General features: G+C 57.0%; 61 protein-coding genes (2 of these 61 cut by a window edge). 23 read left to right on the top strand and 38 right to left on the bottom strand.

From position 1 onward, the window contains the following. Both virB11 and AC1PUL_RS22175 read left to right on the top strand, forming a co-directional pair. A protein-coding gene (gene virB11 / locus AC1PUL_RS22180) for a P-type DNA transfer ATPase VirB11 (protein ID WP_480468697.1) crosses the window boundary here: on the top strand, positions 1-802 show its 3' portion. 221 nt of this gene lie to the left of the window's left edge; the window shows 802 of its 1,023 coding nt (coding positions 222-1,023); its start codon lies beyond the left edge, outside the window; its stop codon occupies positions 800-802. Next, on the top strand, positions 799-2,886 hold the full coding sequence (locus AC1PUL_RS22175) for a type IV secretory system conjugative DNA transfer family protein (RefSeq protein WP_480468696.1): 2,088 nt from the start codon (positions 799-801) through the stop codon (positions 2,884-2,886). Before virB11 ends, AC1PUL_RS22175 begins: the two co-directional genes overlap by 4 nt. 7 nt (positions 2,887-2,893) lie before the next feature. On the opposite strand, the gene AC1PUL_RS22170 is transcribed toward AC1PUL_RS22175, so the two are convergent. Genes AC1PUL_RS22170 through AC1PUL_RS22160 form a run of 3 tightly spaced genes read right to left on the bottom strand, consistent with a single transcriptional unit; the run spans position 2,894 to position 5,989 of the window. Beyond that, entirely contained in the window at positions 2,894-3,100 is a 207-nt protein-coding gene (locus tag AC1PUL_RS22170; protein WP_480468695.1) for a hypothetical protein, read from the bottom strand. A 6-nt stretch (positions 3,101-3,106) separates the two neighbouring features. Continuing rightward, positions 3,107-5,584 carry a relaxase/mobilization nuclease domain-containing protein gene (locus AC1PUL_RS22165; RefSeq protein WP_480468694.1) on the bottom strand — a complete coding sequence of 826 codons (2,478 nt, stop codon included), beginning with the start codon at positions 5,582-5,584 and terminating at the stop codon, positions 3,107-3,109. Between the two features lie 3 nt (positions 5,585-5,587). Then, positions 5,588-5,989, bottom strand: a complete 402-nt coding sequence (locus AC1PUL_RS22160; RefSeq protein WP_480468693.1) for a DUF6290 family protein — start codon at positions 5,987-5,989, stop codon at positions 5,588-5,590. A 552-nt stretch (positions 5,990-6,541) separates the two neighbouring features. On the opposite strand from AC1PUL_RS22160, the gene AC1PUL_RS22155 reads away from it, so the two are divergent. The 4 genes from AC1PUL_RS22155 to AC1PUL_RS22140 all read left to right on the top strand — a co-directional run bounded on the left by AC1PUL_RS22155 (position 6,542) and on the right by AC1PUL_RS22140 (position 8,908). Continuing rightward, complete coding sequence (locus AC1PUL_RS22155; RefSeq protein WP_480468692.1) at positions 6,542-7,255, top strand: ParA family protein; 714 nt, start codon at positions 6,542-6,544, stop codon at positions 7,253-7,255. A 67-nt stretch (positions 7,256-7,322) separates the two neighbouring features. Next, positions 7,323-7,694, top strand: coding sequence for a hypothetical protein (locus AC1PUL_RS22150; protein ID WP_480468691.1), 372 nt, complete (start codon positions 7,323-7,325; stop codon positions 7,692-7,694). Further along, positions 7,691-8,113, top strand: a complete 423-nt coding sequence (locus AC1PUL_RS22145; protein ID WP_480468690.1) for a hypothetical protein — start codon at positions 7,691-7,693, stop codon at positions 8,111-8,113. The genes AC1PUL_RS22150 and AC1PUL_RS22145 overlap by 4 nt, the downstream gene beginning before the upstream one ends. Before the next feature lie 171 nt (positions 8,114-8,284). Continuing rightward, the gene (locus AC1PUL_RS22140; protein WP_480468689.1) at positions 8,285-8,908 is read left to right on the top strand and encodes a helix-turn-helix domain-containing protein; all 624 of its coding nucleotides are present in this window, start codon (positions 8,285-8,287) and stop codon (positions 8,906-8,908) included. Between the two features lie 105 nt (positions 8,909-9,013). On the opposite strand, the gene repC (AC1PUL_RS22135) is transcribed toward AC1PUL_RS22140, so the two are convergent. The 11 genes from repC (AC1PUL_RS22135) to AC1PUL_RS22085 form a co-directional block, all read right to left on the bottom strand. Continuing rightward, positions 9,014-10,252, bottom strand: a complete 1,239-nt coding sequence (gene repC / locus AC1PUL_RS22135; RefSeq protein WP_480468688.1) for a plasmid replication protein RepC — start codon at positions 10,250-10,252, stop codon at positions 9,014-9,016. Between the two features lie 191 nt (positions 10,253-10,443). Further along, complete coding sequence (gene repB, locus AC1PUL_RS22130; protein ID WP_480468687.1) at positions 10,444-11,457, bottom strand: plasmid partitioning protein RepB; 1,014 nt, start codon at positions 11,455-11,457, stop codon at positions 10,444-10,446. After that, entirely contained in the window at positions 11,454-12,668 is a 1,215-nt protein-coding gene (repA, locus tag AC1PUL_RS22125; RefSeq protein ID WP_480468686.1) for a plasmid partitioning protein RepA, read from the bottom strand. Before repA ends, repB begins: the two co-directional genes overlap by 4 nt. Before the next feature lie 180 nt (positions 12,669-12,848). After that, positions 12,849-13,718, bottom strand: coding sequence for an ArdC family protein (locus AC1PUL_RS22120; RefSeq protein WP_480468685.1), 870 nt, complete (start codon positions 13,716-13,718; stop codon positions 12,849-12,851). A gap of 219 nt (positions 13,719-13,937) precedes the next feature. Further along, positions 13,938-15,002, bottom strand: coding sequence for a Fic/DOC family protein (locus AC1PUL_RS22115; RefSeq protein WP_480468684.1), 1,065 nt, complete (start codon positions 15,000-15,002; stop codon positions 13,938-13,940). Between the two features lie 64 nt (positions 15,003-15,066). Then, on the bottom strand, positions 15,067-15,273 hold the full coding sequence (locus AC1PUL_RS22110) for an antitoxin VbhA family protein (RefSeq protein WP_113460381.1): 207 nt from the start codon (positions 15,271-15,273) through the stop codon (positions 15,067-15,069). 119 nt (positions 15,274-15,392) lie between these two features. After that, positions 15,393-15,725 (bottom strand): DUF736 family protein, encoded by a 333-nt coding sequence (locus tag AC1PUL_RS22105; protein WP_052642533.1) that lies wholly within the window; start codon positions 15,723-15,725, stop codon positions 15,393-15,395. 393 nt (positions 15,726-16,118) lie between these two features. Continuing rightward, positions 16,119-16,622: a thermonuclease family protein gene (locus AC1PUL_RS22100; RefSeq protein WP_480468747.1), complete on the bottom strand. Its 504-nt coding sequence runs from the start codon at positions 16,620-16,622 to the stop codon at positions 16,119-16,121. Beyond that, a complete protein-coding gene (repC, locus tag AC1PUL_RS22095; protein ID WP_480468683.1) occupies positions 16,622-17,902 on the bottom strand; it encodes a plasmid replication protein RepC in 1,281 nt (426 codons plus the stop codon). Before repC (AC1PUL_RS22095) ends, AC1PUL_RS22100 begins: the two co-directional genes overlap by 1 nt. Before the next feature lie 755 nt (positions 17,903-18,657). Continuing rightward, complete coding sequence (locus AC1PUL_RS22090; protein ID WP_480468682.1) at positions 18,658-20,583, bottom strand: ParB/RepB/Spo0J family partition protein; 1,926 nt, start codon at positions 20,581-20,583, stop codon at positions 18,658-18,660. An 898-nt stretch (positions 20,584-21,481) separates the two neighbouring features. Continuing rightward, complete coding sequence (locus AC1PUL_RS22085) at positions 21,482-21,865, bottom strand: hypothetical protein (protein WP_480468681.1); 384 nt, start codon at positions 21,863-21,865, stop codon at positions 21,482-21,484. A gap of 133 nt (positions 21,866-21,998) precedes the next feature. Between AC1PUL_RS22085 and AC1PUL_RS22080 the strand changes: the two genes are divergently transcribed. Beyond that, positions 21,999-22,955: a hypothetical protein gene (locus AC1PUL_RS22080; RefSeq protein WP_480468680.1), complete on the top strand. Its 957-nt coding sequence runs from the start codon at positions 21,999-22,001 to the stop codon at positions 22,953-22,955. A gap of 580 nt (positions 22,956-23,535) precedes the next feature. Here the strand turns inward: AC1PUL_RS22080 and AC1PUL_RS22075 are convergent. From AC1PUL_RS22075 to AC1PUL_RS22065, 3 genes are all read right to left on the bottom strand, one after another. After that, on the bottom strand, positions 23,536-23,733 hold the full coding sequence (locus tag AC1PUL_RS22075; protein WP_480468679.1) for a hypothetical protein: 198 nt from the start codon (positions 23,731-23,733) through the stop codon (positions 23,536-23,538). A 458-nt stretch (positions 23,734-24,191) separates the two neighbouring features. Then, positions 24,192-25,214, bottom strand: a complete 1,023-nt coding sequence (locus AC1PUL_RS22070) for an alpha/beta fold hydrolase (RefSeq protein WP_480468678.1) — start codon at positions 25,212-25,214, stop codon at positions 24,192-24,194. Beyond that, a complete protein-coding gene (locus tag AC1PUL_RS22065) occupies positions 25,204-26,817 on the bottom strand; it encodes an RcgA family putative transporter (RefSeq protein WP_480468677.1) in 1,614 nt (537 codons plus the stop codon). The genes AC1PUL_RS22070 and AC1PUL_RS22065 overlap by 11 nt, the downstream gene beginning before the upstream one ends. Positions 26,818-27,129: 312 nt before the next feature. Between AC1PUL_RS22065 and AC1PUL_RS22060 the strand changes: the two genes are divergently transcribed. After that, entirely contained in the window at positions 27,130-27,282 is a 153-nt protein-coding gene (locus tag AC1PUL_RS22060; protein WP_480468676.1) for a hypothetical protein, read from the top strand. Between the two features lie 540 nt (positions 27,283-27,822). Here the strand turns inward: AC1PUL_RS22060 and AC1PUL_RS22055 are convergent. The 5 genes from AC1PUL_RS22055 to AC1PUL_RS22035 form a co-directional block, all read right to left on the bottom strand. Continuing rightward, positions 27,823-28,059, bottom strand: coding sequence for a hypothetical protein (locus tag AC1PUL_RS22055; protein ID WP_480468675.1), 237 nt, complete (start codon positions 28,057-28,059; stop codon positions 27,823-27,825). An 11-nt stretch (positions 28,060-28,070) separates the two neighbouring features. After that, the gene (locus AC1PUL_RS22050) at positions 28,071-28,517 is read right to left on the bottom strand and encodes a hypothetical protein (RefSeq protein ID WP_480468674.1); all 447 of its coding nucleotides are present in this window, start codon (positions 28,515-28,517) and stop codon (positions 28,071-28,073) included. A gap of 28 nt (positions 28,518-28,545) precedes the next feature. Beyond that, positions 28,546-29,544: a hypothetical protein gene (locus AC1PUL_RS22045; protein ID WP_480468673.1), complete on the bottom strand. Its 999-nt coding sequence runs from the start codon at positions 29,542-29,544 to the stop codon at positions 28,546-28,548. Then, on the bottom strand, positions 29,541-29,996 hold the full coding sequence (locus AC1PUL_RS22040) for a DUF3846 domain-containing protein (protein ID WP_480468672.1): 456 nt from the start codon (positions 29,994-29,996) through the stop codon (positions 29,541-29,543). The genes AC1PUL_RS22045 and AC1PUL_RS22040 overlap by 4 nt, the downstream gene beginning before the upstream one ends. 462 nt (positions 29,997-30,458) lie before the next feature. Then, a complete protein-coding gene (locus AC1PUL_RS22035) occupies positions 30,459-30,638 on the bottom strand; it encodes a hypothetical protein (protein WP_480468671.1) in 180 nt (59 codons plus the stop codon). Between the two features lie 85 nt (positions 30,639-30,723). Between AC1PUL_RS22035 and AC1PUL_RS22030 the strand changes: the two genes are divergently transcribed. Both AC1PUL_RS22030 and AC1PUL_RS22025 read left to right on the top strand, forming a co-directional pair. Further along, positions 30,724-31,242, top strand: coding sequence for a helix-turn-helix domain-containing protein (locus AC1PUL_RS22030; protein ID WP_480468670.1), 519 nt, complete (start codon positions 30,724-30,726; stop codon positions 31,240-31,242). A gap of 338 nt (positions 31,243-31,580) precedes the next feature. After that, a complete protein-coding gene (locus AC1PUL_RS22025) occupies positions 31,581-31,919 on the top strand; it encodes a hypothetical protein (RefSeq protein WP_480468669.1) in 339 nt (112 codons plus the stop codon). On the opposite strand, the gene AC1PUL_RS22020 is transcribed toward AC1PUL_RS22025, so the two are convergent. Next, complete coding sequence (locus AC1PUL_RS22020) at positions 31,916-32,263, bottom strand: hypothetical protein (RefSeq protein ID WP_480468668.1); 348 nt, start codon at positions 32,261-32,263, stop codon at positions 31,916-31,918. The two genes, AC1PUL_RS22025 and AC1PUL_RS22020, sit on opposite strands and share 4 nt — an antisense overlap. Before the next feature lie 177 nt (positions 32,264-32,440). On the opposite strand from AC1PUL_RS22020, the gene AC1PUL_RS22015 reads away from it, so the two are divergent. The 3 genes from AC1PUL_RS22015 to AC1PUL_RS22005 are packed head-to-tail and all read left to right on the top strand — an operon-like array spanning position 32,441 to position 34,404. Next, positions 32,441-32,872 (top strand): LexA family protein, encoded by a 432-nt coding sequence (locus AC1PUL_RS22015; RefSeq protein ID WP_480468667.1) that lies wholly within the window; start codon positions 32,441-32,443, stop codon positions 32,870-32,872. After that, on the top strand, positions 32,869-34,140 hold the full coding sequence (locus AC1PUL_RS22010; protein ID WP_480468666.1) for a Y-family DNA polymerase: 1,272 nt from the start codon (positions 32,869-32,871) through the stop codon (positions 34,138-34,140). The genes AC1PUL_RS22015 and AC1PUL_RS22010 overlap by 4 nt, the downstream gene beginning before the upstream one ends. 27 nt (positions 34,141-34,167) lie before the next feature. After that, a complete protein-coding gene (locus AC1PUL_RS22005) occupies positions 34,168-34,404 on the top strand; it encodes a hypothetical protein (protein WP_480468665.1) in 237 nt (78 codons plus the stop codon). A gap of 261 nt (positions 34,405-34,665) precedes the next feature. Here the strand turns inward: AC1PUL_RS22005 and AC1PUL_RS22000 are convergent, their stop codons facing one another. Continuing rightward, positions 34,666-34,830 carry a hypothetical protein gene (locus AC1PUL_RS22000; RefSeq protein WP_480468664.1) on the bottom strand — a complete coding sequence of 55 codons (165 nt, stop codon included), beginning with the start codon at positions 34,828-34,830 and terminating at the stop codon, positions 34,666-34,668. 273 nt (positions 34,831-35,103) lie between these two features. Here AC1PUL_RS22000 and AC1PUL_RS21995 point away from each other — a divergent pair, with 273 nt between their 5' ends. After that, positions 35,104-35,286 carry a hypothetical protein gene (locus AC1PUL_RS21995; RefSeq protein WP_480468663.1) on the top strand — a complete coding sequence of 61 codons (183 nt, stop codon included), beginning with the start codon at positions 35,104-35,106 and terminating at the stop codon, positions 35,284-35,286. 124 nt (positions 35,287-35,410) lie between these two features. Here AC1PUL_RS21995 and AC1PUL_RS21990 read toward each other — a convergent pair whose 3' ends face one another. The 3 genes from AC1PUL_RS21990 to AC1PUL_RS21980 form a co-directional block, all read right to left on the bottom strand. Beyond that, complete coding sequence (locus tag AC1PUL_RS21990) at positions 35,411-35,734, bottom strand: hypothetical protein (protein WP_480468662.1); 324 nt, start codon at positions 35,732-35,734, stop codon at positions 35,411-35,413. A gap of 102 nt (positions 35,735-35,836) precedes the next feature. Next, positions 35,837-36,133, bottom strand: coding sequence for an I78 family peptidase inhibitor (locus AC1PUL_RS21985; protein WP_480468661.1), 297 nt, complete (start codon positions 36,131-36,133; stop codon positions 35,837-35,839). 25 nt (positions 36,134-36,158) lie between these two features. Further along, positions 36,159-36,842, bottom strand: coding sequence for an SOS response-associated peptidase (locus AC1PUL_RS21980; RefSeq protein WP_480468660.1), 684 nt, complete (start codon positions 36,840-36,842; stop codon positions 36,159-36,161). 529 nt (positions 36,843-37,371) lie between these two features. On the opposite strand from AC1PUL_RS21980, the gene AC1PUL_RS21975 reads away from it, so the two are divergent. Further along, entirely contained in the window at positions 37,372-39,357 is a 1,986-nt protein-coding gene (locus tag AC1PUL_RS21975; protein WP_480468659.1) for a heme lyase CcmF/NrfE family subunit, read from the top strand. A gap of 85 nt (positions 39,358-39,442) precedes the next feature. On the opposite strand, the gene AC1PUL_RS21970 is transcribed toward AC1PUL_RS21975, so the two are convergent. The 4 genes from AC1PUL_RS21970 to AC1PUL_RS21955 form a co-directional block, all read right to left on the bottom strand. Then, complete coding sequence (locus AC1PUL_RS21970) at positions 39,443-40,405, bottom strand: arsenic resistance protein (protein WP_480468658.1); 963 nt, start codon at positions 40,403-40,405, stop codon at positions 39,443-39,445. A gap of 371 nt (positions 40,406-40,776) precedes the next feature. Continuing rightward, a complete protein-coding gene (locus tag AC1PUL_RS21965; protein WP_113462171.1) occupies positions 40,777-41,373 on the bottom strand; it encodes a DedA family protein in 597 nt (198 codons plus the stop codon). A 301-nt stretch (positions 41,374-41,674) separates the two neighbouring features. Next, a complete protein-coding gene (locus tag AC1PUL_RS21960; protein WP_167495009.1) occupies positions 41,675-42,376 on the bottom strand; it encodes a L,D-transpeptidase in 702 nt (233 codons plus the stop codon). A 31-nt stretch (positions 42,377-42,407) separates the two neighbouring features. Then, on the bottom strand, positions 42,408-43,022 hold the full coding sequence (locus AC1PUL_RS21955) for an SCO family protein (protein ID WP_112828966.1): 615 nt from the start codon (positions 43,020-43,022) through the stop codon (positions 42,408-42,410). Positions 43,023-43,312: 290 nt separating this feature from the next. On the opposite strand from AC1PUL_RS21955, the gene AC1PUL_RS21950 reads away from it, so the two are divergent. The 3 genes from AC1PUL_RS21950 to AC1PUL_RS21940 are packed head-to-tail and all read left to right on the top strand — an operon-like array spanning position 43,313 to position 45,290. Then, positions 43,313-43,684 (top strand): disulfide bond formation protein B, encoded by a 372-nt coding sequence (locus tag AC1PUL_RS21950; RefSeq protein WP_112828975.1) that lies wholly within the window; start codon positions 43,313-43,315, stop codon positions 43,682-43,684. Next, positions 43,681-44,343, top strand: coding sequence for a DsbA family protein (locus AC1PUL_RS21945; RefSeq protein WP_112828967.1), 663 nt, complete (start codon positions 43,681-43,683; stop codon positions 44,341-44,343). Before AC1PUL_RS21950 ends, AC1PUL_RS21945 begins: the two co-directional genes overlap by 4 nt. 23 nt (positions 44,344-44,366) lie before the next feature. Next, complete coding sequence (locus AC1PUL_RS21940) at positions 44,367-45,290, top strand: cation diffusion facilitator family transporter (RefSeq protein ID WP_480468657.1); 924 nt, start codon at positions 44,367-44,369, stop codon at positions 45,288-45,290. A gap of 2 nt (positions 45,291-45,292) precedes the next feature. Here AC1PUL_RS21940 and AC1PUL_RS21935 read toward each other — a convergent pair whose 3' ends face one another. The 4 genes from AC1PUL_RS21935 to AC1PUL_RS21920 all read right to left on the bottom strand — a co-directional run bounded on the left by AC1PUL_RS21935 (position 45,293) and on the right by AC1PUL_RS21920 (position 48,384). After that, a complete protein-coding gene (locus AC1PUL_RS21935) occupies positions 45,293-46,351 on the bottom strand; it encodes a flavin-containing monooxygenase (RefSeq protein WP_112828969.1) in 1,059 nt (352 codons plus the stop codon). A 26-nt stretch (positions 46,352-46,377) separates the two neighbouring features. Next, positions 46,378-46,548, bottom strand: a complete 171-nt coding sequence (locus AC1PUL_RS21930) for a hypothetical protein (RefSeq protein WP_162708232.1) — start codon at positions 46,546-46,548, stop codon at positions 46,378-46,380. A gap of 3 nt (positions 46,549-46,551) precedes the next feature. Then, on the bottom strand, positions 46,552-47,637 hold the full coding sequence (locus AC1PUL_RS21925) for a hypothetical protein (protein WP_480468656.1): 1,086 nt from the start codon (positions 47,635-47,637) through the stop codon (positions 46,552-46,554). Positions 47,638-47,850: 213 nt separating this feature from the next. Then, a complete protein-coding gene (locus AC1PUL_RS21920) occupies positions 47,851-48,384 on the bottom strand; it encodes a hypothetical protein (protein WP_113462175.1) in 534 nt (177 codons plus the stop codon). Between the two features lie 639 nt (positions 48,385-49,023). On the opposite strand from AC1PUL_RS21920, the gene AC1PUL_RS21915 reads away from it, so the two are divergent. The 3 genes from AC1PUL_RS21915 (at position 49,024) to lspA (ending at position 50,733) form a co-directional block, all read left to right on the top strand. Next, a complete protein-coding gene (locus tag AC1PUL_RS21915; RefSeq protein ID WP_333900639.1) occupies positions 49,024-49,254 on the top strand; it encodes a hypothetical protein in 231 nt (76 codons plus the stop codon). Positions 49,255-49,345: 91 nt separating this feature from the next. After that, positions 49,346-49,951: a transglutaminase-like cysteine peptidase gene (locus AC1PUL_RS21910; RefSeq protein WP_333900640.1), complete on the top strand. Its 606-nt coding sequence runs from the start codon at positions 49,346-49,348 to the stop codon at positions 49,949-49,951. 251 nt (positions 49,952-50,202) lie between these two features. Further along, positions 50,203-50,733: a signal peptidase II gene (gene lspA, locus AC1PUL_RS21905; RefSeq protein ID WP_480468655.1), complete on the top strand. Its 531-nt coding sequence runs from the start codon at positions 50,203-50,205 to the stop codon at positions 50,731-50,733. Between the two features lie 55 nt (positions 50,734-50,788). On the opposite strand, the gene AC1PUL_RS21900 is transcribed toward lspA, so the two are convergent. Beyond that, positions 50,789-51,298, bottom strand: coding sequence for a hypothetical protein (locus AC1PUL_RS21900; protein ID WP_480468654.1), 510 nt, complete (start codon positions 51,296-51,298; stop codon positions 50,789-50,791). 122 nt (positions 51,299-51,420) lie between these two features. On the opposite strand from AC1PUL_RS21900, the gene AC1PUL_RS21895 reads away from it, so the two are divergent. After that, the gene (locus AC1PUL_RS21895) at positions 51,421-51,837 is read left to right on the top strand and encodes a MerR family transcriptional regulator (RefSeq protein WP_113460326.1); all 417 of its coding nucleotides are present in this window, start codon (positions 51,421-51,423) and stop codon (positions 51,835-51,837) included. Positions 51,838-52,065: 228 nt separating this feature from the next. Here the strand turns inward: AC1PUL_RS21895 and AC1PUL_RS21890 are convergent, their stop codons facing one another. Further along, positions 52,066-53,391, bottom strand: coding sequence for an Nramp family divalent metal transporter (locus AC1PUL_RS21890; RefSeq protein ID WP_112831991.1), 1,326 nt, complete (start codon positions 53,389-53,391; stop codon positions 52,066-52,068). A 279-nt stretch (positions 53,392-53,670) separates the two neighbouring features. On the opposite strand from AC1PUL_RS21890, the gene AC1PUL_RS21885 reads away from it, so the two are divergent. Further along, a complete protein-coding gene (locus AC1PUL_RS21885) occupies positions 53,671-54,840 on the top strand; it encodes a peptidoglycan L,D-endopeptidase MepK (RefSeq protein ID WP_480468743.1) in 1,170 nt (389 codons plus the stop codon). Between the two features lie 74 nt (positions 54,841-54,914). Here AC1PUL_RS21885 and AC1PUL_RS21880 read toward each other — a convergent pair whose 3' ends face one another. Beyond that, a protein-coding gene (locus tag AC1PUL_RS21880; RefSeq protein ID WP_146617408.1) for a hypothetical protein crosses the window boundary here: on the bottom strand, positions 54,915-55,070 show its 3' portion. It continues 429 nt past the right edge of the window; the window shows 156 of its 585 coding nt (coding positions 430-585); its start codon lies beyond the right edge, outside the window — the gene reads right to left on this strand; its stop codon occupies positions 54,915-54,917.

Raw genomic sequence — 55,070 nt, 5'->3', positions numbered from 1 at the left:
TGCCGCAGCCACAAAGCAGTTTCTCAACTCTGCAAACCCGATCCTCAGCGCAGCACTGCCGTCCGGAGAACGTATCCAGGTCGTCTTGCCGCCCGCGGCACCTGACGGTGGGTCGATCACGATCCGTAAGCAGGTGGTGCAGAATTTCTCGCTGGAGGACTATCGAGATAATGGCTCTCTCGACAAAGTCTCGGTTGCTGTTGGAGGGCTGAGCGACGTAGATCGCGAGCTGATCGCATATCTGCGTGCAGAGAAGATCTACGACTTCATTCACACGGCCATCACGAAGCGGGTATCGATCCTCATCAGCGGCGGCACGTCCTCCGGGAAAACCACGTTCCTGAACGCTTGCCTGAACTCCGTAGATGTGAATGAGCGGATCCTGACGCTGGAGGACACTCGTGAGCTATTCCCTCCGCAGCAAAACGCGGTCCACCTGATCGCTTCGAAAGGCGGGCAAGGGACGGCGAATGTGACGATTCAAAACCTTCTTGAATCGGCACTTCGAATGCGGCCGGATCGCCTTTTTGTCGGGGAAATTCGTGGAGCTGAGGCGTTTTCATTCCTTCGCGCCATCAACACCGGCCATCCAGGCAGCATGTCGACAGTTCACGCCGATACGCCGCTCGGCGCATACGAACAGCTTGCAATGATGATGCAGCAGTCAGGTATGTCCGCCGGCTACTCTAAGCAGGATCTCATGTCCTACATTCAAATGGTCATTCCGATCGTGATCCAGCTCAGGCGCGAAGGCGGCAAGCGCGGGGTCTCCGAAATCTACTTCGCACGGGATGCATCATGACTAAGGGGCTACAGGCCTTTTATCTGTTCTTCTGCCTGTTGATCGCATTTGCAGTCTGGATGCTGGCGTACGGGGCGGGGCTTCAGCTCTTCTACGGTGACGGCAGGATCCTCGAGGTGACAATCACCTCAAACCCGTTCGCGCCAATTCAGCAGTTTTGGGCCTATAGCGCCTCCCCTTCTCTTCGAAAGGTGGCGCTCGGCTCCGTGGTGCCGGCCGTGATCGTGTCAGGCCTCGTCGCTTACCTAGGGCTCAAACCTACCAGCAATCCATTGGGTGACGCGGCCTTTCAGGATCTCGCGACCCTTCGGCGCGGCAAGTGGTTTGGCAAGAAAGGTCATATATTCGGCCGGATCGGCAGTAACGTCCTCCGCGCGTATGACGATCGCCACCACCTCATTATTGGCCCGACGCGATCCGGTAAGGGCGCGGGCTACGTCATCCCCAACGCTCTCATGCACGAGGGCTCTATGATCGTCACGGATCTGAAGGGCGAGGTCTACAAGGCAACCGCCGGCTATCGGAAGCGCAATGGCAGCCAGGTCTTCTTGTTCGCGCCGGGTTCTGAGACGACCAACAGCTATAATCCCTTGGATTTCGTTCGTCCGGAGCGAGGCAATCGCACCACCGATATTCAAAATATCGCAAGCATTCTGGTGCCGGAAAACACCGAATCCGAGAATTCAGTTTGGCAGGCCACGGCTCAACAGGTTCTCGCCGGCGCCATCAGCTATGTTCTCGAAAGCCCCTTCTACAAAGGGCGCAGGAACCTCGGCGAGATCAACTCCTTCTTCAACAGCGGGACCGATCTGCAGGCCTTGATGAAGTACATCAAGGAGAAGGAGCCATATCTGTCGAAGTTCACGATGGAGAGCTTCAATTCATACCTGTCTCTGTCGGATAGGGCCGCGGCCTCGGCACTGCTTGACATCCAGAAGGCGATGAGGCCGTTCAAGAACGAACGCGTTGTGGCCGCAACGAACATGACCGACATGGACCTTCGATCCATGAAGCGTCGCCCCATCACGATCTACCTTGCCCCGAACATCACCGACATCACGCTTCTTAGGCCGCTGCTGACGCTATTCGTTCAACAGGTGATGGACATACTCACCCTTGAGCATGATCCCAACTCCGTGCCGGTCTATTTCCTGCTGGATGAGTTTCGCCAGCTGAAACGCATGGACGAGATCATGACGAAGCTGCCCTATGTGGCCGGCTATAAGATCAAGCTCGCCTTCATCATCCAGGACCTGAAGAACCTGGATGAGATCTATGGTGAGACGTCCCGACATTCGCTTCTTGGCAACTGCGGTTATCAGCTCATTCTTGGTGCCAATGACCAGGCCACTGCTGAGTACGCCTCCCGTGCGCTTGGCAAGCGAACCATCCGTTATCAGTCTGAATCGCGCACCATTGAGCTTATGGGCCTCCCGCGCCGAACAAAGGTTGAGCAAATTCGCGATCGGGACCTGATGATGCCGCAGGAAGTGCGCCAGATGCCCGAGAACAAGATGATCTTGTTGGTGGAGGGTCAGCGGCCGATCTTTGGGGAAAAGCTGCGATTCTTCAAAACGCAGCCCTTCAAGGAGGCCGAGGCCTATTCTCAGACGCACATTCCGACTGTCCCGACTGTCGATTACCTGCCACCCAAACCCGTACCAGCGACCACGGCGGCCTATGCCAATGCAGGCCAGGAACAGACTGAAGAAGCGGAAGCGGTAAAGCCCGCAACGGAGGCCAAAGCTGATGCACTGCAGGCGCCAGCGCAGAAGGAAACTCCGAAGGAGCAACCAGCCTCCACCCCACCCCCTCGCGTCGTGAACCCCTCTGCTTTGACAAGCAAAAAGGCCAGCGCCGGTGGCACCGTGGAACCTGCAAAAGCAGCTGCGCCCGCTCGCGAAAAGCGCGCGATGCCTATCTCAGAGGACGAAATTGAGAAAGCGCACAATGATCGAGTTAGCCGCCTCAAGGAGGTGGTCGATCGGGAGGCAGAGGGGAAATCACCGCGCAAAAGGAAAAGCTTGGAAGAGCTATTCGCGGCGACCGTTCCTGATCCAATCATGGAACAGGCCGGCCGCTAATCCAGGGTCAGAAGGGCCAGACGCTGGCGAGGTAGTTCCCTGTCTCCGCTAGCCAAAGGGCCGTGGAGTTGTACCATCTCTCAAGCGTTTGGAAGATATACATCACGCCGAAGAGCAGGGCGCAGAGGGCCATAGCGCCGACCATCATCTTTCCAGCGGCTTCGTCGGCCTTTGAGTTATCGACCTGCACTATGAATTTGTTGTGGTCCTGCATGACACTTTAGCGATCACGGTCGTCCCGATTACGCTCCCTCTGTTCAACCTGTTCACGCTCCAACTCCTCAAGACGAGGAATGTGCTGTTGCGCGGGATCAGTCCGAGTGGTCTCGCCGCCCCGCTGGGCCGCTTCCCTGTCTCTGTTTACACGATCTTGCTGCCTCTGAGTAGCGTCCACCGTCTCAGCGAGCTGGTGAGCCTCACGCTCCGCTTGCCCGATCGGACGTTCCTCTTCCAGATCCACCCTGAGATCGCGTTGGCGATCGTCGGCAGTATCCGCAGTTATCGGCTGCTTGTTTGACTTGGTTTCGTCCCCACGCTCTTCATTGCGTTCAATGGTCTCGATCTCCGCGCGCAGTTCCGGATCCTCGTTGGCAACATCCCGGAGATAGCCGTTTCCGGTAGCGGCGAGTTGAGCTGCATGATGAAGCGAAGCCTCAAGGCCCTTCTCATACTGCTCCCGGTTTTCGTCTCCGAGCTCGCCGCCTTCGATATGCGCGAGGCCGGAGCGATAGTGTTCCACATTTGCCATCGCATCGTTACCGGCCTCAACGACAACCTCTCCATGCTTGGCAACAGCTGCCTCCCACTGGAGGTTAGCATTCGTCTGCTCTTGCACCTCAGATGCCGTTCTTTCCGGCGCGGCACCACTTTCTCTGGAGACGTCGCCAGCAGCGTTTCGTCCATCCTGCTCATCAAGCCCACGCTCCTTCATTTCGAGCATCTGCCTGCGCAGATCGACGATCTCGCGAGCAAGGGAGGAAACTTCTTCAAAGCCTGACCGGTCCTCTGGACCGGCGCTGCGCTGAAGGTTGAATAGAGCCGTTTCAACCGTCTTTTCGTACGCTTCGAACTCTGGGCGTGTCTGCTCGCGCATGTCCTTTGCCTCCGACAACATGTCTCTGATTGCTACCATATTGGAGCGGTAATCACCGCCGAAATCTGCATGAATGACTGCACCAGCAGGCGATTGATCCGTTTGGGCAAGGCCGTTTTCCAGATAGGAGCGATGCTGAGCGGCGTAGGCCGCAACCACTGTGTCACCGGCGTTGACCGCAATCTTCTGCCATGTCTCCTGCGCTTTTAGGATGTACTGGCGGCTTCTCTGGCTCGTCGCCACCACGCGCCGACCAGCTCGCTTTGCGTCATATCGCGCCTGCGCCGGATCGCTGGTGCCTACATGCTCGGTTCGACCGTCATGCTTGACGGCGCGAACCTGATTTCGCGTGAAGGCTGGCGGCGTGGCGAACTCTCGCCGATCGGTCATTTCCATATTGATGCCGTGGTCACGCGCCTTCTCGGCCATGACCTCACGCCATTGCCGGAAGGTGGCCGGAGTCGTCTCGATCCGGTCGCCCGATTCCGATCGCATCGTCACGATGGCATGGGCATGAACATGCGGCCGCTTGCCCCCCTCCCCTGCCTCTTTCGGATCGTTCTCCGGATCGTGCATGGCGAATACGTACCGATGGCCCGCAAACTGCTCAGCCAGGAAGTCGCGAACAGCGCCCTCGAACGCGACAGCATCCGTGCCGGCACGCGCCGATAGGATCACGTGCATCACGTCACGGCTCTTGCGGCTGTGCAGCTCATCCCGCCATTCCTTTTGCACCAGGTCGCCCGCAGCCTTGTCATCGGCAATCGAGCGACCCTGATCGTCCCGAACGTCGTTGCGCTGCGCGATCAGGTCTCGCAACTTGGCAGCGCCGTATTCCACGCCGTTGCCATAGCCTTTGAACGAGAAAGCCGAAGGGGCCTCCTTTGCAACGGCGCTGGCGTTAAAGCGCTCCTGAACGATGGCGGCCGCCTTCGCGTCAGCCGTCAGCCGCTCGCCCTGCCCGCTGCGCAACACAACATAGCCCTCGACCTTCAGCGATCCATCGTTTCGGGTTTCGACAGAGTAAGCGTAGCGTCGATCACCAAAGCCACTGCTGAGAATGTCCCGCACCTGCTCATGCGGGTTCGAGCCGCCGGGAACGCTCACCTCGACGCTAAACGCGCCGATATCGCGGCTCTCGGTCCTGTTTTGGAAAAGGTGATCCCAATCGCCACGGAGACGCGCCAGCTCCTCACGGCCACGCAACGTCTCCCCGTTCTCGTTCTCAACCTTCAGCTCCCCCCCTCTGGAAACATAGTTGAGCATCGAGCCGACGCGGGCGCCACCACCGTAGGACGCCAGTTTAACCACGGCTGGCTGGCTCCCTTTGGCAACGCTCGCAAGACGAACGTCCATTGATCGAATAGCACCCGAACCGGCGGCCATCGTCCTCGAAGGCGACGACACGTTGAATGCCGAAGTCCTCACCCCTCCCCTAGATCCCGACCCGCCTTTAGACATCCCAACCTGGTGCTGCAGATTCTTCAGTCTCTTCTCAAGCTCTTCCTCGACAGCGCTCCCACGGCCGCCAAGCGTCATTTCGTGCAACAGTGCAGCGCGCCTTTGCTCCCATTCGCTTGTGAAAGTGCCGAAAAAGAACTCCACGGCCTACACCTCGCCTCGGCGCTCATGGCCGGCACGGCGCGAAAGTGTCCGCAGCTCGCTCATGACTGCCGCCTGAATCCGTTGGACGTTGCCAAGGTTTATGTCCAGCTCGGAAGGATGGACACCCTTTCCTGCATTCAGGGAGCGCGCGACCTGGTTCAAATTGATGCCGATCATCCGCATGTCTTCGAGCAGTGCGCCCATGATCAACCTGTCTTCCGCAGTCAGAATCGGGCGAACACCAGCACCCTCGAGGAGCAGCGAACGGAAAAAAGCAGACACACTCATACCGGCCGACTTGGCCGCTTCCTCGATAGCCGAATGCTCAGCATCGCTGACGCGGACGTTGATGAGACGCCCCTTGCGTTGCTTGGCTGACGGTACTTCGATCGGGTCTTCTCTCATCAATCAATCAAGCCTTTTTGGAGCTTAGCGACCCTCATCGTGGGCACGTCCCACGATCGCAATGCGAAATGTAAAACATTTTTGCGTATCCTGCCACTCATAACCTAAAGCATCATTCCCCAATTTCAATCAACTTCCACCTCTTGACTGGCTCCGCTACGCTTCGCGTTATTTCCGTTGGAACGCTCACCAGGGTTCACCGCCAAAACCGCTTCTGAAGGCCTTTGTCTGTCCCTCGTACTCGAGGTGACAAGGGACGCTTCGCTCTTCGCCCTTGGCACCCTCCGTGCGAGCGCCAAGTGAGGCCTTACGCGGCTCCGGGGTTCACCACTAGACCTGAGCACTCGACTAAACCACACGACTAACTCGTGTGGTTTAATGACGGCACATTACCGTGTGTTCACACGGTGGTTTTGATCTTAACCTGCGTGCATTCACATGTTAGTTTCGCATCGATGTTATGATCTTAACGACGATATGGCTTTACCGATTGAGCACTTGTTGGACTGCTAGGGGGCGGGGTGCACTGTTAGACTGGAAGTGGATCGTGAAATGGCAATGTGCATATCGCTGGTAAGCGGCAAGGGCGGCGCGGGGAAGACAACCGCCGTTATCCTGATCGCTGGGGAATATGCGCTTCATGGTAAGCAAGTGCTTTTGATTGATGCGGACGGACGACAAAACCTAAATGAGTGGTGGTCCCGCTCCGAGGCGAAAGACAACAGGCCAGACGGCATTGAGCTTCGCACGGCGGTAACCAACGCATCACTGCAGCATATTCTGGAGAACGAAACCGCCGGGTTTGACGTCGTGTTAATCGACTCACCCGGTCAAGACACCGTGCTACGAGACACGATCATCGCCGGCTCGCACATCGTTATGACGCCGATCCAACCAAATCAGGACGAGATCCTTGCAGCTGGCCAGGCCGCGATGGACGTAGCTGACGCCTGCGATCGGACCGGACGAAATATTCCTCACCTCAACTTCAGGACCCGGATCACTCTCCCCGGCCGCTCACTGGAAGCTTACCGCCTAATCCGCCCCTTCATCGCAAACCTGCAGGAGCAGGGATATGATTCACACCTCCTCGACACCGAGCTTTATGAGCGAAACCCGTATCGCGACATCAGGCTCGGATATGGGACACTGCAAATGCTGGAGCTCAGCGACCCTGTCAAAAAGGCCCGGAGTGAGGTTATGGCCATGATGCAAGAAATTGAACGTTTCCTGCCAAACGAGCAAAAGAGGGCGCAAAATGGCTAAAGGGACTTCTAGTATATCTGATTTTCCCGTTGCACCGCGACGGTCGCGGGGGAATGTGCCCAATCCAATGTCGCAACCGGCCATAGACCATGAAGCAGAAAATGTGGTGCCCAGTGATCATCCGGCCGAGGTCGCTCTCGAAGAAGCTCCCGCTAAAGTTCGTGACGTTCAGGTGCCACCAAGGTCGAGTTTGATCCTGCCATCACCGGAGGCTCGCCGGGAGAGAGCGACGAACAAATCGTTGGAGCGTGAGGCGTCCAGAATACGACTGCAGGAGCTGAAGCAGAACAAAGCGCGGGAGAGCAAACACTTCGTCAACTGCCCCCTTGATTACGACACCAAGAAGCGTCTGGAGCGAGCAGCCTCTGACAACGACTTGAAAATGACGGTAATCGTCAAGGCCGCGATCGACCAGTTCCTGAAGGATAATGGTTATTGATCCTCGACCTTCGATTTCTGGCGGGGGTAGCGGTAGGCACAACCCTTGGATTTTTGATCAACCCTGAAGCGGCAGAGAAGGTCGGGATCGATACTCGCGCCATAGAGAGAACTTTACCCAGTTTCGGCGCCGCTCCACCGGAGCCTTTCAAGCAAACAGACTGGCCAACCGACGATCGCGCCAAACGTGAGCTGTTCCGGTTTGCAATGTGGGACTTCGAGGCATACGGACCAAGGTCTGAGCTCCGCATCACAAGATGCATCAGCATCGACCAGCTCTCCGTGGCATGCGAAATGCGCGTGAAGTTGAGTTGGGTCACCGAAGAGAGGACCCTCGAAGGCGTCTTTCAATCCAATGCCCACGGCTGGAATCTGATTGCTGCGAAAGCGGTGAACAGGAATACACGCGGTCAATCTTAAGGCTGACGGGCAACGCGCCTCTGAGTTGCGCATTTCGCATCCAAGAGATCCATGCCCACGTCATTCCCCCAATTTTGTGAGGGTTTTGTAACTGGTGCGAAGGATGACAGTGCCTTAATGGCACGATATGGTGCGTGATATCTGCCACAGGCGGATTTGGGGACTGAGGGAATGCCTACGGTGCGGAATTTATCCGACTATATCATATCGAGGGAACTGGTTGAGACCACAGATCCAGATTTCCAGAGACCCCTGTACCGCAAGGAGGGATTCGACGGGATAGTCAGCTTCGGCGAGATTGACGCAAAACTTTCCGCATTCCTCTTGGACGAACGCGCGAAAACTGGTCTGACCCAGAGCGATTTCGCGACCCTGGCTGGTCTCGCTCGAGTGGTCTATAGCCGCTACGAACTGAACATTTCGCGACTGACCGTCTCTCGGATGATCCACCTTTCCGAGCTCCTCGGGTTTCTGCCGATGCAGATGGTTCATGCCGCTGCACCTCATCTCTACGGAAAAAATCCTGAAGAGGCCGACGATCGGGTTGAACTCTTCAGACTTATTCATGACCTTCCCCACGACACCATACGCAGTTTGATCGGTATAGTTGGCCAACTGACGCCTAAGGATGTCCTTGAAGCTCGGCAGAAAGCGGAAGCGGAGGCCGAAGCCCAAGCTGAGGCTGAACGACAACGACTGGCTAGAAAAGCGGCGAGAGTCAGCAGGAAAGGCCGTCCTCCGGGCCGGCCACCAGGTCGCAAATCATCCAAGGTCGAAACCCCGACAGACGATTGAAGAACAGAAAACGGCCGTCAAGTGATGGCCATCTAGGAACGCGCCATCCCTCTTCGCTGTGGGCTATTCGATCGAGCCCACAACTTGGTACGTCGGCACTCCCCCTCACCCCGTTTTCCGGTCGCTGTTCGCATTTGCACGCATCAGCGACATCAGCATTGGTCCCAGCCCAAACTCCCCTACCCTCGCTCGGCGCGTGAGATCGCGGAGATATCCACCTGCCGAGTTGATATGCCCTGCCCTCTCCAAGATTGCGGCCATAGCAACCGCCGCGTTCTCAGGACCCATAATCTCGCACGCCTCCTGGTAGGCCGACGGGCTGACGCCAAGCATTGATCGAACCACCACCGCGGCCGCCATCAGCTCGCGCCAATGGGAGATCGTGCCCCCGGGCCCGTAGTCCGAAATCTGCGGGCAGGCTTTCAGGACCATCGACAGCGGGAACGCCTTCATCTGTTCCGGCTTTGCCAAGGGCTCAGCAACCGCTTTGGGTGCTACTTCCAGCTCGACGGCTCCGCCCTGCTCTTTTCCAGAGCTAGGTTCAAGTTCATAGATGGATTCGGGTTTTGAATTCTGTATGTGGCAGCCATTTTGAACAGCATTGCCGTCCATATTTTGAGAATTCAGCTGATTTTCCAGAAGGTTGAGGATTTCGGTACGCAAAAGCTGCATCTCGTCGAGGATTGCCTCCACCTGGTGACGGTCAGAATTGCGGGGAAGTCGGCTGACAATGCCGACATACATGTCTTCGATGGCTTCCCAGTCGCCGTCGGCCCCCTCCTCCATCGCGGCCGAAATTAGCTTGCGTACATCACGCCGGCAGATAGTCAGAGCCTCTTTGGCCCGTCTGAACTGCAGGCGTTCGGCAGCGACTTCCTGTGCCACGCCTGCGAGTTCCGCAGCGCGAGCCAAAAGTGGAGAAAGATCGAATCCAAAGGCCTGCTCGATATCGCCACCCTTGTCCCGGTGAGCGTAGCGCTTGCCGTTCGGACTATCCTTGCGCTGGATGAGCCCGGCTTCGACCAAGGCAGCCAAATGCCGCCGCAAGGTCGTCCCAGTGATGCCGTGCGCTCGGACAGACAGCTGGGCATTGGATGGAAAGACCACCAATCCACTATCGCATTTGAGCTCGCTCTCTGGATAAAACGTCAGCAATGCGTCCAGCACAGTCAGCGCCCTGTCCTGGAGGCCAAGGCGTTCACGGGCCTCACAGGCGTCGCGAAACACCTTCCATTTTTCGACCGGGCGGTTTGGTTTCGCCTCGGACGTCTGGAGCTGCCTCTTTACAAGAGCAAGCACAGCAGGCCGCCGCCCAAAGGGCGTCGTCACATTTCCCGTCTGCATATTCCTTCACCTTTCTTCAGGCAAAAGAAATCCGCTCACCAAAACGATGCCAAAGACTCTTGACTGGGATTCATGGAAATGCGATTCTCGATCTTGCTAGGAATTGAGAGAGGCTTCCATGACGGAAACGTTTTGGGGGCCTTTTTCTTTTGTCGCGGTCTCTCCTCTTGACCAATTAACGAGTGTCTCGATCACACCTCTTGGTGAGTTGGATCGGAATGATTGTTGTATTCGCTTAGAAGATCAGGCATTCGGTCCGCCAGCCAGCGCGCGAAAGCGCGTTCCTGCTTCGGGATTGAAACCGTAGTTCCAGCCGAATTACTCTTCATGCGGCCAAAAACTCGGTCACCCACGGCGAAGTCAACAATCTCTTCAGCTGGTTCCGCAGTCACTTTGTCGGCTGCAGCACTTGCAGCTCGTATCGCTTGGGCAATACGGCTGGAGCTGTCAGCGCCTCGAAACTCAACCGTGTCGATTATCTTGCGAACACGTGCTGCGCTGCTCGGATCTTTCAGCAACTCGGCAAATGCGGTCCATTTCGGTCGACCAACTCCTTTTGCTCTACCGATCGCAAGAATGATGTCTTCGGGAACCGCCTCCGTCACTCGAAACAGATGCGATATTGCCGCTTCTGAAGCTCCCAAGATTGGGCACATGGCGCGATGGGAAAGGCCAGCACTTTTGAGCTGTACTGCCCACATTGCCTGCTCGATCCAGGTCAGGTTTTCCCGAACACCATTCTCAAGCGATTGCTCTTCAATCAATTGCCGATCGGAAAGCTCTCGAACATACGCTCGAATCTTTACGGTCTCCGGGCGATCCGCTTCTGCCATTATGGCCTTGATCGCCGCCCATCGACGGTAACCGTAGGCAAGCTGGTAATGATCCGGTTTCGTCGGATGCGGCCGAACGAGAACCGGAATTTTTTGGCCTTCGCTTGCGATAGAAACCTTAAGCGCCTCGAGCTCTTTGGCCGCATCTTCGTCGTTGCCAAAGCGATCCCTATAGGGGGAGCGGTCGATACGGTCAGGATCGAGTGAAATGACACTATCTTCTGTGAGCTGTGTCAGTGCTCGACCCACATTGGAAATGACAGGTGAAGAGTGCCGCCGCGCCAGCGAGGGCTTGTCAGACGCGTCCGACACCACAGTAGTTTCTGTCCGACTTTCGGCGGCCGCCATTCGCTGAAGGATGCTTTTCTTCATGTGCTACGCCCCCAAACTTTGTGAACGAGGTCGAGGATTTCGGAGTTAACTCGATCAGCGCTCTCAATTGCGCGCTTCAACGCTTCACGACCGACCTCGCCCGACTCGAGCTCGTATAAGGTCTTCTTCGCTACCGCTGCACCGGCGATTGCCGTCGATTCGAGCGCCTCTGCAACGAGTACATCATCACCAAACAATCGGCGCATGACTCCAGACATGTACTTCTGAGGCCCGTCATTCGGGTTCACGCGGGTGAGCAAGAAACGGAAAAAGTCATGCTCAAATTTCGCTCCAAACTGCCCCAGCACCTCCGAGAGATCGGAGATCATGATCAGGAACTGATTGCACGATGCAACGTCGAGCATCGCCGGGTGAACGGTAATGATTAAGGATGTGGCTGCGTAAAGAGCGGCTAGCGTCGAGTACCCAAGGGATGGTGGGGTGTCGATGATAACGATATCGTATCGATCATCGACGCGTGCCAGGGCACTGCTTAACCGCTCGAAGAACAAACCCAAGTCATCTCTGGTTTTCGAGGTCAGATAGGACGGGGTATCAAACTCAAAATCCATTAGCTCCAGATTGCCAGGAACTAGATCGACACCTGGGAAATAGGTTGGCCTGATCACTTCAGCGAGCGGCCGTCTTTCATTGTCATATCGAATGGCTGCATAGGCTGTCTGGTTCTCGCCGAGATCGAACTCGGGCTGAATACCAAATAGCGCAGTCATTGATGCTTGCGGATCAAGATCCAGACACAGGACCCGATAACCCTGAAGCCCTAGAAAATGTGCGAGATGAATAGAAGTGGTTGTCTTGGAACTACCACCTTTAAAATTCGCCGTAGCAATTACCTGAAGCTTTTCCCCTTTGCGACGAAGCGGAAGCAGCTCGCCAGCTTCGTCCGGGCGAAGTTCGGCCAAGAATGCCCTCAGTTCCTTGACCTGTTCTATCGTGTAGGTTCGCCTATTGTTTTCTGCACGCTCGGGCAATGGCCCCTTCCCTTCCAGCGTCAACTGGCGAAGAGTACTTTCCGGAACCTTGAGTAGCCTCACTAGGTCAAGGGTTGAGAACGTCCGGCCAAATGTTTTTTGCGCAGAGGGTGGATAGACAGCTTCACGCATATCGTTCAGCTCCGCAGAGAGTTTAGAGGTGTAAACCCCGATCTTCGACGCAGTGTCTCTGACGGCCTGAGAAGCTGGCTGCAACATTCAATCCTCTTGACGGTTCCGACCACTTTACGAGATCATTTCCGTCAGGGATGCCAGACTGACTCCAATTCTTCAAGGCGTTTTTCGTTAACAAGAAGTTAACGCATCAAGGATGCCCGACTTTACAGTTGTAAAGTTTTGGGTCGATGCGCATGAGACCCGATCGTTATGCTGGGGCCCCTACCCTGTAGTAGAGCTGAACTGTCGGAGATAGTCAGCGACTGCCTGAGCCTTCGCGGCGGCAGTGACGACTGCACGTGAATCCTGCTTCAGCACCTTGAGCCAGCTTTCAACGTAAGTCGCGGTGTTGTCTCGCGGATCATGCTCGATGCCAAGATCGGCGCAGACGAACGCGGCTGAGATCTCGGCAACAAGCTCCTCCATGGCGTAGGCCTCACTGCCGAACCGCCCACTCAGGTCACGGCCCAAACGTGCCTTTGCACCACTCCAATGAGAAATTTCATGAAGAACCGTGCTGTAAAGGTGAACCTCGCTGAGGAACCGGCTTCGATCCGGCATCAGAATGTCATCGGGGCCAGGGCGATAGCAAGCCTGCTTGCCGCCGTAAGTGATCTTCGCGCCAGTGCGTTTTATGAAGGATTCGACGTGTTCAAGAACCGGAACCGGATCCTTTGGCACATCCTCGACCGGGCTCTTGAAGCGGTCAGATAGGTTGTCGATCTGCTCGACGTTGAAGACGGTGTAGCCCTTGAGATAGGGGATTGCACGATCGTCAGCCTCCTGCTCCTTCGGCGTGAAGGTGCCATACTTGACGACGAAGGTCCCTTGTTCGCCCTTGCGGACTTGAGCGCCAAGCTCTTGAGCCTGCCGGTAAGTCATCCACGTGTTTTCGTCGTAGCCTGCGAGTTGCCCGGAAAGCCACAGCATGACCACGTTGATGCCGCGATAGCTTTCGCCGGAGGCGCGCAGCGGCATAACCGACCTGCGACTGCTGCCGCGCCACGGCCGGATCCAAGGCTTGGTGCCGGCCTCGAGCTGCTGGATGATGGTGTCGGTGATCCGCTGGTAGGTGTCCTTTACGCTCTGCATTGCCGTCTCCTGTTCGTTGGTTGACGGCAAAGATTCGAAGATAGTGAAACGACCCCATGCACCCGTAGGGCCGCAACGGAGTGTAGGACCGCGCAAGCGGTTGAATGGGGAAGGGGCTATCGTAGTTTGTCCGTCAAATCATCCAACGGACAGGGGGGCGCAGAGCTCCGGCACCCCGGCCAACGACACAGGCCCTCACTGCAGCGATAGGGCCGCAGGTCAGCGCTCTCGGTCGTCGTGGTCGCGGTTTCGCTGGCGATCGACAAGCTGCTGCGCTTCGATAGCCTTAAGCTCGGCATTGATGTGCTGCGACTGAGGCTCTTGGGCCTTTTGCTGACCTGGCTGCGATTGGGCATCTTGGACCTGTTCCGGCCGACCCAGTGTCTTGAAATCAGATCTTGCGGTGAACTTAACCTCCTCGTCGTCAGGAGGCATCCGCTCGGGAAGGTCAGCGCGGTCAACGGCCACAATCCCTCTGTCGGTCACGAGGCTCGCCACGCGATTGTCATGCCCGAGAACCTGCCCTTCGATCACTTCGCCCGGGCGGGCCGTGCGGATGCTGTGCTCGAACGGTTTCTCGCCAGCCTGCTCAAGATCTGACATGGCACTGCGGATCGCCTCGCGGCGGTTAGGCTCCATCGCATCCTGGATGAGGCGCTTCATCGCCGGACTGGACGGATCGTTCGTGGTCTCAATGGATGCCTCGATCATGCGAGGCTTGGTGATGACGGTAAGATCAATGTCATGACCGTAGGTGCGGCCCAATGAGACCACCAGCGCTTCGTTTGCCCTTCCGTTGCCTTCACGAAAGGCATGAACATAGTTCAGCTCAGATAGGACGTGAGCGGCCTTCTCGGCGAATTGCTCAGGTGTGGCGGCCCGCAAGCCCTGAACGTCTTTGGTGGGCCGCAGTGCCTCGTTGAGCCCCATTTCGATCCGCGATCCGGGCAGGAAGGTCGTGTCACCCTTCGAAAGCCCCCCTACCGGCTCTACCCGCTGTCCATCGACGACAGGACTTTCGTTGCGCGTATGTCCTGCCCATTCATAGATATCTTGGAAGATGTAGCCGTGCAGAGCCTTCAGATGCGCTGCATCGTGATTACCGACTGAGCCTTTTCCCTCGGCCAGCTCCGTTTGCCTCAAAGCTGTGAATGCGTATTCGGCTTCACGCAGCGCAGATTGGCTCCTGATATCAAGCTTGTTCTTCAGAACATCCTTGAATTCCTTATCCTCTGACGTGTTGGGATAGGTGTAGGAGCCTTTGGCTTCATCATCGCGCGCCAAGCAAAACCTCATGCAAAAAGCCGCCTGAGATCACAGGCGGCCGCTACAAATCTCTAGGCGATGCTCAAGCCCGCTTAAAGCGTGCCAGAAGCTCTTGGCGCATTTCGTCGGAGGTGATGTCTCCGGCAACGTAACGGCTGTTTGCTTCTTCCAAAACCGGATCGCCGGTGTAACCCTGCCGCATGTTGGCGGCACGAGCCTGATCGACGGCTTTCTTTCGGGCAGCAACAGCTTCCGGAGAGCGATCGGGGCGGGGGGCATGAACGTTCATTGGCAGAGCCTCCAGTTAGTATTCAACGTAGCACAAAAAGAGCCGAATATCCAGCGAATGCGGGGTAATCGGCTCTTTTATGGTGCGAGCCCGATCAGAGATCGGGCCTCCCAGAGCGATCAATCGCGGGGTTCCCATTCAATGATGGCCTGCAGCGCCAGGTCATCTTGGCCGGGGTAGCGGCCCAAGTTGGCGTTGAAGCCGAGGCGTTTGATGGAGAGCGTGTAGTACGGCTTCCCTTCTCCGCTGGTCTTTTTCCAGATGCCGCCAACTTCGATGTCGTGGCCACGAGGTGACTTGGCATAGACGCGATGCGTCGGAGCCTTTTCGTTGGTGGAGTCGAACGGTGTGACCTTGATGTCCAGGTCCCGGTCGATGGTGGAGATGAGGCCGGTTCCCTTGGCGTTGTCGATGTCGTCTTTGTCGAACTGGATGAAGTTGGTCATGCTCATGTTAATCACTCCTCTTTGGTGGTTGCGATGATCGTTCATAGGGCACGGAGATAAGCGGTGCGCACCGTAGGCCGGAGCGCAGCAAAGGAGGCTGGATGGGGACAAATTTTGCTTCGCGAGGAAGCTGAAGGCGGGGAAAATTTGGAGACGAACAGCTTTGCGCCAACCGCGTCGCCGTGCGAACGGGCATCAAGAGCAACCGCTTTGGAGGTGTGGGGCCTGAGCGCTTGCAGCAATACGTCACCTCGACAAAGACGACATCGGCACAGGTCAAGGGCGCGATCGTGCGGAATGCAACCGAACCGACACCCCGACACAAGTGGCTGGGGTAACCGAGAGTTCCGCAAAACGTGAGATCTCGCCATCTGTTGCTCACAGAGTGCCGCCAGTCGTTCAGTTGCCGGAATGGCTGCGGCGGTAGGGGGAGGGCGATTCAACCTCGGCTCCCCAGAAGCCTTGGCCGAGCTGTCGGGCTCGATTCTCGGCGCGGCGGTACTGGCTCAGGTCGATCGGGTGGGATCTCGGTAGATAGCGCAACAAGAGGGTGGCTTGGCCCGCCTTCACCATCTCGAGGCCAATATCCGAGTTCTCGACGAAGCACTGGCCGACAAGGCGTTTATACTGGTCTCGATCGACTTCAATGCAGCGGACATGCTTGCCATCGATCATGCGGGCGAGGAAGCGACGCGCCTCAATCCCGCAATTCCATATCACACCGTTTTTGGAGCCGGTCTGGTCCCGCTCACAGGCGTCTATGGCCGCGATACGGATCGTCTGTTGACGAATGCTGAAGGTGTCACCGTCGATCACTCGCGCTCGGCCTGAATAGTCGGCCGCTGCAGAAGACGCGGTGAACAGAAGCGCCGCCAGCGCGGCTCCAACCAAGCGATTTTCTATCACGAGTGTGCCTCCATTGAGTTGCGGGCTGCCAGCCCAAATACCGAGCGGTTTAGATGAAGCTCTCCCCTCGCGGCACGGTCTGTCATGGCCCGCAAATAGCCGCCCGGCGAGCTGATTTCGGCGCGCGTGTATTTCTCAAAGGTGAGAGCGATCGCAACGGCAGCCGCTTGGTGGCCCATTCGGTCCACGGCGCGCTGGCGCGCATCCTCGGACACACCGGCGAGGCGGCAAAGTTTGGGAGCTATCCGGTCCAGATCCGCCCAACTGCGCGGCGGTTGGTAGCCGTATTCGGCTAGGCTTGGCGCAGCCCGCCACACATCCTCCAGCGCCACAAGTGAAGGCTGCACTTGCAGTTGCTTATTGCTTTGGCGCGAACGGCTCCCCAGGCTTTCCTCAAAAGCCCTCTTGCTGGCGGAGCCAGCCCCTTGCAAACTGATTTGTTCGGCTAAAGCCGAACGCCGTTCATCATTACGAGGTTCAAAAGGTTTGGGGGTTGTAATCTGTATGTGCATGTCGTTTTCGACATCCGTGCATGTCATATTTGCATCTATGTCGGACACTTGAGGAGGCCGATTCACCTTACGCAGGCGGTCGGCAAGCCACTCCAAAAGCATTGTTGCCTTCCGGAGGACGTGGCCCGATGCGTGCCTGGCTGATCCAATGACGGCTGCGACCCTTTCAACACGGGACGCGATCCGTCTCCGAATGGCTTCCCCTTGATCGATTGAAGACACGAGAGCATACCTTGCAGCACGCAGAGCGTCCCGGAAGCGACGAGCCGCCTGGTCACGAACTCGTATCTCTTCCCGCTTCTGGCGTACAAATTGATCAAGCTCGTGGTGCCGGGCAATAAGGACACGCAGATCAATGCCGCAGGCGTCGGCAATATCTCCTTCGCCATCGCGGATCGGATAGCGCTTGAAATTCGCACTGTCCTGCATGGTGACAAGGCCGAGGTCGTACAATCGGGAGAGAATTCGGCTTACGCGTCCCGGTGACTTGTTGATGTCGTACCCCAGCTGTCGGTTCGACTTGTAGACGATCGGGCGCCCGCCTTTGTCAAAGGCATCGGCCTTGGCGGTCGTTATGATAGCCTCGAGCAACGCATATTCTGAGGTCGTGATCATTCCGATCGTCATCAGATTTTTGGCGAGCACCGCAAGCTGGCCACGCGTCACCGCTCCGATTTCCGTTGACTGCGCCAGTCGCCGAAATTCGGCTCGCTCCTTCGTTATTCTGCGACCAGTCGGTCGCTTGTATTGTGTGGGTTCCCCCATCGTCCGTCTCCTGTCAGAGGCCAGACAAAGCTCCGCCGTTCACCGAAAAGGTGTTTTGATTATTGACATCGGAGGGGAGGTCTGCGAGAACGATGATGCTTTTATATTTTCGAACTGCAGACCGCTTCCGGATTTTTCGGGAGCGGTTTTTCTTTTCTAGGCCGGGTGCTAGCTCCAAAAACTGTTAGAATGTGTGAGTTGGAATCGGTTGTGGTTCCGCTCATTGCGATTTGTAGCCTGAGATACCAATTTGATGCAAGTTGTCACATTTCCGCGCTTCTGCGTCGGTTCAGGTGGCATCTAAAAAGCGCCATTGTTCCAATATTTTAGAGCTGCACTCTGAGTCGCACCCCGCTTCACGTTCAAGACCGGGACGTTTCCAGACGATGATGTACCCCCCGTTATTGTTGGATAAATTCGACGGGTGGGGAGGAGAGTTTGAGAGGAGGGGGCTAGGGCCTCCTCTCAACAAGCGGCCTGATCTCCCGTCCCCCGATACGTTTCTGCCTCCCTCCCACCTGCGAAACCGCCCGCGTTGGCTCGATGCCAAGGCGGGCGCTAGGGTGCGATCGAGGGCTTATTGCACATCATCCCAATCAACATGCTCCGGATCGCCCCAGGTAGGCGTTGATTAGCTGGCAGCAGCTTTCGGCGGCAAGGGTCGGATCAGGGGCGGAATCAAGCATGGCTTACCCTCTGTAATAGGGCGAACCGGTCACGCTGGAGGACGTGACCGGGGACAAACAGCGGCGGGATTATTCCGCTGCCATCGGGAACGAGTGCTCGTCCTTTTCCTCTGAGGTTTCAGTCTTACCCTCTGCGTTGGGGTCTGACGCGATCCGAACGTGAGGCGGAAGCCAACCGCTGTCCTTAATGGACTTGGCGGCATACTCCGCAGCCTCGCCCTTCTTCATGTTGCCGACACCAGCGGCGAAATCCTCGCCGCGCACCTCGGCAACAACGGCTTGGATGGTTGGTCTGTTGACGTGGATGAAATAGCTGTCCGCCGTAGTTTCAAACCAGTCACGCATGTCCACGTTCAATGCGCGGCCCATCTGGTCGGCATGGGCCAGCGCTTGGCTGCGACTGCTGAACTTCTTCTCAACCGCATTGACGGAATGGGCGGCGGCATAGGCCAGAAGCTGCAACAACTCGCTTTGCGACTGATCCATCAGCCATTCCCAAAGGTCAGCAGGATCGCCGGGAAGCCGGTGCCCAAAGTTTTCCTCAAGGCTTCCCCACGTCTCAAGGGCCTTGTTCTCAGCGGGACGCTTCATCGAACCGTCCAGCACTTCATGAGTGACAGAGATTTCAAGCGCGCTCTGGTGGCCGGGAATGCCCCATGCCGTGCGGTATTGCACTTTGAGCAACATCGCGTGGACAACCGCCACAAGCGCAATGTCGGGATTGTTCGCCAACTCGACGCGAAGCGCCGCCGTCTTCTGAGCGGTCAGGTCCTCGATCAAAGCCGCTGAATGGATCAGCGGCGTAGATTTCGAAGCGCCGTCAACTTCCTCGGTCGCCCCGCCTTGCTTCCCTTCCGTAGCCTCGGCCTTCTTGTCCTCGTCGCGGACAAGGCCTCTCAGCACCGACAACTTGCCCCAATGGTCGATTGTGACGATTGCCCCTGCCATTGCGAGGTCTTCGCTGCGATATGCTTCTTCGCGCTTCTGCAGGACGGCGATTTCCTGCTCGACGGCCGACAACGCGGCCTCTGCACCTTCATCCTCCTGATCCGCATCGATCTGCGCCGCCAGTTCGTCATAACGCTCAGTCAGTGCGTCAAGCTTGGCTTGATCCTCGTCGCTGAGGTCCACGCGCTGCGGGTAAACCCGGGCCATCTGATAGATGTTATCCGGCTGCTGAGCGCACCACTCGACCCATTTCCAGCCTTCGGCCTTCACGGCTTCCGCCTCGACCTCCAACTTCTCGGCAACCAGCTTTTCAAGCAACCCGCTATCGCATGCAAAGCCTCCTCCCTGCTCGGCAAACAGGTCGCGGCGCACTGGACCGCCAGCCGCTGCATAAACCTCCAACCCGCCGATCAGCGCGAGCCGCTTGTCGCTTGCGGGGACTTCATCCACGGCGAGACGGCGTTTGATTGTGTTGGCGCTACGATCCCATGAGGGGAGGGCATTCCAAACCTCTTCCTGTCGAGCGTGATCGTCGGTGATGGTGAAGGCGGCAAGCTGCTCAAAGGTCATATTCTCGGCGCGGAACGCCGCGAACAGGACAGGGGAAACCTTTGCCAGCGCAAGACGGCGGTTGACGATGATTTCGGTTGTCCCGAACCGGGCGGCGATGTCCTTGATGGACTTGCCCTCATCAAACAACGCCCTGAATGCCTCGAACTGGTCGGCGGGGTGCATCGCTTCCCGCATGACATTCTCGGTTAGGCTCAATTCCGTTGCGTCGCCCGCCTCCCGGACAATAACATTCACAGCGTAGTCAGCCGTTATCTCGCCCCGTTCGGCCAGAAGATTGAGGGCTGCGAGGCGGCGACCGCCGGCCGTCACGAGGTATCTCCCCTTGGATGCCTTGCGCACCACAAGGTTTTGAATGACGCCATTGGCGAGGATCGAGGCCGACAGGCTCTCGATGCTCTCCTTGGTGTACGTCTTGCGGACGTTCTTGGGGTCTGCGTCCAGCTTGTTCAGTGCTACCGCGATGATGTCGCTCATGGTTCCTTGCTCCAGTTTTTCCCGTTTCCCTTGGGAGCAGCCCCGCTAGTGGGCGAAGCCTCTGCCTTCGTTCTCGAAGGATGTGCCCCCACATCCGGCGGAACGAAGGGGGAGGGCTTGAGCCCGCTCCCGTTAGGACGCCGATCGGGTCATGGGGCGGGAGGAAGGAAAAACGGAAGGTTTGCCGGCCTGACGGCGAAAGCCGTTTTTCCTGACGAGCGACAGCGCTTGCGCGCTCGCCCATTGGCGCGATCGGCGACCTATCGTAAGAGCGGTACAGGGTAGGGTCGATGGGCGGCCGATCCCGGCCGCTCCTTGTGGATGCGAACCGGCGACGCCGGTTCTCCGTCTTCTGATCCAGGTTATAAAACGATGGATCTGCCCGCTGCGCTCCGAGTGATGAGCGCTCCGCTCCTCGGGCAGCTATCCATTTCAACTTGATCCAACGTGTCGATAGCGGCAGCCGCCGTCCGCTCGGATCGATCGGCGCCAGTCCGAGATCCGAGGAAGATATTGAAGAACATCGGAGCTTTCAGCATAGCGCCGCCCCTCCTTCAGGGGCGGGAAAGCGGGAATTCTCGACACGGTTTTGACGGATAAAGGGAAGCCGCAGGAGGCTTAGCATAGCGCCGCGAAGCGGGAGCCGGGACCGACTTCCCCCGCCAAAACCGTTCCGTGCCTCTACACTCTTGCCGTTGCATTCATGATGTAGTGGGCAATCTGAAACAGCTGCTCAACAGTCGCAGCCAGGTCAGCAGAAGCTTGCTGGATCTCTGGTGGTTCCGACGGATCAGGCTGAGGGCGAAATGACTCTCTCTAACAAGCTAAGTCAGCTTTCGGCCCAAAGCGGACATGGCGGCTCCCAGCTTAACCCCGAAAAGCAGACGAGGAGCAAGGATCAGTTGGAGATCTTCTCCAGAAGATCCGGCTCTTCGCACTCCATCTCCTTGTCGTTGTGGCTAACACCCATGCAGTCAATGAAGGTGATTGTACCATCATCGTAGACCATCGTAGATGTTCCTACGCCGCCTGTAGACCCGTCGCCGCAAACAAACGTAAATCTTGCGTTTGCGAGATCGCCTTTTATGGTCATCCCCTCATATTCGACGTAGCACACAGTCGGATCGGTCCTAGGGGTCAGATCTTTGATGGAAGTGCCGCGGATCTCAACATAGCTTTCTCCATCCTGCCCCCAAACGCCGTCAAATGGCGAGGCGGATATTGCGGAAGGTGCGCTGAGCAATACAAGTGCGGTGGCGGTCGCCGCCAGTTGTAGAAACATTTTGACGTTTCTCCGGTCGTCTAGAGTTGTAGATCGTAAACCTATTTGAATTCTCCCAAAACATCTATTGGTAGGAATCCTGAAAAGTGTATCTTATCACCAAGAACGTGTGAATAATTGTCGGGGAGTCTTCATGGAAATTAGATCTATCGTCGCCGGTGTTGTTGGATTGACGGTTTCATTCGCTGCTGTTGCCGAGGCTCATGCCCAAGCTGCTAGTGCAGTATTCCAGCAGCAGGCTGAACTGGATCTACGCGAAATTGATTGCGATATCAGTCGTTTAACGAACGAAATGAACAAGCTTCAGGGTCACCTATACGACGTTATCGAACGGCAGGTGGGGCAATTAAAAGAGCGCGACGAGTTCATGGACGCGAAGATAGTCGAGTGGAAAAAGGAGCTCGCAGCCAAAATTCCGGAGGTCGAGTATGAAAGCTTCGCAGTAGACAAGTCCAGAAAGTTTCTGGGCAATTCGTTGCAGAACATTGCCAAGAAAGGAACCGTGATACTCTCGATTGTGGACGATTGGGGCACTGTCATTGAAAAGCTCCATTCGGAGCTGCAGCGCCGAGAAATGCAGGCAACCATCGACAGGACTAGCCAGGACTTCAAGGATCTACGACGCCAGATCGCGGCCACGGCCCAAGCAATCAAAACGTCGTTCAAGCTTCATGATACGACCGTGAAGATCTGGGAGAGCAAGGGCGTCGTTCTCCAGCGCAATTTTTATGGGCTTCAGCGCGATTGTGCACAGCAAAGCAATCAGTTTGATGGACTCTGGAAGACCCGACACCAAGAGAAACCCGACCTTGAGATCCGAGGAACTGCGGCGCGCATTCTCCACACAATGCAGGTCGTGGACGGTGTCGAGTGCGACAATCGGATGGGCGAGTTTGTCTACTTAGATCAGGATAATGCTGAGGTCAGATGGCACACGATTTGCGGAGCACAAGGTGTTGGTATGACCGGGATCATCAAGATGAAGAAGACCGGCAAGAAGATCGAGCGCATGTGGTGTGCGGTCGAAAGGAACGATTCCGTGGATTGCGCTGATGCCGCTTTCGTTTCCGTGAGCAAGGCTGGAGACTAAGCGTCCAGCCAGCTAGATGTCGGCCCCGACTTTAGCCCGACGGCTATCAACTGCGCGCAGCATTCAGGCCGATTTCGGTCGTGGCCATCTGGGCTTCTTGTTCGAAAGCAAACTTTGTTGGCCGTCCTCAAGTAGCATCACGAACCGGCACCTCGCTTCTATTCTTCGTCCTGGAGGCTGCATTTTCTAAACGCACATCGTCGCTATTGGCGCGAAGCCGCCAATAACGAGCTGTCCTGGATGAGCTGAAGTCTGTTTAAGACGGTAACACGACCATGCAAACCAAGGCTTTCCGGTATCAAAACTCACTAGGCTTCAATTTTGACAGCGGAGCGGAGTCTTAGTGTGATTTCGCCCTCAGCCTGAACCACCGACTCCGAATGGGGCGGCTACCAGATCCTGCAAAACAGTCTCAACCGCCATCTGACACGCGATGTAGCGGCTTTCGTCCTTTTCGGGTGGCGCTTCTGGAAAATCTGTCATCTTGCAGCAAAGATATTTGCTGCGGGCGCGTGTAAGGCCGCAGGTTCGGGATCACGACGGATAGGCCGTACCCTGCGGGGCAGGGTACGGCCTTACCTCACTGAGGCTTGTTGTCGTTTCCGGCCTTGCCGTTGAGCTCGACTTGATAGCTGAACTCGAACTTGGCAATGAGCGGAAGCATCACGGCGATAGAGAACCGAAGTTGGCCCTTATGGGACAACTTCGCGATTTGCCGGTTGATGAACTGGCGAAGGCGACGGCCGGTTTTCTGGCAGAAGGTTACGAGCGTTTTCATCAGAGGTTCCTCCTTAGTGGTTGTGCGTAATCGCGAAGCTCGAATACGACTGGAACCGCCGAGTGCATCGCGTAGTGATCGCAACGGAGCGAAGCGGAGAGGAGAACCCTTTAGGGTTGCACGCTAAGGCGGGGCCTGCCGTATCGTGTGCAGCATTAGATTGCGTACGGCCACTAAGGAGCGGCCTGAAAACGCGGCCTTCGTAGCCCCGGCCGTCGCCTTCGCCTTCAACCGGCAAATCGCGATCCGGCCGCCAGGTCGGATCTCCATCGCCGTGATGCTGCAGCGGTGGGGGAGCTGACATCGACGCTCTGGCCGGAAACGACAACAAGTCTCAGGGAGCCGCCCCGCTTGCGGGGCGCTTCCGTCGTGAGGGGGAAGGGGAGTTTGAGGGGAGGGGCCGAAGGGGGCTCCCCTCATTGCGGTCGGGTGCCGTTCGATGCGGCACTCAATCGCTCCTAAGCCTGAGTGGCGCCGCGCTTGCGTAGCAGAAACCGCTTCAAGCTCCATCCGGCCCGCAAGATGTAGGGTGGAAGCGCCAAGGAGTAGTGCCCGCAATTCAGCCATAGCACGCTCACTGTGGCTCCGGCATTCTTCAGCCGTCTTAGCAACCGTTCGGAAAGGTCCGGCAAAACAACCGTGTCCCTCGATGCCAGGATGACATGAAGTTCGAGGCTTGGCCGCGCCAGCCTGTCTGCGTAGTTCTCGAGATTGAGCGGTGCCCACGCTCTCTGCAGTTGGGCAAGCGAAAGATGCGGCTCGAGGCTTGCCCGGATCGATCTGGTTGCGCGACCGGTCCAAACCATTTCGGCAAGACTTACTGCCGTGAGGAAGAGCGACGCCCGTGAAACGGCGGGCTCATGTGCCGCGACCAGTCCGGCTATCCAGGAACCAAGGCTCATCCCGAGAACGGAAACATCCCGATAACCCTCGCGCTTCAGCCAACGAATGAGCTTGCGCCCATCCCATACAGCCTGTCTGACGGCTTGCATTGTGCGGCTGAGATTGGCGCTGAGCATGTAATCCGCATAAAGCGAGCCGGGCCGCTTGCGCTCCAGGTGGTAGGGCATGGCGATCTCAATGACCGTGATGCCTTGCCAGGATAGGAACCCGGCAATCTGCCGGTTCCGACTCGTCGCGTTCCAGTGATGGAAGATTACCACCGCCTGATCGCGTTTTCCGCTTTCGGTGATCCTGGCCCACACGATGTTGTTTTCAGCAACATCGGTTGCAACGTCTGAAGGGAATTTCAGCCAGCCATCCCGCAGCTCAAAGGCTTGCTCGGTTGAATCGGGCGGCTCAAAAAAGTCCGGATCAGCGGCGGCCGTTTCCGCGAGAACACAGAATTCCTCTACCGTTTCAGCCGCCCCCATGCCGGGGAATGCACTATCCGCGTCCAGAATGAGGTCCGTGGTCTTCTTGGCCTCTTCGCCGCGTTGGGCTCGGCCCTCGTCCCAACGATCCAGCCATTTATGAAACATGGCTGTCGCCTCCTATCTGACGGGTGCGCCAAACTGGCCTGAACGCCGGATCGAACAGACCATAGGTCGCGATCAGCCCGGCAACGAGCAGCAAGACCGAGAAGCCATCGAATGCGTCGATCAACATGTATGAGACGAACAACAGACCGATCACCGCGGACATCTTCCACAGTGGCGCACGGAGGCGCCGATCGTCACCCAAGCGGAGTGCCCCATACAGAAAGACGCTGCAGGTCGAAAGCACGACGAGCAGGCTGCTGTAGTGGGTGGGCATGATGTAATCGAAGCTTCGATCTCCATCGTCGTAATTTGCCAGCGCAGCCCAGACATCGCGAACCAGCCATGTGACAAAATCGGGGCCTTGCGAAGCGAGATAAGCGCTCTGTGCCTTCATGCAAATGGCGGCAAGGACGACGAGGACGGAGCATCTGAAGACCCCCCGCATGATCCGCAAACCGATTTCACTAACATCCGGCCCGTGACCCTGCTCGCGCAGAAGCGTGGTTTCGCGTTTGAGCTTCCATAAATCATGGAGGATTGTGTGCAGCAGGATCAGGCCGGCGAAGAGAAGATAAAAGCTGACGGACATGTAGAGATAGGCAAGGGCGGTAAATACGATTGCCGCTGGCGTCGATAAGATATCGGGCCTGGTGATCCCGATCGTCCCCCAGCTTGGGGCAAAATCCTGCGCTTGCTCAAGCAGAGGGATAAGCTGCACGCCGATCCATTGCACCACGCCCGCGAACAGAACGCAGATGACGAACACCGCCCAATAGGTGTGGGAGTTGGCTTGCAGATTTCGCGTCCAGGCTTCGCCGCTTTTCAGGCGATCAACCTCTGCCAAGAGCCGAAGACGGCCATCATGCTTCCAGAAAACCAGAAGCTCGATGACGATGGCAAAGAACAGCGGCAACAGCACCATGAACAGGAAGGTCCAGTTCGGAGCCCAGAGAAAGCCAACCTGCTTTTCGATGCCGTCTTCCCGCATGTAGGTGATGCTATGGATGCCGAGGATGTAGGACAAGAACCCCAAGGCAGAAGAGCCGGCAAATATCGAAGCCGGCAAGTTCAGATCCGAGCGTTCAGCAAAAATCGCTTCCGTCTTGATTGCCAGACTCGATCGCTGCGCCGGCATTGGTTGGAGGTCGACGGATAGCAGTGGCGTCACCTGCACCGAGTCATCGACTGAATCTGGTGGCGGCATGTCGGGCACGCGAAGGGCAGCGACATTGCCGGTTTTCTTCTGCTCACGCCGCTTGGCCACCAAGCGCGCTTGGGCTGCAGTGAGCTCTTTCAGCCACTCATTCGTTGCCTCACGATCGTCGCAACCGAAGATGCGGGCAAGCCAGCGAATGTTGGCCGGGCTGATGCCTTTGTCGTTCTCCTGAAACCAGAGCTGGACGGTGCGAAGATCCACTCCGACACGGTTGGCGTCGATCTTTGAGATCGCCTCCGCCAGCAGCTCCGGGGTCCACGGGCCTTGGGGAAAACCATCTTCACCCAACAGGCGTCCTGCACCCGCAGCAGCCATTTTCTTGAACAGTTCCTTGAAATCGCTTCCATCAGCAGGGGGCGGAACAAAAATCTTACCGTTTTTTTCCAATGACTTACAGCCCAAGATTTCGTCTGGTTTCGTATCCTATCGTGCGTTGTGGACGATTTGATGGTCTGAGACGATCCCCAATGCAACTAGATCGGTGAGGCATCCGTCATGCTACTGTCGTCATCCAGTTCGCGTTCGTCCCCCGAAACAGTTGCGGCTCGATGCAACACACCGGCACGGGTATTACCGACGCCCAGGAAAGCGGGAACGGAGATCGTAGTCAGCGCGACAAGAGAAGGACCCTCGCTTCGTGAGCTGATCGATCATCATGCTGCGGCGGTTCAAGGGGGCAAAAAGGCGAAAGCACGCCGCATGGCAATCCTCAATTATCAGCCAAAAGACGACGGAGAGGCGAAGCTGAAGCTGACCTATCTTGCGGCCTATCTGATCGCGACGAGAGGCACGCTCACGGCTCAGGAAATGCAGTCGATTTCAAATACCACCAGAAACGGGTCAACCGTTTGACTTCTAGATCCTGCGCCTTCTTCTGTGACTGCAAGAGGGGCGGGAGGAGAGCCGAGGGGAGGGGAATGGGCTCCCTTCGGGCGAACCGCAGCTCGCTCGATGCGGCGAGGTTCGCAACCGCCAAACGGCGACAGGGTCGGCTCTTTCGAACCGACCCCGCAACAAAGCATCAGGCAATTGTCAGCGCACCAATCCTAATCGCTCGCCAAGGCTAGGCGGCGTTGGTGTTCCCGCCTCCTTTGTCATGGCGATGATGGCGTTCTGTGACAGCCCCTCGATCTCATAGCCAAAGCGGCGCGCGCTCTCGATGATCGATTCAAGGCTTTGGTGTTGCTCCAGAAGCGTCCCGAACCACAGCGCGTATTCATCGGTTTCCTCATCGGGGAAAGCCTGCAGAAATGCAGAAAGAAGGTGCGCAACGGCGGATCATAGCCGATTACGGCATTCTCGTCAGTCTCTCCGTCGGTCTTCAAGGTCACGGTGTAGCGGCTCAATGGTGTCCCTCCTGATGTCGAGCCGCATCGAAATGCGGCCCAGGTCCTATTTGAACAGCGGCATTGACCGCTTGTTGGTCAGGCTGGCGCGGTCGGTCTCAAAGCGGTAGCCGTCCCAATCCTTCCAGGCTTCCCAACCTGTCGCGGTGGCGCGTCCATACCAGACGCGCACCCTGACCTCATCGTTTCCAATGTTCTCGACAACCTCAACCGTGTGGCTCCCTCCTAAACCGGAGGGCGTATCGAACACCTCAACGCTTCGGCGCTGGCCTTTGCTTTTCATCGCTTCGCCTCCTACAGTCGGAAATGTGCAACCAAGCCCTGGTTGGCTCGGTGGCTTGCCAGCGCGTAAGCGCAAGCCTGCGCCAGCAGGTCGGGGTTTGCGGTCATGCCCGATTTTGCGCGTCCCTTGATGTCGGCTTTCAAGTCGTCATCACTGGTCCCGACGTGCATGTTTCCGACAATCCAGCGCAGTTGCGCATAGGGGATCTCATCGACGCGCCGAACAGGCAGGGCAGAGATCAGGCCCTTGCGCTGGCTGGCCGCCTCTCCGGCTTCACTCGCTTCCTCCTTGGTCGGGAAATAGGCTTTCACCAGCTGGCGGCGCTGCGCGTCGGCGGCGCTCATGAAAGCGTTTGAGCCGTCTTCTTGGGTGTATAGGCTCCAATCGGCGGCACTACCGCCGAACATGGCATCGCCTCTGCCGGAAAACTCCGTGACTGTATAAATCTGCTCATTCATGTGGGGATCCTCCGTTTTCCGGGGCTGATCAGGCGGCGCTGTCGCCGCTGATCGATTTCAAGACGCACTTGGCCGCATAGCGTCCGGCCTCGTTCAAATTGCGCTGCCAAGCCCCCTGCGACGGCGACCAGCGGAACCCGTGAGATTTCAGGGTGCGCCGCGTCTGTTCGTCCGGCTTGCCGGGAAAGAACAACTGAATGCGGGCCATGTCAGTGTTTTCCTTGACCGTGACGGCTCCTGCCTCCGTCTCGACGTCCTCGGCGCTGTCGCCGCGCTTCTTCATCGCAGCAAGCGAAGCGAGGCGGGTTTGCATACGGCGCAGCTCAGCGCGGGTGTTTGTGGTGGAAAAGCCGCGTCGGTTCTGCCATGGGGCAAGGGTAACACCACGCGATGCCCTCTCCTCGTCTATGCCGGTTTCCGCGACCACGCGGGCGAGAATGTCGGCTTCGCTCGCCTGATCCTTCTCCATCAGGCGAATGATGACATTCGCCCGTTTCATCCGGTCGATGGACAGCGCCAGGTCTTCGATGCGCGAGGCAATGCGCTGCATGGCGGCCGGATCGCCTGAGCGGATCGGCTCGTCATCGGCCCCATTGGGAAACGCCTTGCGCTTCACTGCCTTTTTCGCCGTCGCGATATGGGCCGAGATGTCAGCACGGCGCGCGTCTGATACTCGCATCCGCTTTTCGTTGCGGGCAACGGGGAAGCGGGCGGGGCCGGTGATAAACCAGTTCATGCAACGGCCTTCCGCTGCCCAATACTTGGCGGTGATCTCAACATGACGGCGGGCAAACACCTCTAGGTCAGCGTCCGGCAGGGGCAGTTTTGCTTGCTCCCACAGCTCCACCATATAGGCGGCAAAGCCGTTGAGGCGCTCTGCCAGCCCCTCCAGTTCGGACAGGGTGCGCCGCTCCGGAAAATGCGTGAGGGCATGGAAGCTATATTCGATGTCCTTCGCCGCGATGGTCGCGGCAAAGGTTCCGGCGAGAATGGACAAGGTGCGGTCCTCGACAACAGCGATGATCATCGGACCACTCCCGCCATAACGGTCGGGTGGGTGCGGGTGATGCGGGTCTGGAACCCAATCAAAGCGCCGCCTAGAATAACCGCATGGGAAGAATGCTCGTCCGCCTTGGCAAATACCGGATCAAGAACGGGCTTGCAGACGCTCAGGCGGGCCGCTGCTTCCTCAATGCTGATCTGCGGCGGTATGACATGCGAGCCGTCCAGGCTGGCAAGAACGATCTTTCCGGCCAAGGGCTGCGGGTAGCCGTCAAAGACGGTGAAGGCGGTCAAGCCATCGCGCAGACCCTCCTCATCGACGATAAGAACGTGGTTCGTGTCGAATGGCACCACCTCGACAAGCTGGCATCCAATTAGCCCGTAGGTCTGAGAGAACGCGCTCGGTGCTGCGACCTCTGCGGCTTGAATGGTCCCGGCTTCCGGGTCCAGCAGGTAAACGGTTGCGGTTGTGGTCATGGTTCTCACCCTTTCTCCTTTTCCGCGAAGCGGTCTTCTCATGCCCATCGTGGGCAGGAGCCCCGCTCCTGTTCCCGAGTTCGCGCGGAGCAGCGGGGGAGAGGGTGGCAAGGGGATAAAAACGGAGGGGTTCGCCCGCCCGAGGCAAAGCCGAAGGGGCGTCGCGTCAGCGGCGCTCCTGCACGAAAGCGCTGCCCCAAGGCTGCGCGAAGGAAGGACGGGGAAACCGTTTTTTCCCCTTGTGAGGGAGAGGGGGCAGCGCTCCTCTTTCCCTCATCAAAGAAACAGACAGGACGCCTCCGGCGTCACTGCTTTATCCTGGCCGAGACCCGGCAAACCGTGCTGATGCGGATGACTTTGAAGAGCAGTAGGGGAGGGGAAAGGCCGCCCCGATACGAGGCAGGGCGGCCTCCGTAGGCACATGACAGAAAAGGGCTAGAGATCTGCCACGACCTGACCTGATCAGCGGGCAATATGGGTCGATCGCGCGAGGCTGTAAATGTTCCGAACCGATTTTCGCCGAAGGTGCATGTGATGGAAGGCGAAGCCGCAGCGCAACCGATCGTCACCCGGATGGGCGGAGACAGCGGCTGCTGGCTCCGTGCCGAAGGCATAGAGCGGGGTCGCCAAGCGATGCGCCAAAGCAGCTATCCAGGGTAGACTTTCGAGGCACCATCTTTAATTGTCCCGGAGGAACAACGATGAAATTCCAGTGTGGTTGGTGGCAATGGCAGGTTTCGGACTCGATCAGTGGGTAAGCCATCTCGGACTTGAACGCGTTGACGACCCAAGCAAAGATCATCCGATCTATCGCAAGCGTCTCGGCGGAAAGATCATCGACCTCAAGGAACTGGATCTGCTTGTCGCGCAAAGGCTCCGTCACCTGCGAACCGACCGACAAATTGCGCAAGCGAAAGTCGCGACCCTCCTGGGCGTAAAGGAAGCAACCTACGCCCGCTACGAAAACGCCTCCTCCTTGATGACAGTCGGACGCCTACTCCACGTGTTCGAGGTCCTGGATATCACTCCGGAAGAGTTCTTCGATCCTTTCATCAAAGAACGGCCCCCTCAATCCGAAGGCAACTCACAGGAAGCAGAGAGAAACAAGCTGATGGAAGAAACGGTCGGCCACCTGCAGAAGCTCGACGAAACGGCCTTGAAGATGGTGCATGACCTTGTGCTTGCCATGGAGCCCCGGACGATCGAGAAGCAGAAAGGGAATGGCGCGGCGAAAGCCGCGCCATAACTTGCACTCAATGGGTTGGCTCTGGTTTCCGCCGCGCGCCGGCCGCCATTGGCGAATAGCCGGCGCTCATGCTGCGTCATTCCCCCATCTGGCGAAGACACCGCTCGGATCGATCGGCGCCAGTCCGAGATCCGAGGAAGACAATGAAGAACATCGGAGCTTTCAGCATAGCGCCGCCCCTCCTGCAGGGGCGGGAAAGCGGGAATTCTCGACACGGTTTTGACGGATAAAGGGAAGCCGCAGGAGGCTTAGCATAGCGCCGCGAAGCGGAAGCCGGGACCGACTTCCCCCGCCAAAACCGTTCCGTTAGATTCCAGAGTGACAGGAAAGGTGATGCAATGACCAATGCTTTTGACCAGGCACTGCAAAAGGCAACCGGCGGCTACCCAGTCGATACGTTGATCGTAACCAAAAATGAAGATGGCGAACCCGAAGTGTCCATGTTCGTCCTCGATGCGGACAATCAGCTGCTTCACGTTTCCTATGACCCAGAGGGCGGTATCATATTCAAAACCGCTCAACAGGACGAGCTGCTATTCTCGCGCCAACTCCTTGAGACCATCGCGAAGATGCAGGTTTCGGCGGACAGAAGATGGAAAGAGCTTCAGCGTCATTGGGTTGACGACAAGGCGACTTGGAAAGGCTTTGAACATCTTCTCGGTACACCAAATATTTAGTGAAGCGAGCGCGTCGGCTCCGGCAGCAGCTTTACCATCTGCTTTACGACTGTTCGCAATTTCCTCCAGTCTCGCAGATCGCCTTCGTTCACGCGCTCCTGGATCGCCGTTAGGATCCATCCAACGCAGGCGATATCATCCGCAGCGCGATATTTGTCTGACCTGTGGAAGCACGCGACGATACGAGGCCGCACGCCTTCCTCGGTCTTTGGAATCTGCGAAACCAGATCCTGCGCTTCTCGATAGGCATTTGCCACACGTTTGAGGTCGTCTTGCCCGGCTTGGGTGATCATGCCGACGGTCCACATCAGCGTGTTTGACAGGTGTTCCACTTCGTCAGTCATGGCGATCCCTATTCCTCTCCATTGTGACAACGCCTCAAACAGTTAACACCACGCGGACACTCGCGTCAGGTGCACATCTGCAAATTAGGCTCGCGTCATGTTCCATCTTGACTTTTAGCGGCCCATGCGTTCCCTGTTTGTTCCTTTAATTCCGTATCACGAAAGGACCAGTTTGAAATGCTCGCCGGCCTGAAAATCGAGGCAGAAGTTTATGTGCCTCTCATGCTCCACGGTTTATGCGCCGGCTTTCCGTCACCCGCAGATGACTACATCGAAGAATCGATTGACCTCACAAAGCTCCTGATCCGGAACCCGCCGGCGACGTTCTTGTGGAAGGTCGACGGCAATTCGATGCGAGACGCGGGGATCTTCCACGGGGATTTGATCGTGGTCGACCGCAGCCTGCGCCCGGTCGACGGCGATATTGTCGTAGCGACCGTACATGGCGAGCGGTCGTTGAAGCGGCTGCGCATGACGGGCGGACGTCCGCGGCTGATGTTCGAGAATTCGGATATGCCACTGTTTGACCTTCCGGAGGTCGCGGAAGTGGAGATCTGGGGTGTTGCGCTCTGCAACGTCCATTGGCTGCGACCGAGGAAGCAGGGATGACCTCATTCGCTCTGATCGACGGCAACTCGTTCTATTGCTCGTGTGAGCGTGTCTTTGACCCTTCCATTGCCAAGCGGCCGGTGATCGTTCTTTCCAACAATGACGGATGCGCCGTTGCCAGAACGGCGGAAGCCAAAGCCCTCGGGATTGGCATGGGCGAACCTTACTTCAAGATCCGTGACCTCTGTCGCGATAACGACGTGGCTGTCTACTCCAGCAACTATACGCTTTATGGCGACATGAGCGCCAGGCTGAATGCGATCTACCGGCAATGGTCTCCAGATGTCGAGGTTTACTCGATTGATGAGAGCTTTCTGGACATGACCGACATCAGGCCAGCTGATCGCGTTGCCTTTGGCCGCGATCTGCGCTCCACGGTCCAGCAATGGACCGGGATCCCGACCTGTGTCGGCATTGGCCCCAGCAAGACGCTGGCGAAGTTCGCAAATCATGTTGCAAAAAAGAACCCGGAGCTCGGCAGCGTCTGCGACCTAACAGACGCAGGCGTTCGGCAAAGCTGGCTCGATCGCGTCGAGGTTGGGGAGGTTTGGGGCGTTGGCTCGGCATCAGAGCGAAAACTATTCGGCCTGGGCATTGAGACGGCCGGCGACCTGGCCCGCGTCGATGCGCGGCTTGCTCGCAGTCTCCTGAGCGTGGTGGGCGAAAGAACGGTTCTGGAGCTGCAGGGCATTTCATGCCTGCCGCTCGAAGACGTACCGCCACAACGGAAGGGCTGCGCCGTAACCCGATCCTTCGGAACGCCGGTTACGGATCTGGCTGGAATGCTCGAGGCGGTCGCTGCCTATGCGATGAGGGCAGGAGAGAAGCTGCGTCGGCATGGTCTCGAGGCAACACATATGGCGGTCTTCATGCACACGTCGCGCTTCAATCAGAAGGACAAACCGCACTCGGCACAGACGACGGTTCACTTCCCAGAGGCGTCGAATGACACGTTTGACCTGATCCGGGCAGCTCAGAGCGGAGCGCGCAAGATCTTCAGGGACGGCCACCGCTACGCAAAGGCCGGCATCATCATGAATGATCTGGTGCGGGCAGCGTCACAGCCGCGGCCTCTGTTCGACGCGCGGGACCGTGACCAGTCGGAACGGCTGATGACAGCGCTGGATGCGGTCAACGGAAAATTTGGGCGCGGGTCGCTTATCCCGGCCTCGGCAGGCATCGAGCGCGACTGGCAAACCAAGTTTGACCGTCGGTCGCCGCGCTACACCACGAATATCAAAGAACTGCCCGTAGCCGTGGCGCGCTGAAAAACGAAGAAGATGCGAGGGATCTGGATGAGCCTGCCTCGGCTGAAGGATTACCGGGCGGAGAAGATCGACATCGAGTGCCGGCGTTGCGATCGCTACGCCATGCTCGATCGGAAAGCACTGGTGAAGAAATACGGCGCCAGCTGTCAGTTCGTCGACCTGAAGCGCGCGCTCGCGATTGGGTGCGATCGGAGGGGGACAGATCAGTGTGAGGCGCGCTTTCCTTGCCTCCTGCGGATCGGCGTCCTGATAGAACGTGGTTAGTCTCTATAGCGGCGGCTCGCCAGGATAAACACCAAGCCTAAGCCTAAGAACGGCAGAGAGTAGGCGAGGGCATTCAGATACTTCCATGGCGCCGGGGGGAAGGTTGCGACATCCGCCCGCGCCGTCCAGACCACAACTGAGACTCGCTACAAAATACCAGAAGCCGACTGCAAACAGGCAGACGGCTATTCCTGAGAATAGAAAGACGCGCTTGACCATAGCGCGACAATACCCAAGGCGCCGGCAGTGGAACGAGCCGCCCTAGTGGGGCGGCTCAGCGCTGACCAGCGCATCGAATGCGGCCTCTTCTTTGGCAAGCTTCGCTTCGGCCGCCGCCAGCTCGGCTGCGATCTGCTGACGCTCGGCCTGGTCGATGGACGCTGCAAGTTCGGCGCGCAGTTCGTTGATGTGGTCGTAAGTGGTCATCGTCAGCTCCTTTGAATGAAAACAAAGGTGCGGGACCGACAAGGGAGGGTTTGGGTCAATGACCGCCGGAGGCGGCCTGCGGGGCGTGGGGGAGCCGATTTCGTTGCGCAGCGGCGAAATTGGGGGAACCGCGCATCATTGACGCGGACGCTGCCTTGTCGGTGCAATTGGCTGATGTTGAGAGAGAATATACCTCTCCGTATCCCGCCATCTTATGTTCCTTCGGAACAGCCCGCTTTGGGCGGCGTTACGGGCACTCGGAAGGAACCGAGTATGACTGACAATCCAGCGATCTTTAGAAATCTCGCCTGTAGCGACATGGTTCGCAAAGCCTTGCAAAACCATGCCAAGCATCAGCCGATCGCCAATGACGATGGGATCGACAGTCTGTTGTCGCGGCTGGCTGAGGCGGAAGCGACGGCAAAGCGCGATGAAGACTTTGCCGGCACAAAGTGAGTGACTTGCAGATAGCGGCCTGAGAACCCATATCGAATCTAGCTGACGTAAGCACATACCTCCCGGTCCTTGCGTCAGCTGTTCCCCTCTGGAGGCTTTGACCTTCACACCTTAAGGGCCGCGGCTACCGCTGGCCCTTTTCTTTTGGGCTACGGGTCCGTTCCAGGCGGGCGGCCGGACAAGGAGGACTAATGTCCAACCTGCCGTATTCTTTTTCCAGAATCTCACGCAATGCGCGGAAATCTCTCCAAATCGAAGCGAGAAAGGGAGCGCTGGCAACGGGAAGATTGATGACCCGCTCCAGCTTCTTCGTCAGGGCGACGCTCGCCCGCTTCAAATGTGCTGAGGCAAGAGGATCCTCACAGATTGAGGTCGTGATGGCGTGAATTTGCCTCACTGAGCGGACGGCCTTCACGCTCTTGAGATACCCCGAATAGCTTTGTCCCATAGATTGCTCCGTGCCGGCCCGGTAGGTAACGCAAAGCCTCGCTCTCTTCACCGGGCGAACGGCCTCTATGGTTAAGCAAGAGTTGCCGCCTGCCACACCAGATCAGCCGCAGGTGGCCCGGGTGACTAGACCCGTCGCCGGATCAGTCTCGATCGTCACCCGATCCTCTCTGAAGTCCTGAGTCACCATATCGCCGGGTTGGATCTGGCGAACCGTCTCCGCGCCGGTCAGCTGCATCGCCTCTGCGTCTGTCGGTTTTTTCTTGCCGATCAGTCCTTGTGCGGCTTCCGCTTTGCACGGACCTGCTGCCGGGAATGAAGCTCGATCCGCGCTGCAACCAGACGAGGCCAAAGCCACACAGGCTTCGACCACAGGGAAGGAATAGAACGGCAACTTCATCGTGAATCTCCTGGCTCTGAAGCTCCTACAAGGAGTTCAGGATTGGCTTTTTCGTGTCGCTGCCATCATAGCGAGACGAGTTCACCTCGCGGCCGACACGATAAAACTCAAGCTGGCTGTCGATCTGGTTCTCGAGAAGAAAGGCTTTCGCTTCAGCACCCTGAACAGAAGCATCCAACCAGGTCTCATAGGCACATGGATCCAGCATGACGGGCATTCGCGTATGAATGTCAGCGATGTGATCGACGGCCGGCGCGGTGATGATTGTGCAGCTGGTGACGCCTAGCTTGTCATTATGCGCCCATAGCCCGGCAAAGGAGAAGGGCATTGCCTCGGGGAGCTGCAACAGCCATGGGTCTTTCTTGCCGTCCTCTTCGCTCGTGGTCCACTCGAAATAGCCGTCGGCCGGGATGAGGCAGCGCTTCGACTTGAAGGGCTCTCGGAATGCCCCTGACGTGTCGACGGTCTCGATCCTGGCATTGAACATGGCCGCCTTCGGCAGCTCTTTCGCGAAGAACGGGACGAGCCACCACCGCCCGTAGTAAATTTCGACCTCGCCGGCCTTGTTCTTATGGGCGAAGTGGACGCTCTGCGTCGGCGCGATGTTATAGCGCGGCGGCATGTTTGTCGGAGGGGGCGCATTGCCGTGGATATTGTACAGGGCATGGATTTCGGCCCAAGTCATCGTGTTCGTGAAGCGTCCACACATCCGAATGTCCCTTACTGCTGACTTAGAAACTGTTGGCTGAGAGGCAACGGCGGTCTAAATGCCCGTCGTTATTTAATTGCGGCCCAGGGACAGGATTTTAATGCTGGAGTACTCCAGGCGCAAACCTGCCAACTTCACTGGATTCAGTGGCTAGCAGACCTGACCAAGGGAACGTGCGGGGCAGGGGTCGTGGCTGGACCCGCCACACAAACAACATCTCGCGGATCACTTTATGCTAACGGGATCAATGGTTTAACGAAAATCAGATAAGCAGAATTATGGAACTTCACTGAAGCCTCGAGACGATTAAGCGTGTCGCAGTCGCCGAGCTCGATGACACCGCCGGGAATGAACACTGCTGTTGCTCGCAGGGCAAGTCTTAGGTTAGGCTGGTTGCTGATCTTGGATCGTGGTTGAAACCCTTGTCCCGATACAGTGCCTGCCAGCATGACGAGACTTAAATGCCAAGGGACGCGACCGCTCGTCCGGAGGCGCAAGGGGTGGAACCCAGCGGCATGGAAGAGATCCAATGATCATCGAGCTTGGCCATTATGCCCTGGTGCTGGCACTCGCCACCTGTCTTGTCGTTTCCATTTTGCCCGTGATCGGCGCCCGGCGCGGTGACGCAGCAATGATGGCGGTGGGTACCGCCGGCACCTATGTAATGTTCATGCTCGTCGCCTTTTCCTTCGCGGCCCTCACCTACGGCTACGTCTTCTCCGACTTCTCGGTGCAGAACGTCTTTGAGAATTCCCACTCTCTCAAGCCGATGATCTACAAGGTATCCGGTGTCTGGGGGAACCATGAAGGCTCGATGTTGCTCTGGGTGCTGATCCTGACGCTGTTCAGCGCCATGGTCGCCTTTTTTGGCACCAATCTGCCGGACCGGCTGAAAGCGAATGTGCTGGCCGTACAGGCCTGGATCACCACGGCCTTCACGCTCTTCATCCTCCTGACCTCCAATCCCTTCATCCGCCTGTCGCCGATTCCGGCGGAGGGCCAGGACCTCAACCCCGTGCTGCAGGATGTCGGACTGGCGATCCATCCGCCGCTGCTCTATCTCGGCTATGTCGGCTTTTCCGTCTGTTTCTCCTTCGCGATTGCCGCTTTGATGGACGGCCGCATCGATGCCGCCTGGGCACGCTGGGTGCGACCCTGGACGCTGGCTGCCTGGGTGTTCCTGACGGCTGGCATCGCCATGGGTTCCTACTGGGCCTATTACGAGCTTGGCTGGGGTGGTTGGTGGTTCTGGGATCCGGTCGAGAACGCCTCCTTCATGCCCTGGCTGGCGGGCACGGCGCTTCTGCATTCAGCGCTCGTGATGGAGAAGCGCGATGCCCTGAAGATCTGGACGGTGCTGCTCGGCATCATCGCCTTTTCGCTGTCCCTGCTCGGCACCTTCCTCGTACGGTCAGGCGTGCTGACCTCTGTGCACGCCTTTGCGAACGACCCGACGCGCGGCGTCTTCATTCTAGGAATCCTTGTAATCTTCATCGGCGGGGCCTTCACCCTCTTTGCGCTGCGCGCGCCGATGCTCAAGGCCGGTGGGTTGTTCCAGCCGATCTCGCGTGAAGGTGCGCTGGTTCTCAACAACCTGATTCTCACCGTCTCCACCGCGTCTGTTTTGATCGGCACGCTCTATCCGCTGTTTCTGGAGACGCTGACGGGCGAGAAGATCTCAGTCGGGCCGCCCTTCTTCAACATCACCTTTGGATTGCTCATACTACCCCTCCTGCTCGCGATGCCTTTTGGGCCCTTCCTCGCCTGGAAGCGCGGCGATCTACTTGGTGCGCTGCAGCGGCTTTACGTGGCGGCGGCGGTCTCGCTCATGCTTGGCCTCGGTTTCTGGTACGCCCAGAATGGTGGGCCTGTCATGGCGGTGGCAGGCCTTGCGCTTGCCTTCTTCGTCATGGGCGGCGCGGTATCCGATCTCTGGTATCGGTCAGGCTTTGGTAAGCATCCGCTGTCCACCGCCTGGAGTCGACTGAAAGGCCTACCCCGGTCGGCCTTCGGCACGTCACTTGCGCATTTCGGCATGGGTGTGACCGTGCTCGGCGTCGTGGCCGTCACCACCTTCGAGACGGAAACTGTGATCGAGATGAAGCCGGGCATGACGGTGGAGGCCGGCGGTTATGTCGTGACCTTCGACGGCATTCGCGCCGCGACGGGACCGAACTACAGCGAAGACCAGGGGCATTTCACCATCCGCGAAGATGGTGTTGAGGTGGCCGATATCTGGTCGTCGAAGCGGCTCTACACGGCCCGCCAGATGCCGACGACAGAAGCCGGCATCGTCACGTTCGGCTTCAGCCAGCTCTACATATCGCTGGGTGACCCAATAGCCGCCGGGGGCATTGTCGTACGCTTCTGGTGGAAGCCCTGGATCCTCTGTATCTGGTCCGGTGCCATCGTGATGATGGCTGGTGGCATCGTCTCGCTCTCTGATCGCCGTTTGCGAGTCGGCGCGCCAAAGCGAACCAAGGGCTCGGTACGGCCGTCGTTAGGGGTCAGCTGAGTGCACGAACAGACGGGCCCCTCCGCTTCCTGCGCGAATTAGACGGAGGCGCCATCCCGGCCCGGCACAAGGCGGCTTACATTCTTCAGGCAGCCTTGCTCGGCCCAAATTTTGGTGCCAGACGAATGTAAGCCAACTGGCTCAGCAGTTCGATCAGTGTCTGCGTGACAATTATTGCCGGAAGGATTGGTACAGCGCCCGGGACAGCGAAAGCCAGCGGTAGGACGACCAGAGAGTTGCGCGTGGCGGCACTGAATGCAACAGCACGGCCCGCTGGCGCATCAAGCCGGAACAACTTACTCATACCCCACCCCGACAAGGGCGCAGCAACCGCGTATGCCACGTATATTGGCACGACACGGAAAGTGGCATCGAGTGCGGGGCCGAGTTGCGGTACGACGGCAGCAACCACGACGAAGAGTACGAACGCTGTCGCAGGAACCGGAAGGAGCCCCAAAACCGCCGACGCACGCTCCCCGGCCACACTTTGGCCGGCCCAGAACTGGATGAGGACGGCGAAGACAAGCGGGACTGCTATCAGCCAGACGAACGCGTGGAAAAATGGTCCGGCTTTGATAAGGGACCCGGCATCGGGACCGAGGAAAACGCTCAAGTAGAGGGGCAACAGTAGCATTTGGGCGATCAGGAGCGCAGGTGTTGCTGCCAGCAGGAGACGGGCGTCGGCGCGGCCAAGATGCGAGAATGTAACGACATAGTCGATGCAAGGGGCGAGAAGGACCAGTAATACGCCAAGCCGTATCATCGGATCGGGTGGAAGAACCGGGACGAGAACTCCCACCAGCACAGGAATGACGACAAAGTTCGACAGAAGCAGGACACCAATGAAGCGGAACCGCGCGAGGGCCACCCGAAGTTCCGCAAGCGGTACCTGAAGGAAGGTCACAAACAACATGAACGCCAGCGACGGATTTATGCCGATCTCAAGTGCGGTTGTTCCGGAGATCGAGAGAGCCGCCAAAGCGCCAACGACAACTGCGCCAAAGTAGATCTGGACCTGATGATTTTCGAGGGTGTCACGGAGGGTCAACGGAGCGCTTTCAGTTTTCATTTCAGGCCGGATGACGCTAGCCAAGTCCGAGAGCGATGGCCACCCTTGCTATCCGGTGGTCTAGTCTTCGAACACTTCTGGTGCCAGCTCATTGCAGACAGCAAAAGGACCGGCGGGCATGGAGAACTGGGCAGGGAGTCGGATAGCAGAGTCCGATTGCCAGGATCACCTGAAGGCTCCCCTTATATGTCGCAAGTCGCTGGATTTGAGTAAGCCAACCTGCGCCACAGATCAGCGTGACAGTTTCAAAGGGCTGGGTATAGGTCGGTCCGGGTCGTGTCAGGCTTTGCGGTATTCATGCGCTATTCTCTGCCTTTCCATCGTGACCAGACATGAAACTACTGACGACTTCAATTGGATTGTTCTCCAATTTTCGGGATCCCGACAGCTATCCGATTTATCCGCCACCATGCGAAGACCGACAGGAGGAGCATTGCAGCAAGTAAGACAACACTTGCAAAGCCCCAGCCGGTTTCCACCGCCTCGTCGATCTGTGCGCCGAAAACGAAGCCCGCCATAACCAGGCAGACGGTCCAAACTATTGCTGATCCTGCATTCAGAACTGTAAACTTTGCCCATGACATTGATCCGAGACCAACCGGAAGCGCGCCGATGGTCCGCATACCCTTGGGATATCTGTAAAGAAAGATGTAGGCCCAACCGTACTTTGCAACTAGGATTTTCGCGCCCGCATAGGCCTTTTCAGCAAAAGGCCACCTCGTTAACCACGCATCCCCGTATCGTCTGGCGATAAAGAACCGTGCTTCGTCCCCGAGATAGCCGCCGGCAAAGGTTACGGCTAAAACAAGGGACAAGTCCAAAGCTTGTGTTTGAGCCGCATAGCCCGCGAACAATGGAAGACTACCGCTTTTCAGCATGCAATATGCAAAAAGCAGGATGTAGATCCATGTACCGTATTCTTGTAGTAGATCAGACAAGCCGTCCATATCGCTTCACCAAGTCAAATCGCAGGGCAGAATCAGAAACTCTTTTGTTTACGATCTACACGATCTATCGGATGTTTTCCGTCGCATGGCCTGCCTGGTGAGTGCACGACCATCGGGCATCTGGTTCAGTTTGGCAGAGCCCGCGCACGAACTGAGGCTGCCGGTGTTTTCCAACAGCCTCTACCTGACAGCGCCAGGAGAATGCGGATAACCGGAGTCGGCCCCTACATGGCACAGGCCTTGCATGCCTGACCCGACTTCAGGCCGCTGAACTGTTGAGGGGCTTCACGGTTTTCTCCGTCTAAGCCTCAGAGAAGGGAGGCAGGCTGGTAACGACGATGGGGGTTTTGCCGGGCACTCGACCATACAAGTCGACAACGTCCTGATTGATCATACGGACACACCCCGAGGATACCGACTTGCCAATCGTCCACCATTCTGGCGATCCATGGATGCGGTATAGCGTGTCTTCGCCATTCTGAAAAATGTAAAGCGCACGCGCGCCCAAAGGATTCTCGAGGCCAGGTGGCATACCACCATTGGCAATGCTATAGGGCGCAAGTTCTGGCTGTCGAGCGACCATCTCGTCAGGTGGCGTCCAGCGCGGCCACTGACGTTTGTACTGGATGACCCCCTTGCCCGACCATTCGAACCCCTGCCGGCCGAGACCGACGCCGTATCGCATCGCCTGTCCGCCCTCGTAAGTCAGGTAGAGAAAGTAATTGGCCGTATCCACGACCAATGTGCCTGGCCGCTGTCCAGTCGGATCACTCACCATCTGCCGGTAATAGCGCTTGGCGATCTTCTGGTAGGGTATAGCAGGCAGCGGGAACTGTTCGTTCAGTATTGGTCCATAGGTGATTTCCAGAACCGGATGGGCGGTGGGCACGATTTCAGACTGTGTCGTCTCCACGGTCGTTCTCGAGCAGCCAGTCAATACAGCCGCCGCTGCCCCAGCACCGCCGATAACGAAGCCTCGTCGTGTCAATTTCCCAGACTGCAATGTATTTCCTCTCGAAGGTTGAAGTTCTGGCTTAAGAGCCGGTCATCAGATTGCGGATTTTCTTCATGCGAACCTCGCGGGATTCATGCATGTCGAGCGTTCCTTTGAAGCTCCCATTGGCGTCCATCATGTATACGCCAGCCGTATGGTCCATTGTGTAGCTTCCATCTTCGGTCGGAACCTTGCGTGCATAGGCGGAGAAAGCTTTAACAGCCGTCGCTGTTTGCTCCGGCGTTCCCCGAAGGGCAAGGATTCGACGGTCGAAGGATGTCATGTACTCGTTCAGCAACTGCTGAGTATCTCTCTCGGGGTCAACGCTGATGAATACAACGTTGAAACCGCTCGCAGCCGGCCCGAGTTCATTCATCAGGTCACTCAACTCGAACAACGTTGTGGGGCAGATGTCTGGGCAGTGCGTAAAGCCAAAAAACGCCAAATACGGCTTTCCCTTGAGGACAGCGTTGTCGATCACTTGGCCCCGGTGCGAAACCAACTCAAATGGGCGACCGATCGCAGGGGTAGAGGACGTGTCTGGCTCACCACGTTTGCCGCCACCCGACTGCAGCAAATAACCTATAATCAGTAGCAATGTGAAGATCGCAACCACACACCACGCCACAAGTCGAAACGCTCTGAGAGCTTTCATCTAATTCCCTGCCGAAATTCACCCTGAAGAACCCCTTGGAGTACTCCTAATCCCTCTAGTAGCTTGAGGTTCAAGGCAAGTGGCGAAGAAAATCGAAATTCTCCTCAGTCGTTTCGCTGTCATCCACATCAGACAGAAACGGAAATTTCAGTCGGACAGAAAGCGCCCTTGACCCTCAAGCTACTAGAGGTTTCATACTGATTAGCATCAATGAGCGACAGGAATGGCAGAGAGTGGTGAAAACTAACGACGGCGCATGGCTTGCGATCTTCAGCGCGTGGATAATTGCCATGGGTTCGACGCTGGGCGCACTGTTTATCGGTGAGGTCATGGGGCAAGCACCATGCGATCTCTGTTGGCACCAACGAGCCTTCATGTTTCCACTGGCAGTGCTGCTCGCAGTCGCCGCTTTCCGCTCTGATGCCCGCGCCTGGATCTATGCCGTTCCGCTGGCAGCGGCGGGATGGTCGATCGCGGCATTTCACAACCTTCTGTATTTCAACATCATCCCCACGGCCATCAAGCCTTGCGGCCAGGGGCCATCCTGCTCGGGCGCTGGTATGCTCCTCTTCGGAACCCTGCCCATTCCGCTGCTGTCGCTTGGCGCGTTTACTGTCATCATCGTCCTACTTCTAATCGTGCGCCGGAGAACACCAACATGAACAGACGCACTTTCGTTATCGCTTCGGCTTCGGCCGCGATTGCCGTTTTCGCAGGAGGCGCGGCCCTCTATGATGGGCTTACGCCAGACGCTGAGCCAGCGCCCTCTACAATGCCGGGGAACAATACCCTTGTCAGAATGCACTCGCCGGTCATGGGGCCGGTTTCGGCGCCTGTGACAATTGTCGAGTTTTTTGATCCGTCATGTGAGGCATGCCGGGCCTTTTATCCGCTCGTGAAGCAAATGATGACGCAGACCGGAAATGACGTGCGACTTGTCCTGCGATACACCGTATTCCACGAAGGTTCCGAAGATGCCGTGCGCATATTGGAGGCCGCGCGCAAACAAAACCTGTTTGAACCGGTCCTGGAAGCGATACTTGAACAGCAGCCTGTCTGGGCCGATCATGGCAAACCAGATCTAGAAAAGGCATGGCAGATTGCGGCGATGGCCGGACTTGATGTCGAGCAGGGAAAGAAGGATGCGGCCTCCCCAGCGATCGATAATATTCTTGCCCAGGATATGGCCGATGTTCAGGCCAACAATGTGAAACAGACCCCGACATTTTTCGTGAACGAAAAGCCTCTCACAGAGTTCAGTCCGCAAGGTCTATTCACCCTGGTGAAGGCTGAAATCGATGCCAGCAAGGCAGGTTCCTGACCTCGGAGACCGGACCGGAATTCATGAGTGGACATCACCACGATTATGGAGCGGATGCAGGAGACAAGCGTATAGGGGGAGCAATTCTCGTAAACGTGCTCCTTACTTTTGCGCAGATTGCCGGCGGCATCTTCTCCGGCAGTCTTTCCCTGATCGCGGATGCGCTCCACAACTTCAGTGACGCTGCATCACTTGTGATTGCGTATGGTGCACGTCGGATCGCGCGCCGCCCTTCTGACGAAAGAATGACGTTCGGCTATGTTCGAGCCGAAATCGTCGCATCGCTGATCAACTACACGACTTTGATCGTCATTGGGCTCTATCTCGTGTATGAAGCGGTCACGCGGTTCATCGCACCGGTGCCGATCGAAGGGTGGACGGTCGTGATCGTCGCAGGCATCGCGCTCGTCATCGATTTGATCACAGCCATGCTCACCTACACCCTTTCAAAAACCAGCATGAATATCCGCGCCGCTTTCTTGCACAATGTGTCGGACGCGCTTGGATCGGTGGGTGTGATAATTGCCGGCACACTTGTGCTGCTATACGGCTGGACATGGATTGACCCTGCGATCACCCTCATGATCGCAGCCTACATACTCTGGCAGGCCTTCACTGAGATCGGAGGATCGATCAGGATCCTGATGATGGCGGCGCCTGAGGACGTAAATGTGAACGAACTTGTTTCGGACATGCGTTCCGTCGAAGGCGTCCAGGAGGTCCACCATGTCCATGTGTGGCGGATCGATGAAGATCACAAGGCATTGCAAGCGCATCTCGTTGTGACGGAGTTATCTCTGCGCAGTGCTGCTGCAGTGAAAGGCGCAGTGCGAAAAATCCTGCGGGACAGGCACGGTATCGACCACAGCACTCTGGAGATCGAAACGCCAGCGGACGGTTGCGAAGACGGCGTACAGGTCATCGGTCATAATGTTGTAGCGACCTGAGCCTACCTACTTTGCAGGCACCGTTGACGGATATGCTCAACGATGAAAGCCGCGTCGTCAGCCACACCCAAGATCAAACCAGAGGCACGGTTCCGCTGCCATGGACGTCCGACATAGTAGAGACCGGCAACAGGCGAAACCCCGTTGGAGTGAATTGGGGCAGCCCGAGCATCAACTGCACCTTCGACTTCAATCCAAGGGAGCTCATCGGCATAGCCTGTGGCCCAAACAATGGATCTGATGTTCTCGCTCGATCCGTCGGCGAAACTTGCCCTACGATCATGGATCGCAGCCAGTCTCGGCTTCAGGATTACCCCCAACCGCCTAAGTGAAGCATCGTCATTGCCACGAACAGGGAATGGATCTTCACGCCTCATCCTTCGCCCGATGATCCCCTGCGCCGATGCACGGAGAAGGCCGAGCTGCCCCAGCCATACCCACAAACTGCGTCCGAGGATCTTCTCCGGTAAAAGTCTGCGCTTTCGCCCGCGTGCAAGCAGCACCTGTTGAAACCCAGCCATCGCGATTGCCACGTCCCTTCCACTCGCGCCATCTCCGACAACAAGAACAGGGCCTTTCGCCACCGAGCCCGGATTGCGGAACTCAGTTACGTGCATCTGCTGAATGTGGGCCGGGAGCAATTTCGACAATCCAGGAATACGCGGTGTCGAAAATGCCCCCGTGGCAACGATGACAATATGACTTGTGAGACGATCGCCGTCTTGCGTTGACGCCACAAAGAGACTGCCTGCCTTCTCAAGTCGGACGACCTTCTTCGAACTGATGACCGGAATTTTATGGAAGGAAGCATACCGCCGCAGATAGTCAGCAAACTCATCCTTTCCAGCATAGCCATTTGCATCACCAACCAGGGGCATATCCGAGAGCGCGCTGATGCTGCGAGGTGTAAAAAGTGTGAGGCTGTCATATCTGTTGCGCCAGCTGTCTCCGATTTTTGTGCCGGCATCAACAATCGAGAAGCTCAGGCCCTGCCTCTTCAAGGCATATGCCGCAGCGAGCCCGGCTTGCCCCGCCCCTATAATCAGGATGTTGGTCCGCATTGTATTCCTCTTAAGTAAGATCGTCGTTACCCATCGACGGCTGGGGAGGTTACGGTTTCATTGGGCTCAGGCCTTGCCTCTCGACCAATATGCGAGAAGCTCAAGAGAAACACCGCGATAACGAAAATCGTGAGCACCGCCAACACAATCCAGTTATTGCGTCGTATCTTCTTAATCCGATCATCGGGCTGGGCCATAATTCATTCTCCTGCCACACTTGGGGTGCTCACCCAGTCGCCGGACCTGGCCTTCTTCTTCTGGAAGGGGTCAGCCAGCGCCGCCTCTGGTCTGCTAACCGGATATTTTGTGCCCGAGATGCGAGCCGCAAGTCGGTCTGGACCCTCTTCTTTAAGGAGTGCGCGGAAACTTGAATGCATCCCGCCATCCACATAGGACGACACCGTGGTGCCGCCGGCCTGTTGAAGCGCAGCCTCAAGCCTTTGGTTTTCTTCGGCCATGCGGGCCATCAGTGCGGGATCAGGAGAAGCGGCGCTTGCGGGGCAAGCCTCCAGTGGGTAGCGGGGCTCTCCGCCCACGAACTCTTTGTTGAACATGTAGCGGCGGCCACACACCGAGACCTTTGGTTGCTGACGGGTCAGTTCGAAAAAGTCGTATCCCTCTTTCAGAGTCCGCCAGAACGACAGGTTTTGATTGTCTTTGTGCAGCGCCATATTTTCCGTCGTCATCCGGAAAGGATAGGCCTGGACCTGGAAGCGCTCCTGTCCCGATGAAAGTGCCTTGGCGACGATTGCATATATCTCACCGACGCCCTGGTCTGTCAGCGCAAAGCAACCGGAAGAGGAGCAAGCACCGTGGACCATCAGCGCCTCGCCGGTATAGCCGAGTGCCGACTCGAGCCTGTTTGGATAGCCGAGGTTAAAAGATACATAGTACTGCGATTTAGGGTTCAGCATGCCTTTGGAGACATGGTAAAATCCCTCGGGCGCTTGGCGGTCACCTTCCTTGACCTTGGGGCCTAGCTTCCCTGACCACCTGCACATCGGATATGTCTTTAGCAGTGCGTAGCGTCCGCTTCGGTCGATTTTCCAGACCTCGAGCTCGCTTTCCTGCTTAAAGATCCTGATCAGGACGGGGCTTTCCGCAGCCATCCCCTTCTTTGACATTTCTGCCAGCATCTTGCTCGACAGTTCGGGTGCGCTGCTGGATAGGTCGTCCAGACCCATGTCTGAAACACAACCGGATAGCAAGACAGCTACAAGGGCTCCGATGCAGGCATTCCGCGCGATCAGGAGTGCTCGCTCATTCAAATTCTGAAACCAATTCATTTCGTCACTCTTCGCGCTTTCAATGGAACCGTGCCGACATCATCAATAAGGTGCCGAGCGCACCACGGCAGCCGGCAATACAGGAAGGGGGCACGACCGCACGACGCCGCATCGAACAAGTCCTTAGCCACCGGTCCAAATATAGAACCTCAAGTAACTAGAGCTACAAGGGGCAGCCCCAGGAAATGCTGGATGCTCCTCCCACCTAATCATCTACTCATCTTTGGGCACGGGACCAGGCACAACATCGAGCAGAGATTTATCAACCAGGGGCGTTACCTTCATTGGGGTTGCTCCGGAGCTGCGCATCCGCGCCAGATCTGCTGCAGTCAGGTAATCGAGCTTGGTGATCAGAGTTTTATAGTATGCTTGCAGACCAATCCGCTTGTTCATCCGCTCCACCAGATCTAACCTCAGGGCATCGACCGTGAATTCGGGATCTTTGAGAACCGGTCCGGACACCAGTGCCGCGATCAATTCGTCCGTCAGTTCTGCCTCCGGGCTGGGACTAGCACGCAGTGCCTCGTCATTTGCGGTCAACGTCACTTCTGCAACGACGTAACCGTCCACCTTTTTCTCCCGAATGATCGGGACGGTCACCATCGCCGATTTGACCACCTCATGTTCGGTTAGCCCGGGAGACTGCGCCTCAACCTGTTTGGGCGCCGGGGCCCACTGGAAACCAGCGTAGACAGCAACCAGGCACACCAAGACACACCACGCTCCGGAGAATGCAATCTTCCACATTTACTGATCTCCATGAGGATCAACCGGAGCTACGCCGGGATCCTCCACGGATCGCTGTCCTGCCATCGCATTCAGGCGTGATTGGACAGTGCTCGATCCTTTAGTCGATGAGAGCCGCTTTCAAGCCGCATGTTGGACATAGTCCAACGCGGCAGACACTTGTTGACGATCTCGGGCGGTTTTAACGGTAAGATCAGGCTCGGGGAGGAGGATCAAGGGGATCAATGCCTGCAAAGACACGGAACCGATTTGGTGAAACTCTGTAGGCAGAGAACATTCGTTCCGAAATTGCAGCGCTTTCCTGCAGGCAAGCCAGAAGCTCGTGAGAATGCTCGACCAGATGCTGGCATTTCGCGTGGGCACCAGCAGACACAGTCCCTTGATGGACGGTTCTGGATATCGTCGCCCCGGAAATGACATTCCGTGCGACTGATCCATGCGGACCCGCAATGGCGACTGCCAACAGCAGTGCCACACACAAAATCCGAATCGATTTTCCGAGCCGCGACATCATCACACGTCACACTCAACCTGTCTGAGATTGCCTGAAGCTGGTGCACACGCACCGCCGCACGATGGAGGACGCAGACAATAAGAATTGATTTCCCCGTATGTGACCATAGCCTCTAGAGTCGAGAAATGATCGGTTCAGTCGCACGTATCTCAACAAAACTTGGCATGATCGCTGCGTTTTCGCTGGTGGGGTTTGTGTTCGTCAAGGGTGTTTTTGCCGTCGTTTGCTGGGGCATCGGACATGACTCCTTCGAGGCCATCGCGGGCATCGTCTCATCCATCGGCCTTGGGGGCTGGATCGGCATAGAGGCCTATCTGTCGTTCACAAGCTGGCGATCTCATAAAAAAGTGCCTTAATTCGACACAGGCCGATAAAATTGCACTGAATTTCTTTGCGTGATGATCGTGTTCGATCCGCATAACTCGTCCCAAGACACAGGGACGACTTATGACCTCCAGATTTTTGCTCGCAATTCTCGCCATAACGATCATTTCGACAGGCGCCGCCTGGAAACCGGAAGCGGCAACGTGGGATTCCATGCCTGTCGCCGAAGCGACGTCACAACCGATCGGCCACTTCGAATTTTGCAAAAGATACCAGAAAGAGTGCCAGCCGATCGCTGCAGATCGCGCACGCCTGAAGCTCACAGAGGAACTCTGGAATAGCCTCGTTGAGGTCAATCAGGTCGTTAATACAATCCCTGCCATCGAGGACATCGAAATCTATGGTGTCGAGGAATTCTGGAACTATCCGACCACCGCAGCCGACTGCGAGGACTTTGTTCTTCTAAAACGCAAGCTTCTGATGAGACGCGGGATCTCGGCCTCCAACCTGCTGATCACTGTCGTACTCCAGCCGGACGGATCCGGGCATGCTGTGTTGACGGTGCGGTCACAGATGGGCGACTTCATCCTCGACAACTTGCGTGCTGAAATCAGAAATTGGTCTGAAACAGAATATACCTATCTCAAGCGTCAGGATTCTCGCAATCCTGGCAAATGGGTGAAGATCAAGGACGGTCGAGACACAACGGCGGTCAGCGGTATTCGCTAATCTGACGAACCAATTTGGACCGGCCGACCTTGCTGCAGTCAGTCGGGATACGTGGCGAGGTGAAACTTGGCAATGATTGGCCCCCTAGCTCAGATGATGAGCCCCGCCCGCCACTAAACTTTCCTTGATGAAGCAACTGACGCCCAAGTTTGCGCTTGAAGCTCTAGTTGCTAGAGGCCGTATGGCAAAAACCCTGTGAGCGTGAAACCCGCTCGCGGCCAATCTGCCAAAATCGTCGCGCAAGTCAGAGCGTGCTCAGCCTGGAACTGAAAATGCTATTCTCGAACAAACGCCTGTTCAGGCTTATCTTTATCGTCCTTGGGGTTATTGCAATCTGCGTTATCGATCTGTCGGTTAAATCCGTCATGGCCGAGCTTCTGGCAGCCCCAACGGGAACCATTGAGTTGGCCCCCTTTTTCAACCTGACGCTCACCTACAACACGGGTGTCAGCTTCGGGCTATTTTCCGACACCATCGCGTCAGCACCCCGGTTGTTCGCCACACTTCAAGGGGGCATCGTTGTCGGACTCGTCGTTTGGGCAATATTCGCCAACAGTGTCCTGGAGGGAATGGCCATAACGGCAATGGCTGGGGGTGCGAGCGCAAATGTGGTCGATCGCTTTATGCACTTGAGGGTTACCGACTATCTGGATTTCCACGCTTACGGGTGGTCATGGCCTGCTTTCAATATTGCGGATGTGTTCATCGTGTGCGGTGCCATTGTCCTTGTGGCGGCGTCGGTAGTTCAGACCAAAAACAAGCATGCGTCCACGAATTCCTGACGGGGTGAGGCGCAAAGAGAAAGCAAAGCCTCAACTCTCAGTTTCTTGGCGGCCTTCATTCGCGATCTGGTTCTCCATGGTGATGATTGGTTTCCGCAGAACCTGGAGCAAGGATCTCAAGCGGGACAGCACGCGAGGTTCCGTTATCAAATTTTAGCGTCATCGTTGCGGCTTTCGGAGGCCCCGAACTTCGCACCAGTGAAATGAAAACTGTGTCCTGATCCATGTCCAGTTCCGCATTTCGGGGTATCACGACGTAGGCATCCGATAGCGGTACCCGTTCGAAGCCTTTGGAATCAGACATCGGGCTCTCGAGTGTAGCGGCCGAATACCCGGCAACCTCGATAGAGACAATCGCTATCTCATCGCCCGTACCGTTGTAGACGGTGATATATGCAGTATCAGTGACCCCGTTGGGCGCCAGTACCAATTCTGCATGCTCGATGGTCAGGGAGTCGTATTTGATTTGATGAGGTTCATTTGTCACGTTAGCCAAGACGCTGCTTTGACCGGCGAAAAGAAATGCAGTGGCTGCCACACACCAACGTTTTGCTTGATTTGCCATTTGTAAATCCTCACATGTGCCGGACCATTGCTATATATCTTTCGGTTCGGTCGGTGATCAGATTTGTGTGATGGTCTAGTTCGCCGCAGTCAACACTAGCCGCGTCTGGAGAGGGAGCGAGCATGCTTACAATTGGAGATCTGTCTAGGACCACCGGTGTCAAGGTTCCAACTATCAGATATTATGAGCAGATGGGGCTGCTTTCGCCGCCAGAGCGTTCTGAGGGCAATCAACGACGCTACTCGAAGACCGAGCAGGAACGCCTCTCCTTCATTCGCCATGCTCGCGATCTTGGACTGACGATCGAAGCCATTCGTGAGCTTATTGAACTCAGCCAACATCCCGAAAAGCCGTGTGCAGAGGCTGACAAGATAGCTGCTGAACAGCTTGTGACAATCCGACAGAAGATCGAGAGATTGAAGAAGCTGGAAGCCGAGCTAGAACGGATCTCAACACACTGCCATTCAAATCAAGTGCGCGATTGCTATGTGATCAGGGCCTTGGCAAACCACGATTTGTGCACCACCGAGCACGACTGACTCTAGCATTTCACAGCCCAAATACTGAGTACAAAGCGATCCCAGTTGGTACCCATCTGAATGATCGGGGCGATTAATGGCGAGCTCCAAGTCGCACAGATCGTCCAGACCAAGAGCCTGCATCATCGGTCACAGTCGCCAAGTCCGTGAGGGCTACGTCAGGCGGCCGACCAGCTCGCGGAGTGCTTCAAAGTCCTCCGGAAATATTGGGCTACTCGTTGCGATTGCTCACGATACGAAGTCGACCAACAGCTTCAGGTTCAGCGCAGCGATCACGATTGCGATGATCCAAGCCAAAGCCGACAGCCATAGAGGTGCCTTCATCTCTCCCATCTTATCAGCGTCGGCTGTGAACATCACCAGCGGGAAAACCGCAAAGGACAGTTGGAGGCTAAGCACGACCTGGGTCAAGATCAGAAGCTGGGCAGTGCCGCTGTCTCCGAAAGCTATCGTGACCCCTGCTGCGGGTATGATGGCGATCCCCCGGGTGATCAGACGGCGAAGCCAAGGTGCAAGCTGGATCTTCAGGAACCCTTCCATCACGATCTGACCCGCAAGCGTTGCCGTCACCGTCGAATTGACACCGCAGCACAAAAGGGCGATTCCGAACAATGTCGGTGCGACGGCCAAACCGAGCAACGGGGCTAGCAGACTATGAGCCTCCCCCAGTTCTGCGACCGAAGTCCGCCCGGTTTCGTGGAAAGTAGCGGCCGCCAGAATGAGGATCGAAGCATTGACGAGCAGAGCGAACATCAATGCGACGGTGGAGTCGATCGTCGCGAATTTCAGAGCCTCGCGCTTTTCAGGTAACGTATCGCCAAAGTCCCGCGTCTGCACGATACCGGAGTGGAGGTAGAGATTGTGCGGCATAACGGTCGCACCGAGTATGCCAAGCGCCAGATACAGCATGTCGGGATTGGTGATAATCTCTGTCGTTGGAGCAAAGCCGAGGATCACCTGACCCCAATTCGGATCGGCAAGAGCGATCTGAACCGCAAAGCAGACGGCGATAACGCCGAGCAAAGTTATGACAAGCGCTTCGACCCAACGGAAGCCAAGCTTTTGCAGGTAAAGGATCAAGAATACGTCCAGAGCAGTGATGACCACTCCCAGCTCGAGCGGAATACCGAAAAGGAGGTTCAAGCCGATTGCAGTGCCGATTACCTCGGCGATGTCAGTCGCAATGATCGCTATTTCGGCCAGCAGCCACAGCACCATGGCAACCGGTTTGGGGTAGGCATCACGACAGGCCTGCGCCAGGTCCCGCCCCGAGGCGATGGCGAGGCGCGCGCACAGCGACTGAAGGACGATCGCCATGATGTTTGAAATCAGGGCCACCGTGAGCAGCGCGTAGCCGAAGCGTGATCCCCCGGCCAGAGATGTCGCCCAATTGCCTGGGTCCATGTACCCGACCGCGACGAGATAGCCGGGCCCAAAGAAAGCCATTGCCCTTCGGAAAGTGCCCGCTCGTGCCGCGACCTTGATCGACCGGTGCACATCCGAAAGGGACGCCTCTCCCACCGTTCGTTGCCATCCCCTCACCGGTCTGTCCATCGTCCACCGCGCTTTCAAAGCCCACCGCTATTGCAATTGCAAATCATTCTCATAAAGAGGCTGCGGACGCAAGCCAGTTCGATCGATCCCCACCAATTGGGAACCATTAGGGCTTTATTGACCATAATCGGCTTTACTGATGGTGATCCGAGCGCGGCCGCAATGTTCGCCAGGCCCGAGCTCGGAGAGCCGTCAAGCGTGGAGTACCCAGTGAGCGAGTTGCCAACTTGCGTTAGGCCCTGTTCAGCCGCAGCCTTCCTATCCGAATGCCTCCGCGGCATGGCGACGGTTGCAGTTGCCGTGCTGCTCGCAGTGGCAATGGCGGCGGGTTCGTCCTCACCGGCGACAGCCGCGACGGAAAGATCGCTGAAGCTGTTTTTCACACACACTGGGGAACGTGCGACGATAACATTCAAGCGGGACGGGAAGTTCGATGCCCGTGGACTAGTTCAGATCAACCGCTTTTTGCGCGATTGGCGCAAGAACGAACCAGCGAACATTGATCCCCGTCTACTCGATCTCGTATGGGAAGTGTACCAGCGCAGCGGATCAAACAACTATATTCATATAGTCTCTGCCTATCGCTCACCGGCGACAAACAAGATGCTCAGAGGGCGATCGAGGGATAGTGGTGTCGCGAAAAACAGCCAACACACCCTCGGCAAGGCAATGGATTTTTACATTCCGGGCGTCAAACTGGCCAAGTTGCGATCACTTGCAATGCAGATGCAAGTCGGCGGAGTGGGATACTATCCCGAATCGGGATCTCCTTTCGTCCATCTTGATGTTGGAAATGTCCGTGCATGGCCCCGCATGACGCGCAAGGAACTGGCTCGCATCTTTCCCGATGGAAAGACCATGCACCTTCCCTCCGATGGCCGCCCGCTCCCCGGCTACGATTTGGCAGTCGCCGACTATCGTCGTCGCGTCGGCGCGAAATCGATCGAGATTGCTTCCAGTGCTGGAGATAAAGACAGTAGTTTCGCTCCCGCTTCATCAAACAGGAGCAGCCTGCTCACCGCAATGCTACCGACTGAACGAAGCCGAGCAGAGGACGCGCTCGATCTTCAGACAAACCGGCAGACCATGGTCGGCGAGGCTAGGTCGGAGTTCACCGATTTAAGCGCTTTGGCAATTCCTGTACCGGTTGCACGCCCTACTTCCGAAATGGAAATGCCTAGGGTCGAGGTTGCCTCACTCGGTCCGTCTACCGATCGCACACAGATTGAGAGTTTCCGCCCTTCCGCCATTCTTGATCTGCCGGAGCCGATTGCCTTGATCGCGCTATTTCGGATTACCGCAGCAGACAGAGATGCTGACGAAGAGGCTGATGGTCAGGAAACGCTTATGACATGGGCGCTTTCGGGTCCGGACACCTCAACAGGATTGACAGCGCCCCTCATATCTGCACGACTGTTTGCGATCAGGACTACCCAGATCGCCCCCTAAATCAAGGATCGGAGCCATTGTGCCAGCCTGCAACAAACGTCTCGCGCGTCGATGCTCGAATCTTCGGCGGTGCGTCAGCTTTTAGCAGGGGCCGGCATTTCCAAATCGTTTGAACAGCCTGTCGCGTCATCGAAGCCGGCGGCGATTGCTGCCAGATCTTCCGGTTTGGCATTGAAGCGTAGACCGTGAAACTCGCCGTCTGAGCCAGCCCCACCTTCAATGGAAAAGCC

This window comes from Rhizobium sp. P43, from assembly GCF_056730705.1.
The sequence above is the reverse complement of the archived record's forward strand: the minus strand, read 5'-3'. Positions and strand labels throughout refer to the sequence as shown.

Bases quoted from the DNA above. Each gene is read 5' to 3' on its own strand.
- AC1PUL_RS22075 (WP_480468679.1), bottom strand. From the start codon at position 23,733: ATGAAAACGCTCGTAACCTTCTGCCAGAAAACCGGCCGTCGCCTTCGC.
- AC1PUL_RS22005 (WP_480468665.1), top strand. From the start codon at position 34,168: ATGAGCCTGCCTCGGCTGAAGGATTACCGGGCGGAGAAGATCGACATC.
- AC1PUL_RS21975 (WP_480468659.1), top strand. From the start codon at position 37,372: ATGATCATCGAGCTTGGCCATTATGCCCTGGTGCTGGCACTCGCCACC.
- AC1PUL_RS22110 (WP_113460381.1), bottom strand. From the start codon at position 15,273: ATGAACGTTCATGCCCCCCGCCCCGATCGCTCTCCGGAAGCTGTTGCT.
- repC (WP_480468688.1), bottom strand. From the start codon at position 10,252: ATGCAGACGGGAAATGTGACGACGCCCTTTGGGCGGCGGCCTGCTGTG.
- AC1PUL_RS22020 (WP_480468668.1), bottom strand. From the start codon at position 32,263: ATGACTGACGAAGTGGAACACCTGTCAAACACGCTGATGTGGACCGTC.
- AC1PUL_RS22030 (WP_480468670.1), top strand. From the start codon at position 30,724: ATGGCAGGTTTCGGACTCGATCAGTGGGTAAGCCATCTCGGACTTGAA.
- AC1PUL_RS22105 (WP_052642533.1), bottom strand. From the start codon at position 15,725: ATGAGCATGACCAACTTCATCCAGTTCGACAAAGACGACATCGACAAC.
- repB (WP_480468687.1), bottom strand. From the start codon at position 11,457: ATGAAGAAAAGCATCCTTCAGCGAATGGCGGCCGCCGAAAGTCGGACA.
- AC1PUL_RS22055 (WP_480468675.1), bottom strand. From the start codon at position 28,059: ATGAAAAGCAAAGGCCAGCGCCGAAGCGTTGAGGTGTTCGATACGCCC.
- AC1PUL_RS21955 (WP_112828966.1), bottom strand. From the start codon at position 43,022: ATGAAAGCTCTCAGAGCGTTTCGACTTGTGGCGTGGTGTGTGGTTGCG.
- AC1PUL_RS22080 (WP_480468680.1), top strand. From the start codon at position 21,999: ATGGAAATTAGATCTATCGTCGCCGGTGTTGTTGGATTGACGGTTTCA.
- AC1PUL_RS21950 (WP_112828975.1), top strand. From the start codon at position 43,313: ATGGGTTCGACGCTGGGCGCACTGTTTATCGGTGAGGTCATGGGGCAA.
- AC1PUL_RS21935 (WP_112828969.1), bottom strand. From the start codon at position 46,351: ATGCGGACCAACATCCTGATTATAGGGGCGGGGCAAGCCGGGCTCGCT.
- AC1PUL_RS22060 (WP_480468676.1), top strand. From the start codon at position 27,130: ATGGCAATCCTCAATTATCAGCCAAAAGACGACGGAGAGGCGAAGCTG.
- AC1PUL_RS21965 (WP_113462171.1), bottom strand. From the start codon at position 41,373: ATGGACGGCTTGTCTGATCTACTACAAGAATACGGTACATGGATCTAC.
- AC1PUL_RS22050 (WP_480468674.1), bottom strand. From the start codon at position 28,517: ATGAATGAGCAGATTTATACAGTCACGGAGTTTTCCGGCAGAGGCGAT.
- AC1PUL_RS21945 (WP_112828967.1), top strand. From the start codon at position 43,681: ATGAACAGACGCACTTTCGTTATCGCTTCGGCTTCGGCCGCGATTGCC.
- AC1PUL_RS21925 (WP_480468656.1), bottom strand. From the start codon at position 47,637: ATGAATTGGTTTCAGAATTTGAATGAGCGAGCACTCCTGATCGCGCGG.
- AC1PUL_RS22160 (WP_480468693.1), bottom strand. From the start codon at position 5,989: ATGAGAGAAGACCCGATCGAAGTACCGTCAGCCAAGCAACGCAAGGGG.
- AC1PUL_RS21940 (WP_480468657.1), top strand. From the start codon at position 44,367: ATGAGTGGACATCACCACGATTATGGAGCGGATGCAGGAGACAAGCGT.
- AC1PUL_RS21985 (WP_480468661.1), bottom strand. From the start codon at position 36,133: ATGAAGTTGCCGTTCTATTCCTTCCCTGTGGTCGAAGCCTGTGTGGCT.
- AC1PUL_RS21915 (WP_333900639.1), top strand. From the start codon at position 49,024: ATGATCGGTTCAGTCGCACGTATCTCAACAAAACTTGGCATGATCGCT.
- AC1PUL_RS22140 (WP_480468689.1), top strand. From the start codon at position 8,285: ATGCCTACGGTGCGGAATTTATCCGACTATATCATATCGAGGGAACTG.
- AC1PUL_RS21885 (WP_480468743.1), top strand. From the start codon at position 53,671: ATGGCGACGGTTGCAGTTGCCGTGCTGCTCGCAGTGGCAATGGCGGCG.
- AC1PUL_RS21890 (WP_112831991.1), bottom strand. From the start codon at position 53,391: ATGGACAGACCGGTGAGGGGATGGCAACGAACGGTGGGAGAGGCGTCC.
- AC1PUL_RS21895 (WP_113460326.1), top strand. From the start codon at position 51,421: ATGCTTACAATTGGAGATCTGTCTAGGACCACCGGTGTCAAGGTTCCA.
- AC1PUL_RS21980 (WP_480468660.1), bottom strand. From the start codon at position 36,842: ATGTGTGGACGCTTCACGAACACGATGACTTGGGCCGAAATCCATGCC.
- repC (WP_480468683.1), bottom strand. From the start codon at position 17,902: ATGGGGGAACCCACACAATACAAGCGACCGACTGGTCGCAGAATAACG.
- AC1PUL_RS21930 (WP_162708232.1), bottom strand. From the start codon at position 46,548: ATGGCCCAGCCCGATGATCGGATTAAGAAGATACGACGCAATAACTGG.
- AC1PUL_RS22155 (WP_480468692.1), top strand. From the start codon at position 6,542: ATGGCAATGTGCATATCGCTGGTAAGCGGCAAGGGCGGCGCGGGGAAG.
- AC1PUL_RS22070 (WP_480468678.1), bottom strand. From the start codon at position 25,214: ATGTTTCATAAATGGCTGGATCGTTGGGACGAGGGCCGAGCCCAACGC.
- AC1PUL_RS22120 (WP_480468685.1), bottom strand. From the start codon at position 13,718: ATGCAGAGCGTAAAGGACACCTACCAGCGGATCACCGACACCATCATC.
- AC1PUL_RS22010 (WP_480468666.1), top strand. From the start codon at position 32,869: ATGACCTCATTCGCTCTGATCGACGGCAACTCGTTCTATTGCTCGTGT.
- AC1PUL_RS22090 (WP_480468682.1), bottom strand. From the start codon at position 20,583: ATGAGCGACATCATCGCGGTAGCACTGAACAAGCTGGACGCAGACCCC.
- AC1PUL_RS22000 (WP_480468664.1), bottom strand. From the start codon at position 34,830: ATGACCACTTACGACCACATCAACGAACTGCGCGCCGAACTTGCAGCG.
- AC1PUL_RS21910 (WP_333900640.1), top strand. From the start codon at position 49,346: ATGACCTCCAGATTTTTGCTCGCAATTCTCGCCATAACGATCATTTCG.
- AC1PUL_RS22170 (WP_480468695.1), bottom strand. From the start codon at position 3,100: ATGCAGGACCACAACAAATTCATAGTGCAGGTCGATAACTCAAAGGCC.
- AC1PUL_RS21920 (WP_113462175.1), bottom strand. From the start codon at position 48,384: ATGTGGAAGATTGCATTCTCCGGAGCGTGGTGTGTCTTGGTGTGCCTG.
- repA (WP_480468686.1), bottom strand. From the start codon at position 12,668: ATGTTGCAGCCAGCTTCTCAGGCCGTCAGAGACACTGCGTCGAAGATC.
- AC1PUL_RS22150 (WP_480468691.1), top strand. From the start codon at position 7,323: ATGTCGCAACCGGCCATAGACCATGAAGCAGAAAATGTGGTGCCCAGT.
- AC1PUL_RS22015 (WP_480468667.1), top strand. From the start codon at position 32,441: ATGCTCGCCGGCCTGAAAATCGAGGCAGAAGTTTATGTGCCTCTCATG.
- AC1PUL_RS21990 (WP_480468662.1), bottom strand. From the start codon at position 35,734: ATGGGACAAAGCTATTCGGGGTATCTCAAGAGCGTGAAGGCCGTCCGC.
- AC1PUL_RS22175 (WP_480468696.1), top strand. From the start codon at position 799: ATGACTAAGGGGCTACAGGCCTTTTATCTGTTCTTCTGCCTGTTGATC.
- AC1PUL_RS22085 (WP_480468681.1), bottom strand. From the start codon at position 21,865: ATGTTTCTACAACTGGCGGCGACCGCCACCGCACTTGTATTGCTCAGC.
- AC1PUL_RS21900 (WP_480468654.1), bottom strand. From the start codon at position 51,298: ATGGCAAATCAAGCAAAACGTTGGTGTGTGGCAGCCACTGCATTTCTT.
- AC1PUL_RS22040 (WP_480468672.1), bottom strand. From the start codon at position 29,996: ATGACCACAACCGCAACCGTTTACCTGCTGGACCCGGAAGCCGGGACC.
- AC1PUL_RS21995 (WP_480468663.1), top strand. From the start codon at position 35,104: ATGACTGACAATCCAGCGATCTTTAGAAATCTCGCCTGTAGCGACATG.
- AC1PUL_RS22025 (WP_480468669.1), top strand. From the start codon at position 31,581: ATGACCAATGCTTTTGACCAGGCACTGCAAAAGGCAACCGGCGGCTAC.
- AC1PUL_RS22045 (WP_480468673.1), bottom strand. From the start codon at position 29,544: ATGATCATCGCTGTTGTCGAGGACCGCACCTTGTCCATTCTCGCCGGA.